The sequence below is a fragment of the Micromonospora matsumotoense genome, from assembly GCF_900091525.1.
GTDB classification, from domain to species: Bacteria; Actinomycetota; Actinomycetes; order Mycobacteriales; family Micromonosporaceae; genus Micromonospora; species Micromonospora matsumotoensis.
In genome coordinates this window covers 1-55,588 of record NZ_FMCU01000004.1, presented here as the reverse complement: position 1 = coordinate 55,588, position 55,588 = coordinate 1, and the positions used below count along the sequence as shown (strand labels likewise).

57 protein-coding genes (1 of these 57 cut by a window edge) are annotated in these 55,588 nt (G+C 73.6%); 20 read left to right on the top strand and 37 right to left on the bottom strand.

Features of this window, described 5'->3' with window-relative positions; translation table 11 throughout:
- The 4 genes from GA0070216_RS10200 to GA0070216_RS10185 all read left to right on the top strand — a co-directional run.
- Positions 1-733 carry the 3' portion of a cytochrome P450 gene (locus tag GA0070216_RS10200; RefSeq protein WP_091242943.1) on the top strand. The gene continues 626 nt to the left of window position 1, outside the view, so only the last 733 of its 1,359 coding nucleotides appear in the window; its start codon lies off the left edge, out of view; the stop codon is at positions 731-733.
- A 378-nt stretch (positions 734-1,111) separates the two neighbouring features.
- A complete protein-coding gene (locus tag GA0070216_RS10195; protein WP_141723034.1) occupies positions 1,112-1,747 on the top strand; it encodes a MerR family transcriptional regulator in 636 nt (211 codons plus the stop codon).
- Between the two features lie 140 nt (positions 1,748-1,887).
- The gene (locus GA0070216_RS10190; RefSeq protein WP_091242936.1) at positions 1,888-2,469 is read left to right on the top strand and encodes a hypothetical protein; all 582 of its coding nucleotides are present in this window, start codon (positions 1,888-1,890) and stop codon (positions 2,467-2,469) included.
- Positions 2,466-3,053, top strand: coding sequence for a copper resistance CopC family protein (locus tag GA0070216_RS10185; RefSeq protein ID WP_091242933.1), 588 nt, complete (start codon positions 2,466-2,468; stop codon positions 3,051-3,053). Before GA0070216_RS10190 ends, GA0070216_RS10185 begins: the two co-directional genes overlap by 4 nt.
- A 364-nt stretch (positions 3,054-3,417) precedes the next feature.
- Here GA0070216_RS10185 and GA0070216_RS10180 read toward each other — a convergent pair whose 3' ends face one another.
- The gene (locus GA0070216_RS10180; RefSeq protein ID WP_091243884.1) at positions 3,418-4,203 is read right to left on the bottom strand and encodes a helix-turn-helix domain-containing protein; all 786 of its coding nucleotides are present in this window, start codon (positions 4,201-4,203) and stop codon (positions 3,418-3,420) included.
- Between the two features lie 838 nt (positions 4,204-5,041).
- Here GA0070216_RS10180 and GA0070216_RS10175 point away from each other — a divergent pair.
- Together GA0070216_RS10175 and GA0070216_RS10170 are read left to right on the top strand one after the other, a co-directional pair.
- Complete coding sequence (locus GA0070216_RS10175; protein WP_245722411.1) at positions 5,042-6,949, top strand: CRTAC1 family protein; 1,908 nt, start codon at positions 5,042-5,044, stop codon at positions 6,947-6,949.
- Complete coding sequence (locus GA0070216_RS10170) at positions 6,946-7,983, top strand: enediyne biosynthesis protein (protein ID WP_425413145.1); 1,038 nt, start codon at positions 6,946-6,948, stop codon at positions 7,981-7,983. The genes GA0070216_RS10175 and GA0070216_RS10170 overlap by 4 nt, the downstream gene beginning before the upstream one ends.
- 219 nt (positions 7,984-8,202) lie before the next feature.
- Here the strand turns inward: GA0070216_RS10170 and GA0070216_RS10165 are convergent, their stop codons facing one another.
- Positions 8,203-8,961: a helix-turn-helix domain-containing protein gene (locus GA0070216_RS10165; protein ID WP_091242925.1), complete on the bottom strand. Its 759-nt coding sequence runs from the start codon at positions 8,959-8,961 to the stop codon at positions 8,203-8,205.
- Positions 8,962-9,404: 443 nt separating this feature from the next.
- On the opposite strand from GA0070216_RS10165, the gene GA0070216_RS10160 reads away from it, so the two are divergent.
- A complete protein-coding gene (locus tag GA0070216_RS10160; RefSeq protein ID WP_141723033.1) occupies positions 9,405-9,587 on the top strand; it encodes a hypothetical protein in 183 nt (60 codons plus the stop codon).
- Positions 9,588-9,641: 54 nt separating this feature from the next.
- A complete protein-coding gene (rfbA, locus tag GA0070216_RS10155; protein WP_091242917.1) occupies positions 9,642-10,517 on the top strand; it encodes a glucose-1-phosphate thymidylyltransferase RfbA in 876 nt (291 codons plus the stop codon).
- On the opposite strand, the gene GA0070216_RS10150 is transcribed toward rfbA, so the two are convergent.
- The 10 genes from GA0070216_RS10150 to GA0070216_RS10105 form a co-directional block, all read right to left on the bottom strand.
- Complete coding sequence (locus GA0070216_RS10150) at positions 10,472-11,581, bottom strand: sensor histidine kinase (protein ID WP_091242916.1); 1,110 nt, start codon at positions 11,579-11,581, stop codon at positions 10,472-10,474. The two genes, rfbA and GA0070216_RS10150, sit on opposite strands and share 46 nt — an antisense overlap.
- Positions 11,574-12,269 (bottom strand): response regulator transcription factor, encoded by a 696-nt coding sequence (locus GA0070216_RS10145; protein ID WP_091243880.1) that lies wholly within the window; start codon positions 12,267-12,269, stop codon positions 11,574-11,576. The genes GA0070216_RS10150 and GA0070216_RS10145 overlap by 8 nt, the downstream gene beginning before the upstream one ends.
- Positions 12,270-12,349: 80 nt before the next feature.
- On the bottom strand, positions 12,350-13,087 hold the full coding sequence (locus tag GA0070216_RS10140; protein WP_091243877.1) for a zf-HC2 domain-containing protein: 738 nt from the start codon (positions 13,085-13,087) through the stop codon (positions 12,350-12,352).
- Positions 13,088-13,203: 116 nt separating this feature from the next.
- Positions 13,204-13,941: a RibD family protein gene (locus GA0070216_RS10135; RefSeq protein ID WP_091242911.1), complete on the bottom strand. Its 738-nt coding sequence runs from the start codon at positions 13,939-13,941 to the stop codon at positions 13,204-13,206.
- Positions 13,941-14,597, bottom strand: coding sequence for a GTP cyclohydrolase II (locus tag GA0070216_RS10130; protein WP_091242908.1), 657 nt, complete (start codon positions 14,595-14,597; stop codon positions 13,941-13,943). Before GA0070216_RS10130 ends, GA0070216_RS10135 begins: the two co-directional genes overlap by 1 nt.
- Before the next feature lie 12 nt (positions 14,598-14,609).
- A complete protein-coding gene (locus tag GA0070216_RS10125) occupies positions 14,610-15,581 on the bottom strand; it encodes a lysylphosphatidylglycerol synthase domain-containing protein (RefSeq protein ID WP_245722443.1) in 972 nt (323 codons plus the stop codon).
- A gap of 136 nt (positions 15,582-15,717) precedes the next feature.
- Positions 15,718-16,698, bottom strand: coding sequence for a class I SAM-dependent methyltransferase (locus GA0070216_RS10120; RefSeq protein ID WP_245722408.1), 981 nt, complete (start codon positions 16,696-16,698; stop codon positions 15,718-15,720).
- Complete coding sequence (locus GA0070216_RS10115) at positions 16,695-17,729, bottom strand: glycosyltransferase family 4 protein (protein ID WP_091242904.1); 1,035 nt, start codon at positions 17,727-17,729, stop codon at positions 16,695-16,697. The genes GA0070216_RS10120 and GA0070216_RS10115 overlap by 4 nt, the downstream gene beginning before the upstream one ends.
- 3 nt (positions 17,730-17,732) lie before the next feature.
- Complete coding sequence (locus GA0070216_RS10110; RefSeq protein WP_091242902.1) at positions 17,733-18,131, bottom strand: 6-pyruvoyl trahydropterin synthase family protein; 399 nt, start codon at positions 18,129-18,131, stop codon at positions 17,733-17,735.
- On the bottom strand, positions 18,119-19,114 hold the full coding sequence (locus GA0070216_RS10105) for a zinc-dependent alcohol dehydrogenase (protein ID WP_091242898.1): 996 nt from the start codon (positions 19,112-19,114) through the stop codon (positions 18,119-18,121). The genes GA0070216_RS10110 and GA0070216_RS10105 overlap by 13 nt, the downstream gene beginning before the upstream one ends.
- Before the next feature lie 93 nt (positions 19,115-19,207).
- Here GA0070216_RS10105 and GA0070216_RS10100 point away from each other — a divergent pair, with 93 nt between their 5' ends.
- Both GA0070216_RS10100 and GA0070216_RS10095 read left to right on the top strand, forming a co-directional pair.
- Complete coding sequence (locus tag GA0070216_RS10100; protein WP_091242887.1) at positions 19,208-20,047, top strand: CDP-alcohol phosphatidyltransferase family protein; 840 nt, start codon at positions 19,208-19,210, stop codon at positions 20,045-20,047.
- A gap of 62 nt (positions 20,048-20,109) precedes the next feature.
- Positions 20,110-21,870 (top strand): sulfatase-like hydrolase/transferase, encoded by a 1,761-nt coding sequence (locus tag GA0070216_RS10095; RefSeq protein ID WP_091242883.1) that lies wholly within the window; start codon positions 20,110-20,112, stop codon positions 21,868-21,870.
- A gap of 62 nt (positions 21,871-21,932) precedes the next feature.
- On the opposite strand, the gene GA0070216_RS10090 is transcribed toward GA0070216_RS10095, so the two are convergent.
- The 4 genes from GA0070216_RS10090 to GA0070216_RS10075 all read right to left on the bottom strand — a co-directional run bounded on the left by GA0070216_RS10090 (position 21,933) and on the right by GA0070216_RS10075 (position 23,593).
- Entirely contained in the window at positions 21,933-22,214 is a 282-nt protein-coding gene (locus GA0070216_RS10090; RefSeq protein WP_091242880.1) for a BON domain-containing protein, read from the bottom strand.
- Positions 22,214-22,822: an STAS domain-containing protein gene (locus tag GA0070216_RS10085; protein WP_091242876.1), complete on the bottom strand. Its 609-nt coding sequence runs from the start codon at positions 22,820-22,822 to the stop codon at positions 22,214-22,216. The genes GA0070216_RS10090 and GA0070216_RS10085 overlap by 1 nt, the downstream gene beginning before the upstream one ends.
- Positions 22,823-22,928: 106 nt before the next feature.
- Positions 22,929-23,198 (bottom strand): GlsB/YeaQ/YmgE family stress response membrane protein, encoded by a 270-nt coding sequence (locus GA0070216_RS10080; RefSeq protein WP_091242872.1) that lies wholly within the window; start codon positions 23,196-23,198, stop codon positions 22,929-22,931.
- The gene (locus GA0070216_RS10075; protein ID WP_245722407.1) at positions 23,195-23,593 is read right to left on the bottom strand and encodes an STAS domain-containing protein; all 399 of its coding nucleotides are present in this window, start codon (positions 23,591-23,593) and stop codon (positions 23,195-23,197) included. The genes GA0070216_RS10080 and GA0070216_RS10075 overlap by 4 nt, the downstream gene beginning before the upstream one ends.
- A 149-nt stretch (positions 23,594-23,742) precedes the next feature.
- On the opposite strand from GA0070216_RS10075, the gene GA0070216_RS10070 reads away from it, so the two are divergent.
- The 3 genes from GA0070216_RS10070 to GA0070216_RS10060 are packed head-to-tail and all read left to right on the top strand — an operon-like array spanning position 23,743 to position 26,380.
- Positions 23,743-24,429: a response regulator transcription factor gene (locus GA0070216_RS10070; protein WP_091242866.1), complete on the top strand. Its 687-nt coding sequence runs from the start codon at positions 23,743-23,745 to the stop codon at positions 24,427-24,429.
- Entirely contained in the window at positions 24,426-25,781 is a 1,356-nt protein-coding gene (locus GA0070216_RS10065) for a sensor histidine kinase (protein ID WP_091242864.1), read from the top strand. The genes GA0070216_RS10070 and GA0070216_RS10065 overlap by 4 nt, the downstream gene beginning before the upstream one ends.
- 23 nt (positions 25,782-25,804) lie before the next feature.
- A complete protein-coding gene (locus tag GA0070216_RS10060) occupies positions 25,805-26,380 on the top strand; it encodes a GerMN domain-containing protein (RefSeq protein WP_245722406.1) in 576 nt (191 codons plus the stop codon).
- On the opposite strand, the gene GA0070216_RS10055 is transcribed toward GA0070216_RS10060, so the two are convergent.
- Genes GA0070216_RS10055 through GA0070216_RS10045 form a run of 3 tightly spaced genes read right to left on the bottom strand, consistent with a single transcriptional unit; the run spans position 26,353 to position 29,325 of the window.
- Complete coding sequence (locus GA0070216_RS10055; RefSeq protein ID WP_218108179.1) at positions 26,353-27,141, bottom strand: ABC transporter ATP-binding protein; 789 nt, start codon at positions 27,139-27,141, stop codon at positions 26,353-26,355. The two genes, GA0070216_RS10060 and GA0070216_RS10055, sit on opposite strands and share 28 nt — an antisense overlap.
- A 43-nt stretch (positions 27,142-27,184) precedes the next feature.
- A complete protein-coding gene (locus GA0070216_RS10050; protein ID WP_091242855.1) occupies positions 27,185-28,255 on the bottom strand; it encodes a FecCD family ABC transporter permease in 1,071 nt (356 codons plus the stop codon).
- Positions 28,252-29,325 (bottom strand): FecCD family ABC transporter permease, encoded by a 1,074-nt coding sequence (locus GA0070216_RS10045; RefSeq protein WP_218108178.1) that lies wholly within the window; start codon positions 29,323-29,325, stop codon positions 28,252-28,254. Before GA0070216_RS10045 ends, GA0070216_RS10050 begins: the two co-directional genes overlap by 4 nt.
- A gap of 71 nt (positions 29,326-29,396) precedes the next feature.
- Here GA0070216_RS10045 and GA0070216_RS10040 point away from each other — a divergent pair, with 71 nt between their 5' ends.
- Positions 29,397-30,431, top strand: coding sequence for an ABC transporter substrate-binding protein (locus tag GA0070216_RS10040; RefSeq protein WP_091242851.1), 1,035 nt, complete (start codon positions 29,397-29,399; stop codon positions 30,429-30,431).
- Between the two features lie 171 nt (positions 30,432-30,602).
- Here the strand turns inward: GA0070216_RS10040 and GA0070216_RS36575 are convergent, their stop codons facing one another.
- Positions 30,603-30,821: a hypothetical protein gene (locus tag GA0070216_RS36575; protein ID WP_245722405.1), complete on the bottom strand. Its 219-nt coding sequence runs from the start codon at positions 30,819-30,821 to the stop codon at positions 30,603-30,605.
- Positions 30,822-31,023: 202 nt separating this feature from the next.
- Between GA0070216_RS36575 and GA0070216_RS10030 the strand changes: the two genes are divergently transcribed.
- The 3 genes from GA0070216_RS10030 (at position 31,024) to GA0070216_RS10020 (ending at position 34,497) form a co-directional block, all read left to right on the top strand.
- The gene (locus GA0070216_RS10030; protein ID WP_091242844.1) at positions 31,024-31,575 is read left to right on the top strand and encodes a PadR family transcriptional regulator; all 552 of its coding nucleotides are present in this window, start codon (positions 31,024-31,026) and stop codon (positions 31,573-31,575) included.
- Positions 31,576-31,628: 53 nt separating this feature from the next.
- Complete coding sequence (locus GA0070216_RS10025; protein WP_091242840.1) at positions 31,629-33,350, top strand: acyl-CoA dehydrogenase family protein; 1,722 nt, start codon at positions 31,629-31,631, stop codon at positions 33,348-33,350.
- 307 nt (positions 33,351-33,657) lie between these two features.
- Positions 33,658-34,497, top strand: a complete 840-nt coding sequence (locus GA0070216_RS10020) for an ATP-grasp domain-containing protein (protein WP_091242836.1) — start codon at positions 33,658-33,660, stop codon at positions 34,495-34,497.
- On the opposite strand, the gene GA0070216_RS10015 is transcribed toward GA0070216_RS10020, so the two are convergent.
- From GA0070216_RS10015 to pgi, 4 genes are all read right to left on the bottom strand, one after another.
- On the bottom strand, positions 34,490-35,110 hold the full coding sequence (locus GA0070216_RS10015; RefSeq protein WP_091242833.1) for a lysoplasmalogenase: 621 nt from the start codon (positions 35,108-35,110) through the stop codon (positions 34,490-34,492). The two genes, GA0070216_RS10020 and GA0070216_RS10015, sit on opposite strands and share 8 nt — an antisense overlap.
- A gap of 227 nt (positions 35,111-35,337) precedes the next feature.
- Positions 35,338-36,165 (bottom strand): sterol desaturase family protein, encoded by an 828-nt coding sequence (locus GA0070216_RS10010; RefSeq protein ID WP_091242829.1) that lies wholly within the window; start codon positions 36,163-36,165, stop codon positions 35,338-35,340.
- A 197-nt stretch (positions 36,166-36,362) separates the two neighbouring features.
- Positions 36,363-37,064 carry a FadR/GntR family transcriptional regulator gene (locus GA0070216_RS10005; protein ID WP_091242826.1) on the bottom strand — a complete coding sequence of 234 codons (702 nt, stop codon included), beginning with the start codon at positions 37,062-37,064 and terminating at the stop codon, positions 36,363-36,365.
- Between the two features lie 151 nt (positions 37,065-37,215).
- Entirely contained in the window at positions 37,216-38,853 is a 1,638-nt protein-coding gene (pgi, locus tag GA0070216_RS10000) for a glucose-6-phosphate isomerase (RefSeq protein ID WP_091243864.1), read from the bottom strand.
- 237 nt (positions 38,854-39,090) lie between these two features.
- On the opposite strand from pgi, the gene GA0070216_RS09995 reads away from it, so the two are divergent.
- On the top strand, positions 39,091-41,037 hold the full coding sequence (locus tag GA0070216_RS09995) for an ABC transporter ATP-binding protein (protein ID WP_091242823.1): 1,947 nt from the start codon (positions 39,091-39,093) through the stop codon (positions 41,035-41,037).
- 238 nt (positions 41,038-41,275) lie between these two features.
- Positions 41,276-42,676, top strand: coding sequence for a glycoside hydrolase family 10 protein (locus GA0070216_RS09990; RefSeq protein ID WP_091242818.1), 1,401 nt, complete (start codon positions 41,276-41,278; stop codon positions 42,674-42,676).
- Between the two features lie 189 nt (positions 42,677-42,865).
- Here the strand turns inward: GA0070216_RS09990 and GA0070216_RS09985 are convergent, their stop codons facing one another.
- The 6 genes from GA0070216_RS09985 to GA0070216_RS09960 all read right to left on the bottom strand — a co-directional run bounded on the left by GA0070216_RS09985 (position 42,866) and on the right by GA0070216_RS09960 (position 48,828).
- Positions 42,866-44,140, bottom strand: a complete 1,275-nt coding sequence (locus GA0070216_RS09985; protein ID WP_218108160.1) for a sulfite oxidase — start codon at positions 44,138-44,140, stop codon at positions 42,866-42,868.
- A 98-nt stretch (positions 44,141-44,238) separates the two neighbouring features.
- Positions 44,239-44,874, bottom strand: a complete 636-nt coding sequence (locus GA0070216_RS09980; RefSeq protein ID WP_091242812.1) for a hypothetical protein — start codon at positions 44,872-44,874, stop codon at positions 44,239-44,241.
- Positions 44,871-46,289 (bottom strand): selenium-binding family protein, encoded by a 1,419-nt coding sequence (locus GA0070216_RS09975; protein ID WP_091242808.1) that lies wholly within the window; start codon positions 46,287-46,289, stop codon positions 44,871-44,873. The genes GA0070216_RS09980 and GA0070216_RS09975 overlap by 4 nt, the downstream gene beginning before the upstream one ends.
- 15 nt (positions 46,290-46,304) lie before the next feature.
- Positions 46,305-47,057 (bottom strand): ABC transporter ATP-binding protein, encoded by a 753-nt coding sequence (locus GA0070216_RS09970; protein WP_091242805.1) that lies wholly within the window; start codon positions 47,055-47,057, stop codon positions 46,305-46,307.
- Complete coding sequence (locus GA0070216_RS09965) at positions 47,030-47,863, bottom strand: ABC transporter permease (protein ID WP_091242801.1); 834 nt, start codon at positions 47,861-47,863, stop codon at positions 47,030-47,032. Before GA0070216_RS09965 ends, GA0070216_RS09970 begins: the two co-directional genes overlap by 28 nt.
- Positions 47,860-48,828 carry an aliphatic sulfonate ABC transporter substrate-binding protein gene (locus GA0070216_RS09960; RefSeq protein WP_091242798.1) on the bottom strand — a complete coding sequence of 323 codons (969 nt, stop codon included), beginning with the start codon at positions 48,826-48,828 and terminating at the stop codon, positions 47,860-47,862. Before GA0070216_RS09960 ends, GA0070216_RS09965 begins: the two co-directional genes overlap by 4 nt.
- Before the next feature lie 129 nt (positions 48,829-48,957).
- Here GA0070216_RS09960 and GA0070216_RS09955 point away from each other — a divergent pair, with 129 nt between their 5' ends.
- Positions 48,958-50,118, top strand: coding sequence for an LLM class flavin-dependent oxidoreductase (locus tag GA0070216_RS09955; RefSeq protein ID WP_091242794.1), 1,161 nt, complete (start codon positions 48,958-48,960; stop codon positions 50,116-50,118).
- Positions 50,119-50,226: 108 nt separating this feature from the next.
- Here GA0070216_RS09955 and GA0070216_RS09950 read toward each other — a convergent pair whose 3' ends face one another.
- The 7 genes from GA0070216_RS09950 to GA0070216_RS09920 all read right to left on the bottom strand — a co-directional run bounded on the left by GA0070216_RS09950 (position 50,227) and on the right by GA0070216_RS09920 (position 55,581).
- Entirely contained in the window at positions 50,227-50,736 is a 510-nt protein-coding gene (locus tag GA0070216_RS09950) for an NUDIX domain-containing protein (RefSeq protein ID WP_091242791.1), read from the bottom strand.
- A gap of 11 nt (positions 50,737-50,747) precedes the next feature.
- A complete protein-coding gene (locus tag GA0070216_RS09945) occupies positions 50,748-51,362 on the bottom strand; it encodes a riboflavin biosynthesis intermediates N-glycosidase (protein ID WP_091242787.1) in 615 nt (204 codons plus the stop codon).
- Positions 51,363-51,442: 80 nt separating this feature from the next.
- Positions 51,443-52,084: an SRPBCC family protein gene (locus tag GA0070216_RS09940; RefSeq protein WP_091242780.1), complete on the bottom strand. Its 642-nt coding sequence runs from the start codon at positions 52,082-52,084 to the stop codon at positions 51,443-51,445.
- Positions 52,081-52,452, bottom strand: coding sequence for an ArsR/SmtB family transcription factor (locus tag GA0070216_RS09935; RefSeq protein WP_091242777.1), 372 nt, complete (start codon positions 52,450-52,452; stop codon positions 52,081-52,083). Before GA0070216_RS09935 ends, GA0070216_RS09940 begins: the two co-directional genes overlap by 4 nt.
- Positions 52,453-52,488: 36 nt before the next feature.
- A complete protein-coding gene (locus GA0070216_RS09930; protein ID WP_091242773.1) occupies positions 52,489-53,214 on the bottom strand; it encodes a peptidoglycan recognition protein family protein in 726 nt (241 codons plus the stop codon).
- A gap of 66 nt (positions 53,215-53,280) precedes the next feature.
- The gene (locus GA0070216_RS09925) at positions 53,281-54,054 is read right to left on the bottom strand and encodes a lysozyme (RefSeq protein ID WP_091242769.1); all 774 of its coding nucleotides are present in this window, start codon (positions 54,052-54,054) and stop codon (positions 53,281-53,283) included.
- A gap of 189 nt (positions 54,055-54,243) precedes the next feature.
- On the bottom strand, positions 54,244-55,581 hold the full coding sequence (locus tag GA0070216_RS09920; protein ID WP_245722442.1) for a flavin monoamine oxidase family protein: 1,338 nt from the start codon (positions 55,579-55,581) through the stop codon (positions 54,244-54,246).
- Positions 55,582-55,588: the final 7 nt, after the last annotated feature.

Below are 55,588 nucleotides of genomic sequence, written 5' to 3'. Positions count from 1 at the left end.
GGAGGAGATCGTCGACGAGCTGGCCGCGCGGCGGCGTTCCCGGCCCGGCCACGAGGACCACGACGACGCGCTGTCCCGGCTGCTCGAGTCGACCCGCCGGGAAGCTGACCCCGCGGTCGGTCGGCGGCGGCTGCACGACGAACTGACCACCCTGCTGCTGGCCGGACACGAGACCACCGCCAGCACCCTCGGCTGGACCTTCCACCTGCTCGACCGGCACCCGCAGGTGTGGGAGCGGGTGCGGGCCGAGGCGGTGGCGGTGCTCGGCGACCGGCCGCCGACCTACGAGGACCTGCCCCGGTTGACCTACATCGGGATGGTGCTCAGCGAGGCGATGCGCCTCTACCCGCCGGTGTGGATGCTGTCCCGGCGGGCGCAGGAGGCCGACGAGGTGGGCGGCTACCGGGTGCCGGCCGGCACCGACGTGCTGATCTGCCCGTACACCCTGCACCGGCACCGGGCCTACTGGGACGACCCGGACCGGTTCGACCCGGAGCGGTTCTCGCCGTCGGCGTCGGCCGACCGGCCCCGCTACGCGTACGTGCCGTTCGGCGCCGGGCCGCGGTTCTGCGTCGGCAACCACCTCGGGCTGATGGAGGCGGTCTTCGTGGTGGCCATGGTGAGCCGCCGACTGCGGCTGCACACCCCCGACGGGCACCGGGTGGTGCCGGAACCCATGCTGTCGCTGCGGATCCGGGGCGGCCTGCCGATGACGGTGCGGGCCCTGACGTGACCGGCGGACCACGGCCAGGAAGTGTGGTTCAGCAACATCGAATAACCGGCACGCAGGCCACACTGGTTACTATTGCGCTGAGCAACTCTCAGGTTGCTCATCGTGCTGGGGGAGGTGCGATGAGTCCCGGATGCGCGGCGACCACCCCGGCCGGTACGGCCCGAGGTGCCCGCCCTGTCCCAGGAGCCGCCGTCGCACCGACGGGCGGCTCCACCGCCGTCATCGCGAGCGCGCCGACGGCCTTCACCCGCCGTGCTGCCCGGCGCCCGCTGTCCGCGGCGGCGTCACCGCCGATACGTTCGGACCGGCCGCTGCCGGGCGGCGGAGCCCCGCCGCGGGCGGCGTCCGGCGGTGGCCACCGGGACCCTGGGGGGACGGATGCGCATCTCAGATCTGGCCAGGATCAGTGGTGTTCCACTTCCGACGATCAAGTTCTACATCCGGGAGCGACTGCTCCCACCGGGCCGACCCACCGCGCGTAACCAGGCGGAGTACGGCGAGGAGCACCTCGCCCGGCTCCAGCTGATCCGGGTGCTGGCCGGCATCGGGCGGCTGAGCCTGTCCTCGGTCCGCCGGGTGCTGGCCGCCCTCGACGACAAGGGGCTCTCCCTGGGCGCCCAGTGCCGGGCCACCATCTGGGCACTCTTCCCGGATCAGCCCGAGGAGGACGCCCCGGACGTCGGGCCGGCCCGCGTCCAGGTCGACGACTTCATCGACCGGCTCGGCTGGGCGGTCGACGCCGCCTCACCGGGCCGGGACACCCTCGCCCACGTGCTGACCGCGTTGCAGCGGCTCGACGCCGACTGCGACATCGACGTGTTCAGCGAGCACGCCGAGAGCGCGGCACGGATCGTGACGCACGAGTTCCGGCACGAGTCGGCGCACTCCGCCACCGCCATGGCGGTCTGGAACGTGCTGTCCGAGGTGGCCTTCGAGGCGATGCGCCGGATGGCGCAGGAGAGCCACCTGGCCGGCTGCTGCGCCGCCTCCGCCGAACGGCCGGCGGGAGCCTGAGCCGATCGGCCACAGTAGATTGTTGGCACGTTCGAAGACGACACCGGGCCCCGCGGGTCGCAGCCTGAAGAGGCGGCGTGCTGCCGTCCCCCGGCCCGCTGCGGTGCCGGTGTCCGTCGACCAGGTGGAGACCACCCGACATGTCGAATCAAGCCGTACCCCGCCACTCCCGATCGGGCCCGCTCGGCCTGCTCAACGGTCCCTACCACCGGACGGCGTTGAACCTGTACATGGTCGTGGTGCTGGCCCACTGGGCCGAGCACCTCGTCCAGGCGTTCCAGATCTGGGTGCTGGGCTGGCCGGTGCCGCAGTCCCGGGGCGTCCTCGGGCTGGCCGTGCCCTGGCTGGTCACCTCGGAGTGGCTGCACTACGGGTACGCCATCGTGATGCTCATCGGGCTGGCCCTGCTGCGGCCCGGTTTCGTCGGCCGTGCGCGTACCTGGTGGACGGTGGCGCTGGCCATCCAGTTCTGGCACCACATCGAGCACCTGTTGCTGCTGCTCCAAGCGCAGACGGGGCACTTCCTGTTCGACCGTCCCGTGCCGACGAGCGTGCTGCAACTGGTCTTCGCCCGGGTGGAACTGCACCTGTTCTACAACACGATCGTCTTCCTGCCGATGGTGGTGGCGATGTACCTGCACCTGCGACCCACCCCCGCCGAGCAGGCGATGATGGCCTGCACCTGCGCCCCCCGTTCGGTCAGGGCGCTCACGCCGGCATGACCGCCGCCGGACAGGACGGCCGCCGCCGTGGCTTCGGGCCGCGGACGGCGGCCGTCGCCGTGGTGCTGGTGACCGTGGTGACCGCGCTGTGGCTGCGTTCGCCGAGCCCGCCCGGGCCGGCCGCGACGGTTGCCGCCGCCGTCGTGCCCGCGGACGGCAGCCGGCTGGACACCGGGCCGACCGAGGTACGACTGCGGCTGGCGGGGACGCCGGACACCGACGAGGCGCACGTGTCGTTGACGCCGGCGGACGGCCCGCAGGTGCCCACCGGCGCCTCCCGACGCGACGGCACCGACCTGGTGGTGTCGGTGCCCGCCCTGCCGCAGGGCAGCTACACGGTCGCCTACCACGTGTGGCTCACCGACGGGCGGCAGAGCACCGGGCGCAGCGTGTTCGCCGTGGGCGCCGCACCGCTGCTGCCGCCGGCAGCTGTCGTGCCCGAGACCGGGCACCAGCATGTCGGCACCGATCCCCTGGACGGTCTGCTGCTGGTGCTGGATCTGGCGTTGCTGATCGCGCTGTCCGTGATCCTGCTGCGCCGGCCCCGGGTGGCCACCGATCCGGAGGATCCGCCGGGCCGCTGATCCGCCGGGCCGCTGATCCGCCGGGCCGCTGATCCGCCGGGCCGCCGGGCCGGCGTCCGGGTCCGGCGCGACCGCCTGGTGGCCCCGGCGGTCGGGCCGCGCCCCGTACAGGCTCCTCGACCCGGCGGCCCCGGGCCCGGGTGGCCGGCCCGTGGTCACCTCGACCGCCCGTGGTCCGGCCCGCCGCGACCGGGGGCCGGCCCGCCGACCGATCTGCCGGGCCGGGTCCGGGTCGACCGTGAGCCGTCCGGCCCGGACGCGGCCCGACGCGGTCCGGTTTGTCCGGCCGACACGGCGATGCGGCGCATCCCACCTTCCGTGGGATGCGCCGCTGGCTCCGGTCGGTTCGCGGTCCGACCCGCCGTCAGGCCGCTTCGACCCGGTAGCCGACCTGGTCCAGTGCCATCCGGCGGATGTCGAGCAGCGCGAGCAGCACCGGCGGGTCGATGGACCGGGCCGGCTTGAGGCTCATCTCGATCGGGGGGACGGCCTGGTCGCGCCGGACGATGATCGGCCCGTGCGAGCCGACGAAGATGTCCTCGGGGTCCAGGTCGTGGGCGTCCGTCGGGGAGCCGTCGGTGCGCACCGACTGGACGAGCAGGTACCAGTGCCCCTCGGGGACCGTCTCCAGCTCGAACGCGCCAGCGCCGTTGAGCACCGCACAGCGGACGGGACGACCCTCGGGCAGCGGGTCGGGGAAGAGCCCGACGAAGACGAAACCGAGGTCTTCCTGGTCCGGCCCGGTGACGGTCCCCTGCACCGTCGAGGTGCGTCCGGCCGAGCTGCCCCTGGTCTCGTCCACCGGAATGCGTGAGCTGAAGCCGCGGTAGCGCCGGTAGGCGGTGGGGGACATGCCGACGCTGCGGGTGAACCGCGAACTGAAGGTGCCGACGCTGTTGTAGCCGACCCGGAGACTGATGTCGGCGACGTTCAGAGTGGTGGAGACGAGCAGGTGCTTCGCCTCCTGGAGACGGATGGCGGAGAGGAAGCGTCCGGGCGAGACGCCGGTGACCCGGCGGAAGATCCTTGAGAAGTGGAACTTGCTGAACATTGCGGCGCGGGCCATGTCGTCGATGGTCAGCGGCTCGGCGATGTTGTCCCGCATCGTGACGATGGCCCGCTCCACCGCCCGTTCAATGACGTCTTCCACGGTCTCCCCCAGGTGTTCGATTCGTCGGTCGGTGGCATCCCCGGGCACAGCTGTGGCGACTGCGTGCGTACGGTGTCTATGCCGGCTGATTGACGGAGCCTTAAGCCTCGATCAATGCATAAACGCGGATGCGGCCGTCGAAATTGCCTTTGGCCGTTGGGGCCGTGTTGATGCTAGCGCGACCAAAGATAGGCGGCAATGAGCGCCGATGCCGGCGGGATGGATAGCTGTGCTATCGATTCCGGTCGTATTTGCCAGCGAAGATCCTCGCTATCCGTCCGACCGTCCCCGATGTCGTCCGCGCAGCGTACGGCCATTGTTGCGGAAGGCGGACCTGGTGGGTCGGGGGGTGGTGCGAGTGGATTCGTCCGATCTGGTGGGTGGGTCGGGGATGCCTCCTGCTGGTGGGCATGAAGCCGGCAATAGCCTTACTCTGGGAGATATCCCTGCGCCCTTCTCGCGCTCGGGCTGATGTTCAGGAGAGCAAAGTCAGAGAACTCTGACGCATCGCGACCGGCGACGGACTCGCTGTGATGGCGCGTTCGGTCCTCGATCGTCCGGCCCGCTCCGGCGGGAGAGCACGCTCTGAGAAGATTCTATTGGCCTTCTGGCTGACGATGTTCGTGGCCCCTGAAAGGGCGAGAGTCATCTGATGGACGGCTAATCGGTTGGTTATTCACCCCGCCGCGGAGGGTGGTAATCACCAGTATCTCCGCCCCGGTCGATGGCACTTCCAAGCGATCCGTCAACGGGCGAACGACGCGCCCACGAAAACGTAGGGGGACTGTTGCCGTCTCAATCTGCCGGCTTCCTTCGCCGCGCAACTCCCGCAGCATTTGTGCTCGTTCTGCTGAGCATTCTCTTCGTCGTGGCACAGCGCCCGGAGGCGTCCGCGGCCGAGCGGTCGGAGCTGGCCGCACGGTTCCAGTTCGCCGAACGGCCCATCGCGTTGCCACCCCTACCCGCCGCCCGTGCGGTCCGCGAGGTCAATCCGGAGTACGAGCACATCAAGTCCTGGGTCTCCTCGGTCGGGGCGGCGATCGCCCTCAACGACCTGGACGGCAACGGGGTGGCCGACGACCTCTGCCTGGTCGACACCCGCAGTGACAGCGCCGTGGTGACCCCGGCACCCGACAGCGGGGCCCGCTACCAGCCCTTCGTCCTCGATCCCCGGCCACTGCCCACCGACACCACCATGGCCCCGATGGGCTGCGTGCCCGGCGACTACAACCTCGACGGCCGCACCGACCTGCTGGTCTACTACTGGGGTCGGACGCCGGTGCTGTTCCTGCACCGGGCCAGCGCCACCGACCTGCGGCTGGGCAGCTACGCCCCGACCGAGCTGATTCCCACCCAGCCCGGTCCGGGCAACCGCTACCAGGGCGCGCTGTGGAACACCAACGCGGTGGCGGTCGCCGACTTCGACGGCGACGGTCGTCCGGACATCGGCGTGTTCAACTACTTCCCCGAGACCCAGGTGCTCGACCCGGACGGGCAGCCGAACGTCCAGATGAACGCGTCCATGTCGCACGCCCGCAACTCCGGCGGGGCGCACGTGCTGCGGTGGGACGCGGCCACCGGCGGCGACCAGCCCTCGATCCGGTACGTCGAGCAGAAGGCGGTGCCCGGTCCGGTCTCCACCGGCTGGACCCTCGGTGCGGCCTCCGCCGACATCGACGGTGACCTGCTGCCCGAGCTGTACCTGGCCAACGACTTCGGCCACGACCACCTGCTGCACAACGTCTCGACCCCGGGCCGGATCAGGTTCGCCCAGACGCAGGGCCGCAGGGGCGCGTTCACCCCGAAGTCCATGGTGCTCGGTCAGGACTCCTTCAAGGGCATGTCGATCGACTTCGGCGACCTCGACAGCCGGGGCAGGTTCGACATGTTCGTCAGCAACATCACCAGCTCCTGGGGTCTGGAGGAGAGCAACTTCGTCTGGATGAACAACGCCGGCAGCCCTCAGGACGCGCGCGCCAAGCTGACCCGTGGGGTGGCGCCGTACGACAACAAGGCGTCCTCGTTGAACATGGCCTGGACCGGCTGGGGCTGGGACGCCAAGATGGCCGACTTCGACAACAACGGCTCGCTGGAGGTGGTCCAGGCCGACGGGTTCATCAAGGGCACCACCAGCCGGTGGGCCTGGCTCCAGGAGCTGGCGATGTCCAACGACCTGATGCTGCGCAACCCGGCGATGTGGCCGAAGGCGGAGCCGGGCGACGACATCGCCGGCAACGACAAGCTGGCGTTCTGGGTGCGGCAGGGCAAGACGTTCGTCAACCTCAACGCCGAGTTGGGCCTCGACGTGCCGATCCCGACCCGGGGCGTCGCGGTGGCCGACACCAACGCCGACGGCGTGCAGGACTTCGCCGTCGCCCGCCAGTGGGGGCCGCCGGCCTTCTACCGCAACACCGCCGCGTCCCCCGGCGGCTTCCTCGGGTTGCGCCTGCACCGGCCGACGGTGGACGGCGCGGCCGACGCCCGGACGCCGGCCTACGGTGCCCAGGTCAAGATCCGTACCGCCGACGGGCTGACTCAGGTCGCCCAGCTCGACGGCGGCGGCGGTCACTCGGGCAAGCGCAGCTTCGACGTCTTCTTCGGGCTCGGCTCCGCCGGGGACCGTCCGGTGTCGGCCGAGGTGTGCTGGCGTGACCTGACCGGCGCGGCCCACCGACAGACCCTCTCGCTCACCGCCGGTTGGCACGACCTGATGCTGACCACCGACGCCCAGGAGGTCACCCGATGACTGACGTCAGACAGGAAGACGCGACCGACGCCGCGGTGCGGACGGCCCCGGGTGGGGCCCGGCCCGTCGACGCGGCGGCCCCGCCCACGGCGCGACCGGCGGTCCCCCGGGTGGACGCGAAGGACCCGCGCTACCTGGCGCTGCGCAACTTCGCGATGTCGATGTCGATCTTCAACATCATCGGCTACACCCTGCTCGGCTTCGAGCAGCCGTGGACCTGGCCGCTGTTCGCCCTGCTGGTCGGCTACACCGCCGAGATCGGGATCGAGATGGTGGCGGCGTGGGCCGGCAAGCGGCGGCCCGCCTTCGCCGGCAACGGGGCCTGGGGGATGTACACCTTCCTGCTGCCCACCCACATCACCGCGCTGGCGGCGAACATGCTGCTCTATGCCAACGACCGGTTCTGGCCGGTGGCATTCGCCGTCGTCGTCGCGATCGGGGCCAAGACCGCCCTGCGGGCGCCGGTCAACGGCCGGATGCGGCACTTCATGAACCCCTCGAACTTCGGGATCACGGTGACGCTGTTGGCCTTCTCCTGGGTCAACATCGCGCCGCCCTACCAGTTCACCGAGAACGTGCCGGACGCGATCAGCATCATGGTCCCGCTGGTCATCATCACCGCCGGCACGGTGCTCAACGCCATGCTCACCCGCAAGGTGCTGCTGATCGTCGGCTGGCTCGGCGGCTTCGTCATCCAGGCGGTGGTCCGGGCGCTGGTGCTGGACGTGGCGATCTGGGCCGCGTTGGTGCCGATGACCGGGGTGGCCTTCGTCCTGTTCACCAACTACATGATCACCGACCCGGGCACGACGCCGTCCCGGGGCCGCAACCAGTTCATGTTCGGGTCCGCCGTGGCGACGGTCTACGGGGTGCTGGTCGCGTTCAACGTGGTCTACACCCTCTTCTTCGCCGTCACCATCGTCTGCGCCGTCCGCGGCCTGATGTGGTGGGGCATCTGGTGGCGCGACCGTGGTCGCGAGCGCGCTCGGGGGTCGGTGCCGGTCAGTCCGGCGGCACCGGCGCTGGCTCGCTGATCCGGTCCGCGACCACGTGGGGCCGTCCCGCCGGGACGGCCCCACGTCCGTGCCCGGGACGGCCCCGACGCGACCGTGCGGCGACCGTGCGGTCGCTGACGGGCGGCACGGACGGGCGGCGGACGGGCGGCGCGACGACCGCGCCCGGTCGGTGACCGGCGGCGCGGGACCCGGCTGTCGCCCGTCCCGGCCGTCGGGGGCGATGACGGTCAACCGCGGTCAGCCGGTGCGCAGCAGTGGCGGCAGGCCGGCCGCGTGCACCACGGGCGGATCGAAGGTGCGCATGGGGCGCAGGGTGAGGTCGGCCCGGATCGACCGGGACGGGCAGCCGACCGTCACCGGCCCGTGGTGGCCGACCAGCAGCGGCCGTGCTCCGGTGGCCGACCGGCGGCGGTGCACCGCGTGGGCCAGGACGAACCAGGTGCCCGGCGGCACCGGGCCCAGCAGGTACGGGCCGGGGCCGGGCAGGACCGTGGAGCTGACCGGCTTGCCCTGCTGGATCCGCTCCGGGAACAGTCCCACGAAGATCCAGTCGGGTGCCTCGCCGGGGAGCGCCCGGATCTGCCCCCGGACGGTCGGGCCGGTGGCCTCGGCCGGGTCGGGCCGGCTCGGACAGGGCGGCCGGTACGGCAGCTCCCGTCCCAGGGTGCGACCGAGCCGGCGGAAGGTCGAGGGGGAGAGGCCGACGCTGCTGCTGAACCGGGCGCTGAACGTGCCGACGCTGGTGTAACCGACCTGGTGACTGATGTCGGTGACGGTCCAGGAGGTGGCCAGCAGCAGGTGCTTGGCCCGCTGGAATCGGATTGCCGATAGAAAGCGCCCCGGTGACACTCCGGTTACCCGATGGAACACCCGGCAGAAGTGGTACTTGCTCAGCAGGGCGGTTCGCGCCATTTCGTCCACGCTGAATTGCTTCCCCAGATTCTGGTGCATTTCGGCGATGACCCGCCGGACCGCTCTGCTGCTGTGGTCTTCCATCGTGCCCCCGGCGAGCGTAATGGTGGGTGCTGGTCTGTACGACGTGGATCGTCTGGTTGGGCTGCGACGATGCAGCGTCGTTCCGGTTCCGCGACGTCCCCCGGGGCGGAATCGGCAAATGGCGGTTGGCACCGACAAAAGGGGTTTGTCGGTTTTGTCGAATCAGCTGACCTCAATGCTAGGGCACCCTCAAAGCATGGTCAACGGCGCGAAATCCGAATGGCGCTAACAGGTGTCTTTTCCGGATGCGTACCCCGTGTCTATCCGGTGATGATTGCCGCCATGGCCCGATGCGTCCGGCTCAACGATTGATGTCGGAAAAGCACCGCCCGGCGCATCGCCCGTCGCCGGGCGGCGATTCGACCGTTGACCTGGGCAACGAGGAAGGTGCGCCCGGCCCGGTGCCGGCGTCACGATGGGAGGCGTCCGGAATGGGGAACGCGATGACCGACAACTCCGACGACGACGAGGCCCGCCCCCGGTCCGGCCGACCCCGTACCGCCCGGCCGGCCGAGGCGGACCGCCCGCCCTCCGCCCTGGACGCCTGGGCACGGGCGAACCGGCGCGGACAGTGCGACTGGTCCGACCCGGAGACCGAACCGCACCTGATCCGCGGTCTCGACTGAACCGGCCCCACCGCGCCCCGCCCGGCGGTGCCGACGTCTGGAGGAGGAAGGACCATGAAGGGAATCGTCCTGGCCGGAGGGTCGGGCACCCGCCTCTACCCGATGACCGTGCCGGTGTCCAAGCAACTCCTGCCCGTCGGTGACAAGCCCATGATCTACTACCCGCTGTCGGTGCTCATGCTGGCCGGCGTCCGGGACATCCTGGTCATCGCCAAGCCGGCCGACCTGCCGCAGTTCCGACTGCTGCTCGGCGACGGCGCGCACCTGGGGCTGGACATCTCCTACGCCGCGCAGCCCGAGCCGCGCGGCATCGCCGAGGCGTTCCTGATCGGCGCCGACCACATCGGCGGGGAGCCCAGCGCGCTGATCCTCGGCGACAACATCTTCCACGGCACCGCGTTCTCCCGGCTGCTGCGGCAGGAGACCGGGGCGGTGACCGGCTGCACCCTGTTCGGCTACCCGGTCCACGACCCCGAGCGGTACGGCGTCGGCGTCACCGGCCCGGACGGCACCCTGCGCGACATCGAGGAGAAGCCCTCCCAACCGCACTCCAACCGGGCGATCACCGGCCTCTACCTCTATGACCACGAGGTCGTCGACATCGTCAAGAACATCCGGCCGTCCCGCCGCGGCGAGCTGGAGATCACCGACGTCAACCGGGTGTACGTCGCCCGGGGGCGGGCCCGCCTGGTCGACCTCGGGCGCGGGTTCGCCTGGCTGGACGCCGGCACCCCGGAGGCGCTGCTCCAGGCCAGCCTCTACGTACGGACCATGGAGGAACGGCAGGGCGTCCGGATCGCCTGCCTGGAGGAGACGGCGCTGCGGATGGGCTACATCGACGCGGCGGCCTGCCACCGGCTGGGTGCCGCCATGGCCGGCTCCGACTACGGCCGGTACGTGATGGACATCGCCGAGGAGTTCGGGGCCTGACCGACCGGCGTGCGCCAGCCGCCGGCGGTGGACCGGACGCCGCTGGCCAGCGGCAGCCGCACGACGAACCGGCAGCCCTCGGCGACGTTGTGCACGTCCACCCGACCGCCGTGCGCCTCGACCAGCCCGCGCACGATGGCCAGCCCCAGCCCGCCGGAGCCCGCGATCGGGTCGGTGCCCGCGTGCGGGGTACGGGCCGGCTCGCCCCGGAACGCCACGTCGAACAGCCGGGGCAGGTCGGCCTCGGGGATGCCGCCGCAGGTGTCGGCGACGGCCAGCCAGGCGACGTCGCCGTCGCGCCCGGCGTCGACCCAGACGGTGCCGTCGGCCGGCGTGTAGCGCACCGCGTTGAGCAGCAGGTTGCCCACCACCCGGCTCAGCTCGGGCTCGCTGGCGGTCACCGTGGGCCAGCCCGACTCGGCCGACAGCAGCCGGATGCGGCGGGCGGCGGCCAGTGGCGCGGTGCCGGCCAGGGCATCGGAGACCACGTCACCCAGCGGCACCGCCGACAGCGACAGCCGCAGCGCCCCGGCGTTGATCCGGGACAGCTCGAACAGATCGTCGACCAGCCGCGTCATCCGGTCGGTCTCCACCCGGATCCGGCGGTGGTACTCGTCCACCGTCACCGGGTCGGCGACCACCCGGTCCTCCAGCGCCTCCGCCATCGCCCGCAACCCGGCCAGCGGGGTCCGCAGGTCGTGCGAGACCCAGGCGACCAGGTCCCGACGACCCTTCTCGACCTGCCGCTCCCGGGCCCGCGCCTGGTCGGCCCAGACCGCCGCGGTGGCGAGCCGGCGGGCGAAGAGCCAACCGACCGCGAGGCTGACCAGGGCCGCCGCCGAGACGGTGATCAGCACCACCTCCAGGTCGTGCGGAGAGAGGAACATCGCCTCGGCGATCACCGCCACCCCGGCCACCACCGCGCTCACCGTCATGGCCAGCAGCACCGTGACGTGCACGGTGATGGACCGCCCGCGCAGCAGCCGCAGCACCCCCGCGCCGAGCAGCCCCACCCCACCCGCCGCGGCCAGTGCCGCTCCGAAGATCAGTGCCAGGTCAGTCATCGGCCGGCTCGTACCGGTAGCCGACGCCCCAGACCGTGACGATGCGGCGCGGGTTGGCCGGATCGTCCTCGATCTTCTCGCGCAGTCGTCGGACGTGCACGGTCACCGTGGACTGGTCGCCGAACCGCCAACCCCAGACCCGTTCCAGCAGCTCGGCCCGCGACAGCGCCCGGGCGGGGTGCCCCATCAGGTGGGCGAGCAGGTCGAACTCGCGCAGGGTGAGGGCCAGGTCGCGGCCGTGCAACCGGGCCACCCGGGGGCCGGTCAGCACGGTCAGCCCCCCGTCGGTGAGCATCTGCGCCGTCGCCGCGACCGGCTCACCGCCGGCCCGGCGCAGCACCGAGCGGACCCGCAGCACCAGCTCCCGGGGGGAGAACGGCTTGCTCAGATAGTCGTCCGCGCCCAGTTGCAGGCCGAGGATCCGGTCCGCCTCGTCGCCCCGGGCGGTCAGCATCACGATGGGTACGCCGTCCGGTCGCTGCCGCAGCCGTCGGCACACCTCCAACCCGTCCAGCACCGGCAGCATCACGTCCAGAACCACCAGTTGGGGTGGCGCGGCGGCCACGGCGGCGAGCGCGGCGGCCCCGTCCCCCACATGGTCCACCTGATAGCCGGCGTGCTCCAGATATCGGCACACCACGTCGCTGACCGTCCGGTCGTCGTCGACCACCAGCACCCGTTGCGCCACCGGCACCTCCCTCTCGTGTCGGCCAGCGTAACGGCGCGACGGGCCGGCGCACCTTGCCAGGTGCTTACGGTGTGCGCTGCTCAGGCCGCCCGGCGGTCCCGGGCCTGCGCGCCGTACGGCGGCGTCGCCATCCGGCGGGGCTCGTCGAGCTCGTCGAGCCGCAACCGCCACCCGGACCGGCCGGTCCGCCGTCCCTGCGGTGGGCCGGTCGGGCGGGGGCCCAGCCGGAACAACAGCACCGTGATCAGGTAGCCGCCGACCAGGAACCCGTGGCTGACCAGCCGGGGCACCGCCACCTGTGCGGTGACCAGGTCGTTGACCGACAGCAGGACCAGGGTCGCGACGAAGGCGCTCAGCATCGGCAACAACCCGGCCGGCGGGGTACGGCGCAGCGCGACGAAGAGGAAACCGGCACCCACCGCCACGTTCCACGCCGCCGACTCGTGCCACAGGTGCTGCCCGGTCGGGTGCAGGTGCTCAGCGTTGACGCCCTGTCCCACCTGGGCCAGGCCGAGAGCGAGCTGGACCGCCCCGAGCAGGCCCAGGGCCAACCGCAGCCCGTTGGTCAGCCCACCCCGCCACCGGTCGACCCGCCGTCGGGGCGGCGGGGGCACGGCGGCGAGGATCGACTCGGTCAGGTCGGGCACCGCCGACACCACCCGGGTCCGGGCCCGTCGGGTCACCATGGCGGCGACCTCGTGCCAGGCGCGGCAGTCCGCGCATCCGTCGAGGTGCGCCTGGACCGCGCCCCGCTCCTCGGCGGTCTCCTCCCCGTCGAGCTGGGCCGACAGGATCTCCCGCCATGACTCGCACCGCATCAGGGGATGGTCGCTCATCCCGCCACTCCTCGTCCGTACCGTCGGCCGCTACCACGCAGCGTAGTGAACCGGACGGTCCCTCGTTCGCATGGTACGGACCGGACCCGTCGGCCGGTTCACCCGTCGGGGCAACGCTCCGAGAGGGCGTAGCGGACCAGCACCACGTCGCCGATCTGGCGTACCTCGGCGACCCTGGCCCGGCGGCCCGGGTGCCACGGGAACGTGCCGTCGCCGACGAACCGGGGGGCCCGGCGGTCGCCGACGAAGAACGGGGCGACCACCAGGTGCAGTTCGTCGGCGAGCCCGGCGGTGAGGAACTGGGCGTGCACCGCCGCGCCGCCCTCCACCATCAGCCGCTGCACCCCCCGGCCGGCCAGGTCCGCCAGGGCGCGGGCCGGGTCCAACGGGTCACCCGCGTCGACCACGGTGGCCGACCCGGCGAGCAGCTCGGCGGTCTTGTCCACCACCGGCCCGGCGCAGTAGACAATCTTCTCGGCGTCCCCGACGGTGAAGAACCGGGCCGCCGGGTCCAGCAGCCCCCGGGCGGTCAACGTCACCTTCACCGGTGACGGCGGCAACCCGGCGGACTGTCGGGCGGCCCGCAGCCGCGCCGAGCGGACCACCAGCCGGGGGTCGTCCGCCCGGATCGTGCCCGCGCCGACCAGGATGGCGTCACAGCTGGCCCGCACGGCGTCGATCCGGTCCATGTCCTCCGCGTTGGACAGCAGCAGCCGCTGCTCGGTGGCGTCGTCGATGTAACCGTCGATCGAGGTGGCGCAGCTGAGCAGCACGTACGGCCGCCCGGTCGACACCGGGACGGCGGCGGCCGCCGCACCGGCCGGTACGACACCCATCAGTTCAACGACGGCAGGTCGACGGACCGGGCCGCGGCCCGGCTCGCCTTCGCCGCCAGGTAGTCGGCGTTGGCAGGGGACAGGAACACCCCGGTCGGCACCACCTCGGCCACCGCCACGCCCAGCCGGGTCAACTGCTCGGCCTTGTCCGGGTTGCTGCTCAGCAGCACCAGCTCCGGCACGCCGAGCACCGCCAGCATCTGCGCGGCGACCCGGTAGTCCCGCTCGTCCTCGTCGTGCCCGAGCGCCACGTTCGCCTCGTAGGTGTCCAACCCGGCGTCCTGCAGGGCGTACGCGTCCAGCTTCGGGTAGAGGCCGATGCCGCGTCCCTCCTGGCGCAGGTAGAGCAGGAAACCGCCGGCCTCGGTGATCCGCTGGACCGCCTCGCGCAGCTGCGGGCCACAGTCGCAGCGCTGGCTGCCGAAGACGTCCCCGGTCAGGCACTCGCTGTGCGGGCGGACCAGCGGCGCCGCCCCACCCGCCGCGTGCCGGCGCAGCGCGCCCGACCAGTCGCCCAACCCGAACGCCAGGTGCTCCCGGCCGTCCACCAGCCCGTCGAACGAGAAGACCCGGGCCGTGGTGGCGTACCCGTCGGAGAACCGCAGCGGGACCGTGACCTGTGTCCGGACCGTCGCCGCCGGCAGTGCGTCGTACATGTGTCTCCTCTGTCAGGCGCTGCCGGCCAGCCCGGCAGCGGGTACCGGTGAGGAACCACCCTGGGCTCCCACCGTACGGTCACCCGATCGTCCGCGCAGCGCGGACGGGCGGCCCCGCAGCACCAGCACGGCGGCCCCCGGCAGGGCGGCCACCAGCACCAGCGCCCCGTACACCAGGGCGGTGGCCACCCCCTCGGCGGCGCCTAGGCCGGCGGCCCCGAACGCCCAGGCGGCGACGCCCTCGCGGGGGCCGAAGCCCGCCATGTTGGCGGGCAGCCCCATCGCCAACAATGCCAGCAGGGTCAGCGGCACCAGCACCGACAGCGGCACGGTGATCCCGGCCACCCGGGCCGCCAGCACGAACGTCGCCAGGTGACAGCCGACCACCACGGTCGAGGCGACCAGCACGCCCGGCCCGGTGCGCCGGCCCAGCAGCCCGACCCGCACGTCGGCGGTGGCGGCGCGCACCGCCCGGGCCCGCCGGGACGGCCCCGACCGGGGCAGCGCCCGGACCAGCACCACCAGCACCAGGCCGACCGCCACCACCACCGCCGTCACCATCGGCAGGTACGGTCGCACCGGCGACGGCAGGGCCAGCAGCAGCACCGCCGCGAGCACCACCTGGACCACCTGCCCGGCGGTCCGCTCCCAGACCACCGCCCGTACGGCCCGACCCAGGTCACCGGCCTCCCGGCCGTGCCGTACCGCCCGGTGCACGTCGCCGAGCACCCCGCCGGGCAGCGTCGCGTTGAGAAAGACCGCCCGGTAGCAGTCGGCCACCGCAGCGCCCAGCGGCAGCCGGATGCCGAGCGCCTCGGCGACCAGCCGCCACCGCCAGGCGCAGCCGACCGTGGCCAGCGCGCCCAGCGCCAGCGCGGTCAGCACCGCCGGGGCGTCGATCCGGCGCAGCCCGGCCAGGGCCGGGCCGGTGCCCAACCACCACAGCAGCACCCCGACCAGACCCACCCCGCCCAGGTTGCTCAGCCAGGCCCAGGCCGACGAGCCCCGGGCCGGGCGGGGGGACGGGGTACGGGCGGGAGCGGTGCCGGTGGTGTCCGGTGACACGCGGTTCCTCCTCGGAAGATCTTGTCCCTTCTCACGTACCGGCCGGTCAACCGGTTCATTCCACCCCGGCGAGCAGGTCGTCGTGACCGACGGTGACGGTGAGTCGACCGGCCCGTGCCTCGGCCCGCCGCCACCGGGCGTAGGCGGCGGTCCGGTCGGCCAGCTCGGGGCGCTGTGCGACGGCCGCGTCGCACCAGCCGTCGAACCACTCGACGAGCAGCGCCGCCCGGTCCGGCCCGAGCCGCCACGGGCTCGGCCGCACGGTCACCGGCATCCCGTGCCGGCCGAACTCCGCGACGGTCGCCGCCGCGGCGTCCGGCCCGAGCAGGTCCCGGCCGTCGACGGTACGCCGCTGGTGGGCGTCGAAGGCCGCGGCGATCTCGGCGTCCAGCGGGTCGGCCGGGTCGAACACCACCCGACCGACCACGGAGAGCACGAACAGGCTCGGGCAGCCGACGCCGGCGCAGGCGGTCACCACCCGGGTGATCTCCTCGGCGCTGAACATGTCCAGCAGCGCCGACGCGGTGACCAGGTCGGCGTCGGCGAGGTCGGCGGCGGTCAACCGGGTGAGGTCGCCCTGCCGGGTGGTCACCTCGACCGGGCTGCCGTCGGCGGCGACCGGCACCGCCGCGCCGGCCCGGACCAGCAACCCCGGGTCCCGGTCGTGCAGCACCCAGCGCTGCGGGCCGGGCAGCAGCGGGGCCAGCCAGCGCAGCATCGACCCGGTGCCGCTGCCCAGGTCGTGCACCACCCACGGGCGGTCCCCGCGCAGCGGCGTGACGGACCCGGCACCGGCCACCAGCATCCCGGGTCCCCCCTCACCGGCCGGCGACAGGCCGGCCGCACCGCCGGTTGCCGTACCCGGGCCACCGGCGGCGGTCGTCGGCATGCCGGAACCACCGGCACCCGCCGCCGTGCCGGTGCCGGTGAGCCGGGCGCGGAGCAGGTCGACCAGCTCCCCGCTGCGGGCGTCGGCGTCGGCGGGTTCCCGCAGCCGCAGCCAGTCGGCGAACGGGTCGGTGGCGTACGCGGTCATGTCCTCACTCCGTCCAGCACCTGGGAGATCACGGTCGTGGTGGCCGGCCAGCCGGGCAGGTCGGCCCGCCGGTCCCGGGCCGCCCGGCGCAGCCGCCCGCGCAGGTCGGCCGAGTGCAGCCAACGGCGCAGCCCACCGGCCAGGGCCACCGGATCGCCGGGGGGCACCAGCGTCCCGGGCGGGGTGCCGTCGGCGGTCCGGCCCAGCGCCTCGGACACCCCACCGACGGTGGTGCCCAGCACCGGCAGCCCCCGGGCCAGGGCCTCGACCACCACCATCCCGTACGTCTCGGCGCGGGAGGGCAGCACCAGCAGATCCGCCCCCGCGTACGCCGCGTCCAGCGCCGGCCCGGTCAGCGGCCCGTGCCACCGCACCCGCCCGGCCAGCCCGTCCCGGTCGGCCCGCCGGCGCAGCGCGGCCACGAAGGCCGGGTCGCGGTCCAGCGCGCCGACACAGTCCAGCGTCCACGGCCGGTCGGCGAGCCCGGTCAACGCGTCGACCAGGACGTCGTGCCCCTTGACCGGGGTGACCGCCGCGACGCAGAGCAGCATCGTGCCGGTGGCCGTGCCGGGCGCGAGGTCGGCCGGGTCGACACCGGGGACGGCCACCGTCACCCGGGCCGGATCGAGTGGATGCCGGGCCAACAGCAGGTCCCGGGTCCAGCCACTGGTGGTGACGAGCGCGTCGGCGTGCGGCAGCGCACGCGCCTCCGCATCGTCACCGAGCGGCATGTGCACCAGCACCACCTGACGCAGCCGGCCGGCCTGCGCCGCCAGCAGCTCCGGCACGGTCGAGGCGACCAGCCCGTCGTACAGCACCGGGGTGCCGTCCGGCAGGGCCGCGAGCAGCCCGGCCAGCCGGGCCCGCGCCGCCTCGTCAGGGTGCGGCCAGTCCCCGGGCACCCCGTGCTCGCGCACCGTCCACCCGGCCGCCGTGAGCCCGGCGCAGACCCGCCGGTCGTACGCGTTGCCGCCGCTGGGCGTGGCCGGATCGTCGATGTCCCCGGGGAGGACGACGTGCACCGCCGGCACGGGCTACAACGACCGCTCGTAGCTGGCCCAGGCGATGTGTGACTCGTGCAGGGTGACGGTGATCCCGGCCAGCTCCCGGGCGCCCGCGCCCAGCCCACCGGCGTGCACCCGGTCGGCGAGCCGGTCGGCGATGGCCCGGCACAGCACCTCGGTGGTGGTGTTCTGCCCGGCGAACGCCGGCTCGTCGTCCAGGTTGCGGTACGTCAGGTCGGCCAGCACCGCCTTCAGCTCGTCGATCGCCCGGCCGATGTCCACCACGATCCCGTCGTCGTCCAGCTCGGGGCGGCGGAAGGTCGCGTCGACGACGAAGGTCGCCCCGTGCAGCTTCTGCGCCGGCCCGAACACCTCGCCCCGGAAGCTGTGGGCGATCATGATGTGGTCCCGAACGGTCACGCTGAACACGGCGTCTCCTCGTCGTAGGTGATCAGATGGCAGAGCGCGGGGAGTTCCCCCGAGGCCAGGCGGTCGAGCACCCCGGGCAGCTCCGCGAAGCGGGACCGGCCGGTCAGCAGCGCGTCGAACACCGGGTCGGCGAGCAGTTCCAGGGCGAGCGCCAGCCGGTCGGCGAAGCCGCGCCGGGACGCCCGAGCCGGGGAGACCGTGCCGACCTGACTGCTGCGGACGGTCAACCGGCCGGCGTGGAACGCCCCACCCAGCGACAGCTCCACCGGCCGGTCGCCGTACCAGCTCAGCTCGACCACGGTGGCCTCCGGGGCGAGCAGGTCCAGGCTGCGTTGCAAGCCGGCGGCGGTGGCGCTGGCGTGCACCACCAGATCCCGCCCACCGGTCGCCGCCTGCGGCAGGGCGAAGTCGACCCCCAACGCCGAGGCGACCGCCGCCCGCGCCGGGTCGGCGTCGACCAGTTCGACCCGGACCCCGGGGAAGCGGGCCAGCAGGGCAGCCACGCTGCACCCCACCATCCCGCCGCCGACCACGCTGACCCGGTCACCGACCAGCGGCGCGGCGTCCCACAGCGCATTGACCGCCGTCTCCACCGTGCCGGCCAGCACCGCGCGGGCCGCCGGCACGTCGTCCGGCACCGGGGTCACCGCCGACGCGGGCACCACGTACGCGCTCTGGTGCGGGTGCAGGCAGAACACCGTCCGACCGCGCAACGCCGCCGGACCGGCCTCGACCACCCCGACGCTGAGGTAGCCGTACTTGACCGGGGCGGGGAAGTCGCCCTCCTGGAACGGGGCGCGCATCGCCGCGTACTGGCTCTCCGGCACGCTACCGGTGAAGACCAGCGTCTCGGTGCCGCGGCTCACCCCGGAGTAGACGCTGCGGACCAGCACGTCGTCGGGGCCGGGAGTGGGCAGGGTCACCGTCCTCAGCTCGCCGACGCCGGGGGAGCGGAGCCAGAAGGCCCGGGCATCGCGGATCACGCGGTTTTCTCCTCATCTGCCGGGGAACCGAACGAAACGACGGCGTTCTGCGTACCCACTACCGAGGTCGTCGATCATAAACACGGAGGCAGGGTGTCCAGGGTTCGAACCGGTCCGGTGCTCGGCCTGACCGTACAGACAGTCCTGCTGGCCGGGCTGGCCGTGACCGTCGGGCTCGACGTCGCCGGTTGGCTGGCCGGCCTCGCGTACGGCGTGGTCACCTGCGTCGCGCTGCGGCGTGGCCTGCGTCGTCGCGACGCCGACCGGCTCGGGCCGGCGGACCAGGTGACGCTGGCCCGGGGGGTGCTGGTCGGCGGGGTGACCGCCCTGGTCGTCTCCGGCCTGGACGGCTCGGCCCCGCTGGGGGTGCTGGTGCCGATGACCGCGGTGGCGCTGGCGCTGGACGCGGTGGACGGCTGGGTGGCCCGGCGCACCCGCACGGTCAGCGCGCTCGGCGCCCGCTTCGACATGGAGGTCGACGCGTTCCTCATCCTGGTGCTCAGCGTCCAGGTGGCACCGGCGGTGGGTCCGTGGGTGCTCGCCATCGGTGGCCTGCGCTACGCCTTCGTCGCCGCCGGTTGGCTGCTGCCCTGGATGCGGGGCTCGTTGCCGCCGCGCTTCTGGCGCAAGGTGGTCGCCGCCGCACAGGGCGTGCTGCTGCTCGTGGTCGCCGCCGACCTGCTGGTCCGGCCGGTGACGGCCGTGCTGGCCGCGGTGGCGCTGGCGCTGCTGGTCGAGTCGTTCGGTCACGACGTGGGCTGGCTCTGGTGGCACCGGTCGACCCGGCCCGCCCGGCCCGCCGCGCCGACGCCCGCCACGTCGATCTCCGTCCCGCTGGTGCCGTCGGTCGTGGTGCTGCCGTCCGTACCATCGGTGCGGCCCCGGGTGGAAGCCGTCACCGACCGGCCGTTCGTCGCCCACCAGCCGGTCTGAGCCGGACCGTCGACCCTCCCCGGCCCTGCCGCCGGGGCCCTCCCCAGGAAGGATCTTCCGGAGTGTCGTTGTTGTCACGTCTGCGTCGCCCGAGCACGGCAGCCGGGGAGGCCGCGACCCCGGCCGACCTGCCCGCCCAGTCCACCGGCGGCACGCCGACCCCGACGGACGACACCGCGCCGACGCCGGGGCGGGCCCGGTGGCGGACCGTCGCGGCCCGGGTGACCACCGTGCTGGCCGCCCTGCTGATCCTGGTGGTGCTGACCGCACCGGACCGGCTCGACCTGGTGACCCCGGTCGCGTTCCTGCGGGTGCCGATCGAGGGCCTGGTCGCCGCCGCCCTGCTGCTGGCGCTGCCCGGCCGGGCGCGTCGGCTGGTCGCGGTGCCGGTCGGGGCGGCGCTGGGGCTGGTCGCCGTCGTCAAGGTGCTCGACCTCGGCATGTCGGCCAGCTTCGCCCGCCCGTTCGACCTGGTCCTCGACTGGGTGCTGCTGGACGACGGCTACGCCTTCGTCGCCGACTCGGTGGGCACCGGCGGCGCGGTCGCCGCCGCCGTCGGGCTGGTCGTCCTGGTGGTCGCCCTGCTGGTGCTCACCACCCGGTCGGTGTTGCGGCTGACCCGGGTGGCGGTCGGGCACCACCGGGCCGCCACCCGGGTGGTCGCCGGCCTCACCGCCCTCTGGGTGGCCGCCGCGACACTCGGCGTCCCGGTCGCCGACTCCGGTACGGCGACCCTGGTCGGGCAGCACGTCGGCCAGGTCGGCGCGGGGTTGCGGGACCGGCGGGAGTTCGCCGCCCAGGTCGCCCAGGACGCTTTCCGCGACACCCCCGGCGACCAGTTGCTCACCGCGCTGCGCGGCAAGGACGTGGTGCTGGCCTTCGTGGAGAGCTACGGCCGGGACGCGGTCGAGGACCCGGAGTTCGCCGGGCAGGTCGGTGCGGTGCTCGACGGCGGCACCAAGCGACTGGCTGCCGCCGGGTTCACCGCCCGCAGCGGTTTCCTGACCTCGCCCACCGCCGGCGGGGGGAGTTGGCTGGCCCACGACACCCTGCTGTCCGGGCTGTGGATCGACAACCAGCAACGGCACGACAGCCTGCTGGCCAGCGACCGGCTGACCCTCAACGGGACGTTCCGCCGGGCCGGCTGGCAGACGGTCGGGGTGATACCGGCGGCCACCTCGCCCTGGCCGGAGGGGGCGTTCTTCGGCTACGACCGCTACTACGACGCGGCCGGGCTGGACTACCGGGGCCCGCAGTTCAGCTACGCGCCGATGCCCGACCAGTACACCCTGTCCACCTTCCAGCGTCGGGAGCGGGCCACCCCCGGCCACGCCCCGGTCATGGCGCAGATCCCGCTCATCTCCAGCCACTCCCCGTGGGCGGCGATCCCCCGGATGCTCGACTGGGAGCACGTCGGGGACGGTGCGATCTATCGTCGGCCGACGTCGGTGGCGTTCAACCCGAAGGACGTGGTGGGACGGAGCACCACCGAGGTGCGCACCGGTTACCGCCGGTCGATCGAGTACTCGCTGAACAGCCTGATCTCCTACGTCCAGACGTACGGCGACGACGACCTGGTGCTGGTCTTCCTCGGTGACCACCAACCGTCCCCGCTGGTCACCGGGCCGAACGCCAGCCGGGACGTGCCGATCACCGTGGTCGCCCGCGATCCGGCGGTGCTGGCCCGGGTGGGCGGCTGGGGCTGGCAGGAGGGGCTGCGCCCCGGCCCGGACGCGCCGGTGTGGCCGATGGACACCTTCCGGGACCGGTTCCTCACCGCGTTCGGTCCGCAGCCGCCGGCCCACGTCGCCGCGCCGCGCTGACCCCCGGCGTCCTGCTGCCGACCTTGCGTCCCGCCGGTCCCCGGTGTCGCTGACGCCGGGGATCAGCGCTTCGCGGACAGCCGCAGCGCGTTGCAGACGTCGGCCACGCCGGGCACCCGCCAGGCGACCTCACCGGCGAGCTTGCGGGCCTCGACGTCGGGGACGACGCCACCGAGGATCACCACCCGGTTCTGTGCGGTGACCGTGATCCGTCGGGCCCGCAGACCCACCCCGCCCACGATCCGGTACGCCACCTCGGCGGCCAGCCGGACGTCGTCGCCGGGCGGGCCGGGCGGCTCGGGCTCGGGGCGGAACCAGCTGTCGTCGGGGAGCGGCCACGGCATCACCGTGCCGCACTCCTCTCCCGGGGCCGGTCGGCCGTGCCGGCCCGGCACCAGTCCACCGCGTCCCGGCGGTTGTCGAAGACCGGGAAGACCCGGTCGAGCCGCATGGTGTGCAGCACAGTGCGGACGTACCGGGACGGCCCGGCGAGGCTGAGTCGCCGGCCGCGTTGCCGGGCGTCCTGCCGGGCCCGGACCAGCACTCCGAGGGCGGTGGAGTCGATCAGGTGCACCCGGACCAGGTCGACCACCACGTGCCGGTCGGCGTCGACCGCCTCCGACAACGCGCCGTGCAGGTCGTCGCCGGTGGCGATGTCCAGGTCACCGGCGGCGGTGACGATCGCCACCTCGTCCAGGTGTTCGACGCCGAGCACACCGAGGGTGTCGGCGCGGCGTGGCGCGCGGGCCGGCACCGGGGCCGGTCCGGGGACCAGTTCGCAGCGGGGGCAGCGGTGCGGGCCGGTGGCGAACGGCGAACCGGTCCAGCCCTGCTCGGCGACGAACGTCCAGACCACCTCGGCGTCGGGCAGGACGCAGGCCGGGCCGCTCGCCACCGTCCCGCAGCTGTCACAGATCAGCGTCATCATCGTCTCGTCCGGTACGACGGTCATCGGTCTCCTCCTTCGGGAGCGAAGCCGGCGGGCCCGGCGGTCGTGGCCCGGCGCGCGGTGGTCGACCGGACACCCCGTGCGCCGGACCACGGCCGGATCCGGTGGGTCAGGTCTCGGTGCGGCCGCCGGCGGTGCCGACGACCAGCGCCACGGCGACCCCGGCCAGGCCGACCTGCACGATCAGCTGCCGCAGGGTGTAGCCGTCGCTGTCGATGCCGACCAGCCGGCTCAGGATGGTGCCGAGCAGTGCGGCGACCAGACCGACGGCGAGGGTGAGCCAGACCGGGATCTGCGTGCGGCCGGGGACGATGAGCCGACCCAGCGCGCCGATCACGAGCCCGACGACGACGGCGGCGATGATGCCCGGCACGCTCATCGGCTGTGCTCCCGGACCCGGGGCAGGGTGGGCTGCCGGTGGACGGCGGCAGGGACCAGCCCGCCGTCCACCGGCAGAGCCCTGGGGGTGGTGACCATGGGCAGCACCCGGGACACCCGGGCGGCGCTCAGCACGCGCAACGCGCGGGGGCTGGGGTCCCGCAGGGTCAGCACGCCGCCGTGGCGGGCCAGTTGCCGGTGCACGTCGAGCAGCAGCCCGACGGCGGCGGCGTCGAGGTGCCGGCATTCGGAGAGGTCCACCACCACGTGCGCCGGGCACAGCGCGACGAGCCGGTCGAAGACCTGCCGGGACCGGGCCAGCGCGGCCAGGTCCAGGTCGTCGGTGACGCACACTTCCACCAGCGGTACGGTGCACTCCGGGCGGGATGCTCCCACGATCGGCCTCCTTCCGGCTCGCTGTCCGGACCCCAGCCTGCGAGCCGGGGTTGGCGAGCGCCGCGCGAACGTATGTCAGTTGCGTGACAAATTTCGCGGACACCGCAGCCGGTTCGTCATCGTCGGCGCGCACCGGGCACGATTTCCCGATGGCGGGCGTACTGGTGATCGAGGACGACGACCGGATTCGCCTGGCGCTGCTGCTGGCCCTGGAGGACGAGGGCTACCTGGCGCGCGGGGCGGCCACGGCGGAGGAGGGGCTGCGGACCCAGCGGCAGGAGGCCGCGGACTACGTGCTGGTGGACCTGATGCTGCCCGGCCTCGACGGCTTCGAGTGCATCCGGCAACTGCGCCGCGACGACGACGTGCCGATCGTGGTGGTCAGCGCCCGCGACGACACCCACGACATCGTCGCCGCGCTGGAGGCGGGCGCGGACGACTACCTGGTGAAGCCGGTCGCCATCAAGGAACTCTCGGCCCGGCTGCGGGCGCTGCGCCGGCGCGGTCGTACGGCCGCGTCGGTGTCCTCGGCGGCGGTGCCGGTGCTGGCGTTCGGCCCGTTGGAGATCAGCCCGGAGGCCGGCGAGGTACGCCGGGCCGGCCAGCCGGTGCCGGTGACCCGCACCGAGTTCCGGTTGCTCTGCGAGCTGGCCGAGCACGCCGGCCGGGTGCTGTCCCGGCAGCAACTGCTCAGCCGGGTGTGGGGCTACGAGACCGGCGACGAGCGGCTGGTCGACGTGCACGTGGGAAGGCTGCGGCAGAAGATCGAGGCCGATCCGGCCAACCCCCGGCACCTGGTGACCCTGCGGGGCCTCGGCTACAAGCTGCAACGATGAGGCGTCTCGGCCTGCGGGCCCGGGTCACCGCCGCCTTCGCGATCGGGGCGCTGCTGCTGTCGGCGCTGATGGCGCTGATCTCGTACGAGCTGGTGCGCCGCTCGCTGCTCGACGAGCGGGAGCGGACCGCGCTGCGGGCGGCGTACTTCGACGCGGCGGTGGTCCGGGCCGGCCTGGACACCGACACCCCGGACGTCTACGAGGTGCTGCGCACCCTGGACACCGGTGGCACCCGCCGGGCGCTGGTGCACCGCGACGGCCGCTGGTACGCCCGGACCGCCGACGAGGGCCCGTCCGGCGCGGTGCCGGCGGCGCTGCTGGCGATGGTCGCCGACGGTGAGCCGGCGGTGCAGCGGGTCCGGGTCGACGGGCAGCCCGCGCTGCTGGTCGGGGTGCCACTGGCCGACTCCACCGGCTACTACGAGATCACCTCGCTGCGGGAGTTGGAGCAGACGTTCCAGGTGCTGGCGTTGGCGCTGACCGTGGTGGCGGTCACCGTGGCCGGCTCCGGCGCGGCGTTGGGCTGGTACGCCACCCGGCACGGGTTGCGCCCGTTGACGGCGGTGGCCGACGCGGCGGAGAAGATCGCGGCGGGGGACGTCACCGCCCGGCTCGCTCCGGGCACCGACCCGGACCTGGCCCGGCTCTCCACCTCGTTCAACCGGATGGCCGACGAGGTGGCGGTACGCATCGAACGGGACCGCCGGTTCGCCGCCGACGTCGCCCACGAGCTGCGCTCGCCCCTGCAGACGCTGTCGGCGGCGGCCAGCGTGTTGTCCCGGCGTCGCGACGGGCTGGACGACCGGACGGCCACCGCCGCCGGCCTGGTCAGCGAGGAGATCTCCCGGTTCCAGCGGTTGGTCAACGACCTGATCGAGCTGGCCCGCAGCGACCGGCCGGTGCAGCGGGAGGACGTCGACGTGGTGGCGCTGGCCCGGGGGGCGTGCCGGGGGCGGGGGCTGCCCGAGTCGCTGGTCGGTGGCGGCCCTCCCGCGCCGGGGCGCTGGTCGGTGGACCCCCGGCGGGTGGAGCAGGTGCTGGTCAATCTGTTGGACAACGCGGTCCGCTACGGCGGTGGCCCGGTCGCGGTGCGGTTGTGGGTCTCCGACGGGGTCGGGGTGGTGGAGGTCGACGACGAGGGTCCGGGGGTGCCGGTGGCCGACCGGGAGGTGGTCTTCGACCGGTTCGTACGGGGGCGGGCCGCGCACGACCGGGCCGGCGGGGACGGCACCGGGCTCGGGTTGGCGCTGGTCGCCCAGCACGCCGCCGCCCACGGCGGCCGGGCCTCGGTCAGCGACCGGCCCGGCGGCGGCGCCCGGTTCCGGGTGGAGTTGCCGGGGGCCCGGCCGTGACCCGGCGGCGGCGTTCCCCGGCCGTGACCCGGCGGGTGTCGTCGTCGGGGCGGTGGCTGCTACCGCCGGTGGTGGCCCTGCTGCTGCTCGCCGGCTGCGGGGTGCCGGCCGACGAACAGCCCAGGGCCGTCGAGCCGCCGTTCGGGCCGCCGGCCGCTCCGGCGGCGAGCAGCGTCCCGGGCCGGGTGGAACAGGCGTTCTGCCTGGTCCGGGCCGGCCGACTGGTCCGGGTGCTCCGGCAGGTCGACGCGGCCGGTGGGGCGGACGGGCACCTGCGTCGGCTGCTGGCCGGCCCCGACAACGCCGAGCGGGTGGCCGGCTTCGGCACCGCCCTGCCCGGTGCGGTGCACGTGCTGGGGGCCAGGCTGGTCGACGGGCGGGCCCAGGTGGAGGTGGAGCCGCTGGGGGAGGAGTCCGGTCGCAGCGACGAGGTGCTGGCCTACGGTCAGATCGTCTGCACCCTGGACAGCCGTGCGGACGTCGCCGGGGTGTCGTTCCTGCTGCGGGGCCGACCGCTGGAGGTGCCCCGGGCCGACGGTTCGCTGTCGTCGGGCCCGTTGACCGCCGCCGACTATCCGGCGGTCACCGGCCCGGACTGACGGCCACGCCGGGCCCGGGGCACGACCAGCGGGGTGCCGGTCTCCGGGTCCTCGACGATCCGGCAGGGCAGCCCGAACACCTCCTCGACGAGCGCGGCGGTGACCACCTCGCGCGGGTCTCCCTGGGCCACCACCCGGCCGTCGCGCATGGCGATCAGGTGGGTGGCGTACCGGGCCGCGTGGTGCAGGTCGTGCAGCACCGCGACCAGGGTGCGGCCCTGCTCCTCGTGCAGCCGGGCGCACAGGTCGAGCACCTCGATCTGGTGCGCGACGTCGAGGTAGGTGGTCGGTTCGTCGAGCAGCAGCAGAGAGGTCTGCTGGGCCAGCGCCATCGCGATCCAGACCCGCTGCCGCTGCCCGCCGGAGAGTTCGTCGACGGGCCGGTCGGCCAGCTCACCGACGCCGGTGGCGGCCATCGACCCGGTGACCACCCGCTCGTCCTCGGTGGACCATTGGCGCAGCAGGCCCTGGTGCGGGTAGCGGCCCCGGGCCACCAGGTCGGCCACGGTGATGCCCTCCGGCGCGACCGACGACTGGGGCAGCAGACCGAGGGTGCGGGCCACCTCCCGCGAGCGCAGCGAGTGGATGTCCCGGCCGTCGAGCAGCACCGTGCCGGCGGCCGGCCGCAGCGTCCGGGCCAGGGCACGCAGCAGGGTGGACTTGCCGCACGCGTTGGGGCCGATCACCACCGTGAACGACCGGTCGGGCACGGCCACCGACAGGTCCCGGGCCACCACCCGCCGATCGTAGGCCAGGGTCAGCCCGACCCCGCCCAGCCGACTCTCCTGGGTCACCGCGTCCTCCTCAGATCCGGGCCGCGCGTCGTCGCGCGGCGAGCAACCACACCAGGTAGGCCCCGCCGATCAGCCCGGTGACCACCCCGACGGGGAGCTGGTGACCGTCGATCGCCCGCTGCGCGGCCAGGTCGGCGGCGAGCAGCAGCACCGCCCCGGTCCCGGCGGCGGCGGCCAGGTTCGGGCCGGGTGCCCGGGTGAGCCGGCGGGCCAGGTGCGGCGCGACCAGGGCGACGAACGAGACCGGACCGGCGGCGGCGGCCGCCCCGGCGGCGAGCAGCACCGCCGCCCCGAGCAGCAGTTGCCGGACCAGGGACACCGGCACGCCGAGCGCGGTGGCGGTGTCGTCACCCAGCTCGATCAGGGACAACGCCCGGGCGGTCCCGACCACCACCGGCGTCAGCAGCGCCAGCAGGCCGAGCAGCGGGACGGCCTGCGCCCCGCCCCGCCCGTCGAGGCTGCCGGTGAGCCAGAGCACGGCCCGGGCCGCGTCCATCAGTGGGGCCCGGGTGAGCAGCCAACCGTTGACGCCGGTCAGGATCGCCGTGGTGCCGATGCCGACCAGCACCAGCCGGTAACCGTGCAGGCCGTGCCGGCCGACCACCGCCCACAGCAGCAGGCCGGTGGCGAGTCCGCCGAGCAGCGCCGCGCCGGAGAGCAGCAGGGTGCCGCCCCCGGCCACCACCACGATCAGCGCGCCGGTCGCCGCGCCCTGGGTGACGCCGAGCACGTCGGGGCTGCCCAGCGGATTGCGTACCAGCGACTGGAGGATCGCGCCGGACAGTGCCAGGGCGGCGCCGACAGCGAGCGCGGTCACCAGCCGGGGCAGTCGCAGCTCGCCGACGATGAAGTCCTCGGCGGGGCTGCCGCCGCCGGTGAGGGTACGCAGCACGTCGGCGGGGCTCATCGGGTAGTCGCCGCCGCCGATCGCGAGCACCCCGAGGACGACGGCCAGGGCGGTGGCCCCGAGTCCGACCACCAGGGACCGGCCCCGCCAGCGCACCGAGCGTCCCCCGCACCGGAGCACCCGCGCCGCCGGGCGGGTGCGGGGGGACGGGTCGACCGGCCGGGTGAGCTTCATCGGCGGGCCACCAGACGCAGGAACAGCGGCCCGCCGAGCACGGCGGTGACCAGGCCGACCTGGAGTTCCCCGGGTCGGCCGAGGACCCGGCCGAGCACGTCGGCGCCGAGCAGCAGCACCGGGGCGAGCACCGCCGAGTAGGGCAGCAACCAGCGCAGGTCAGGGCCGGTCAGCGCGCGTACCAGGTGGGGGACGAGCAGGCCGACGAAGACGATCGGGCCGCAGGCGGCGGTGGCCGCGCCGCAGAGCAGGGTGACCGCGGTGACGGTGCCGGCCCGGACCAGGGCGGGGCGGGCGCCGAGTGCGCGGGCCGCGTCGTCGCCGAGGGCCAGGGCGTTGAGCGGACGGGCCCCGGCCAGCCCGACCAGCAGGCCGCCCAGGATGAACGGGGCCACCGTGGCGACGGTGGTGAAGTCGGCGGTGGCCAGCGAGCCGACGGTCCAGAACCGCAGCCGGTCCAGCGAAGCCGCGTCGAGCAGCATCACCGCGCTGACGTACGAGTAGAGCACCGCGTTGAGGGCGGCCCCGGCCAGCGCCAGCCGTTCCGGGGTGGCCTGCCGACCGCCGCCGACCGCGTGTACCGCCACCGTGACGACCACCGCCCCGAGCAGGGCGAACCAGATCCACCCCCGCACCGTGGCGACGCCGAGCAGCGCGGTGGCGGTGGCCACGGCGGCGGACGCGCCGGCGTTGATGCCGAGCAGGCCGGGGTCGGCGAGCGGGTTGCGGGTGAGCGCCTGCATGAGGGCGCCGGCCACTCCGAGGGCGGCACCGGCGAGCAGGCCGAGCAGGGTACGGGGCAGCCGCATCTGCCGCACCACCGCGTGCTCGGGGGAGGTGGTGGAGATCAGGCCGTGCCACACCTCGACGAGGGTGAGCTGTTTCGCGCCGACGGCGATGCTGAGCACCGCCACCGCGACGAGCAGCAGCAGGCCCGTGCCGAGCCCGACGGCCCGGACGCCGGTGCGCCGGCGGTTCGGCGCCGCCCCCGGCGGGGTGGCGGGTGGGGCGAGGGTGGCGGACAGGGTCGGCTCCAGGAGGGGAGAGCGGCGCGCGGCGGCTGTTGGCAGCGGTTCAGGTTGGTTACCGTAATTGTGCCGTCGCGGACCGTCGCGGTCCGGGCCTGATCGAAAGACGTCACATGTTGCCTTTCTCGTCCGCACCCCGACTCTCCCGCCGGGGTCTGCTCGCCGCCGGCGGCGGCGCGGCCCTGACCGCCCTCCTCGCCGCCTGCGGCGGGGGCGACGACCCGGCGAAGCCCGCCGCCGGCGGAGCCGCCGGCCCGTGGAGCTTCACCGACGACCGGCAGCGCAAGGTCGACGCGCCCACCGCGCCGACCCGGGTGGTCGCCTTCACCGGGGTGGCCGCCGCGCTCGTCGACTTCGGACTCGACTCCCCGCTGGTCGGCGTGTTCGGCGAGACCACCCGGACCGACGGCTCCCGTGAGCCGCAGGCCGGTGACCTCGACGTCGACCAGGTCACCGTGCTGGGCAACGTCTGGGGCGAGTTCAACGTGGAGAAGTACGCCGCGCTGCGCCCCGAGCTGCTGGTCACCCACATGTACGACCCGGACGCCCTCTGGTACGTCCCGGACGAGAGCCGCGACAAGATCCTCAAGCTCGCGCCGAGCGTGGCGATCGCTACCGCGCGGACCCCGATGACCCGCCCGATCGAGCGCTACGCCGAGCTGGCCCGCTCGCTCGGCGCGGACCTGTCGGCCACGAAGGTCACCGACGCCAAGGCCCGCTTCGAGGCCGCCGCCGAGCAGGTGCGGGCGGCGGTCAAGGCCAACCCGGGCATCCGGGTGATGGCCTCCTCGGGCAGCCCCGACCTGTTCTACGTCTCCAACCCCAAGGTCAGCACCGACCTGATGTACTTCGCCGAGCTGGGTGTGGAGATCGTGCTGCCGACCAAGCTGGAGGCCGGCGACTACTTCGAGGCGCTGAGCTGGGAGAACGCCGGCAGGTTCCCGGCCGACCTGATCCTGCTCGACAACCGTTCCACCGCCCTGCAGCCCAAGGACCTCGCGGCCAAGCCCACCTGGGCGCAGCTGCCGGCCGTCAGGGCCAACCAGGTGACCCCGTGGGACGCGGTGCCCCGCTTCTCGTACGCGGGCGCGGCCCCGCTGCTGGAGAACCTGGCCACCGCGATCCGCTCCGCCAAGCGCCTCGGCTGACGCCGACGCCGACCGGCGTGACCCGGTGGCAGGCGGGGGTGTCCGGGTGTGGACCCCACCGCCGGCCACCGGGTGTCACCGCACCGCTGTTCGTCGGTCGGGTGTCGCCGATCTCCGCCTCGCCGCTCCGGTGCGCCAGCCGCCGGGGGTGAGGGGGACGACGAGGCCGGTTCAGGCCGCTTCGACGGTACGCGCGCGCCGCGTGGGTCGACCGGGCTGCTCCCGTACGGTGCGTCGGTCGTCGACGACGGTCGTCACGTCGCCGGCCATGGTCAGCGCCCGGTGGGCGTTGCGGGCGGCGTCGCAGGGCCACTCCTGGTGTTCGCAGAGCAGGTTGTCGCAACGCCCGCCCTGGTCGGGATGGTGCGCGTCGATCACATCGAGAGCCATTCGCCACAGGAGTGGATCGGTCACCCCGGCAGGCACGGTGGCTCGGGTATGTCGCTGTGGGCGGTCGGTGTCGGGCATGGTCTCCCCCTTTGTCGGTACCGAAGAAGAGTCTCCACCGGGCCGGGGGGCAAAACCAAGCGACCTTGGTGGGGATCACCACTCCTCCCTTGCTGTGCAACTCGTTGCATAGCAGGATGCCGGCATGGCGCTCGAACACGCGATCCTCGTCTCGCTGCTGGAGCAGCCGGGCTCCGGCTACGAGCTGGCGCACCGCTTCGACCGCTCCATCGGTCGCTTCTGGACCGCCACCCACCAGCAGATCTACCGGGTGCTCGGGCGGATGGGGGCGGACGGCTGGATCACCGCCGAACAGGTCGACCAGCGCGGCCGGCCCGACAAACGACGCTGGTCGGTCACCGACCCCGGCCGGGCCGTGCTCACCGACTGGCTCCGTGAGGAGGTCCAGCCGGAGGCGGTGCGCCACGAACTCGCCGTCAAGGTCCGGGGGGCCGCCTTCACCGACCGGGCCGGCCAGGTCGCCCTGCTCGTCGAGGTCGCGCGGTACCGCGCCGACCACGAGGCGGTGCTCGCCCGTTACCTGGCCGGCGAGCGCCGCGACTTCCCCGGGACCGTCCCCGCCGACGACCGCGCCGCCCTCCAGCACGTCGTGCTGCGCGGCGGCATCGCGTACGAGCGGATGGTGCTGGCCTGGCTGGACGACGTCCTGGCCACCCTGCGCGGTCTGGACCACTGACCCACCCGCGCGCGCGGACCGCTGACCACCTCCGGAGAAGGGACCACCTCGCGATGGCCGACAACCTGCTGCTCGACCCGCACCGCTACGACCCCGACCATCTGGACGAGGAGTCCCGCCGGCTGTTGCGGGCCACTGTCGACTTCTTCGAGCAGCGCGGCAAGAAGGCGCTGGTCGACAGCTACAACGACCACACCTGGTACGCCGACTTCCTGGACTTCGTCGCCAAGCAGGGGCTGTTCGCGGCGTTCTGCACCCCGGCCGCCGACGGTGGCGGCGACCCGGCCAAACGCTGGGACACCGCGCGCAACGCCGCGCTCAGCGAGGTGCTCGGCTTCTACGGTCTCGGCTACTGGTACACCTGGCAGGTCACCGTCCTCGGCCTCGGCCCGGTCTGGCAGAGCGACAACGCCACCGCCCGGACCCGTGCGGCGGCCTTGCTCGACGACGGGCACGTGATGGCGTTCGGCCTCTCCGAACGGGCGCACGGCGCCGACATCTACTCCACCGACATGCTGCTCACCTCCGACGGCGCGGACGGCTTCCGGGCCACCGGCGGCAAGTACTACATCGGCAACGGCAACGTCGCCGGCCTGGTCTCGGTCTTCGGCCGCCGCGCCGACGTCGAGGGGCCCGACGGCTACGTCTTCTTCGCCGCCGACAGCCGGCATCCGGCGTACCGGCTGGTCCGCAACGTGGTCAACGCGCAGATGTACGTCAGTGAGTTCCGGCTGGAGGACTACCCGGTGCGCGCGCAGGACGTGCTGCACACCGGCCGGGCCGCCTTCGACGCCGCGTTGAACACGGTCAACGTCGGCAAGTTCAACCTCTGCACCGCCAGCATCGGCATCTGCGAACACGCCATGTACGAGGCGGTCACCCACGCCCACCGCCGGGTGCTCTACGGCCGGCGGGTCACCGACTTCCCGCACGTCCGCCGGGAGTTGACCGACGCGTACGCCCGGCTGGTCGCGATGAAGCTGTTCAGCGACCGGGCGGTGGACTACTTCCGCTCGGCCGGCCCCGACGACCGGCGTTACCTGCTGTTCAACCCGATGACCAAGATGAAGGTGACCACCGAGGGCGAGCGGGTGATCGACCTGCTCTGGGACGTCATCGCCGCCAAGGGGTTCGAGGCGGACACCTACTTCGACAAGGCCGCCCGGGACATTCGGGGGCTGCCCAAACTCGAAGGCACCGTGCACGTCAACCTGGCGCTGATCCTCAAGTTCATGGCGAACTACTTCTTCGCCCCGGCCGAGTTCCCCGGGGTGCCCACCCGGCACGATCCGGCCGACGACGGGTTCCTGTTCCGGCAGGGCCCGGCGCGCGGGTTGGGGGCGATCCGGTTCCACGACTGGCGGGCCGCGTACGCCGCCCGGGCCGAGGTGCCGAACGTGGCCCGGTTCACCGCCCAGGCCGACGGGTTGCGCGAGTTGCTCGCCACCCACCCGCCGGGCGAGGAGCAGCAGGGTGACCTCGACTTCCTGCTCGCCCTCGGGCAGCTCTTCGCGCTGGTCGTCTATGGCCAGCTCATCCTGGAGCAGGCCGGGGCGACCGGGCTGGACGCCGACCTGCTCGACCAGATCTTCGACATCCTGGTCCGCGACTTCGCCGGCCACGCCACCGAACTGCACGGCAAACCGACCGCCACGGACGCCCAGGCAGCCTGGGCGTTGACCCAGATCCGTCGCCCGGTCGCCGACGCGGCCCGCGCCGGCAGGGTCTGGTCCCGGGTGGAGGCCCTCGCCGGCCGCTACGAGATGACCCCCTGATCCCGCCCCGCTCCGTCCCGTGATCGGGTGCGAGCGGGCGACGACCCGTCGGCAGGGCCAGTCCCGGCGCGCCGGCACTGGCCCGGGCACCGAGGACGGCTTCGCCGTGCGGTGTCGGCTGACCGCCATCCGTCCCACCGGCGGTGACCGACCGGCACCGGCCGCGACCCGGACCTGTGCGCGGCACCGGCCACGACCGACGCGCCGCCGGCTCCGCCACCACCGGCATCGACTCCACCCCGACCCTCGGACTGCACCGCCCGGGGCGTGCGGTCCGGGGGTGGCGCGGCTGGGGGAGGATGCGGGCATGCTGTTGATCGTCCCCGCCGACCCGATGCGCCCCCGTCGACCGGACCCGCACTTCGCGCCGGAGGCGCAGGCCGCCCGCGAGGCCGGCCATCAGGTGGCGGTGGTCGACCACGACGCGCTCGCGGCGGGCCGCGACCCGGGGCGGGCGGTCGCCGCCGTGCCGGCCGCCGACGACGCGGTCTACCGGGGCTGGATGCTGTCCGCCGCCGGCTACGCCGCGTTCGCCGCGGCGCTGGGCGCCCGGCAGGTGACCCTGCGGACCGACCCCGACCAGTACCGTCGCGCCCACGAGCTGCCCGGTTGGTACGCCACGTCGGCGGCGCTCACCCCCGAGTCCCGCTGGACGGTCGGCGTCGACCGGACCGACTTCGACCGGGTGCGCACCGGGCTGGGCGCCGGCCCGGCCGTGCTGCGCGACTGGACCAAGTCCGCCAAGCACCACTGGCACGAGGCGTGCTTCGTCTCCGAGTTGGCCGACGCGGAGGCCGCCTGGCGGATCGCGACCCGGCTGCGCGAACTGCGCGACGACGACTTCACCGGTGGTTTCGTGCTGCGCCGCTTCGAGCCGCTGTCCGGTGTCGAGGTGCGCACCTGGTGGGTCGCGGGCCGGTGCGTGCTCACCGGCCCGCACCCGGACACCCCCGGGGAGTTTCCCGACGCCCCGGTGGACACCGCGCCGCTGACCCCCGTGCTGGCCGCGCTCGGTCTGCCGTTCGTCACCGCCGACCTGGCACGGCATGCCGACGGTCGGTGGCGGCTGGTGGAGATCGGCGACGGCCAGGTCAGCGACCGCCCGTCCACCATGGCACCGGAAGCCCTGATCGCCGCCCTCACCTGACGGCGGTCGGCGGTGGGCGGTCGGCCCAGCCGGTGGTGATCAGCAGCAGCGCGGCCAGGTAGGTGGTCATCACCCACAGCCCGTGACCGGGCAGTTCGGCACCGGTCGCGCCCACCCCGATCAGCAGGTCGGACAGGAGGAACAGCGCGCCTCCGGCGGCCACCCGCCGGGACACCCCCCAGCCGGCGGCGGCCATCAGGCTCAGCGCCAGGCTGTAGCCGAGCACCGGCAGCCGCAGGTCGCCCAGCCGGCCCCAGAGCAGCGCGTTCCCCACCGCCCACAGGGCCAGATACCCGGCGACGGCCACCGCCGGCGGCCGCCGGCGGCGCAGGAACGCCACCAGGAACGCCGCCTGGGTGCCGAGGAAACACCCCATCCCGATCAGGAACGCGGTGGTGCCGGGCACCAGCAGCGCCACGTCACCCGCCGTCGCACAGACCAGCGCGGTCGCCACCGGGTCCCACCGTCGGCGTACGGCGAGCAGCCAGCCGAGCAGCAGCGGGGCGAGCAGCGGCTTGGCCGCCCACTGCATGGCTGTCGAGTCGAGTGCGACCCCGGTCAGCTCCACGGCGGCGACCAGCCCGAACAACCCGAGCCACCACCGTCCCGCCACCCCGGCGGACCGTGGCGACCGGGCGGGCTGTGGCGTCCGGGCCGGCTGGGTCGTCCCGGCAGGCTGTGGCGTCCGGGCCGGCTGGGTCGTCCCGGCTGGCTCTGGCAGACCTGCCGGCTGTGGCACCCCGGTCGGCGGTGGCGGCACCGGCACTCCCGCCGGAGACGACCCGTCCCCGGGCTGGTACGGCCCGGGACGGCCGGGTGGGCGGTCGGGTCGGGAGCGGCTCATCGGGCGGGCTGCCAGCCGGGCCGGCCGAAGACGTGACCGAGCCGGTGCCGCCACGAGCCGGCCCGCCGGACGTCGGCCCAGATCGCGGCGTACTCGTGGGTGGCCACCCGCAGCGGGTTGTAGGTGCCGATGTTCGTCGTCAGCCCGTACCGGACGGGGGTGTGTTCCGGGGCGAAGCTGCCGAAGAGCCGGTCCCAGACGATCAGGATGCCGCCGTAGTTGCGGTCCAGGTACTCGTGGTTCGCGCCGTGGTGCACCCGGTGGTGCGACGGGGTGTTGAAGACCCACTCGACCGGTCGGGGCAGCCGGTCGATCCGCTCGGTGTGCAGGAAGAACTGGTAGAGCAGGCTGACCGACTGCTGGAGGAAGATCATCCAGGGCGGGATGCCGAGCAGCGCCAGCGGCAGCCAGAACGGCAGCGAGGTCATCGGCGTCCAGCTCTGCCGCAGCGCGGTGGAGAGGTTGAAGTGCGTGCTGGAGTGGTGCACCACGTGGCTGGCCCAGAACAGGCGTACCTCGTGGTGGGTGCGGTGGAACCAGTAGTAGGCCAGGTCGTCGGCGAAGAACAGCAGCACCCAGGTCCCGACGCTGGTGGGGGAGAGCTGCACCGGCGCGACGCTCCACAGCGCGACGTAGAGACCGATGGTGAGCAGCTTCCACGGGAAGCCGACCAGTTGGCTGCCGGCACCCATGGTGAGGCTGGTGGTGGTGTCCCGCCGCTCGTAGCCGCGTTCGTCGTCGTCCGGAGCGAACCGGTACGACCACGCCTCGACGGCGATGAGCAGCAGAAAAGCCGGTACGGCGTAGAGCACGGCGGGGATCATGCGCGAGGCGTGCCTTCCGGGAGGCGGGCGGTGGGGACGGACGCCCGGGACGGGGCCGGTGGGGTGGGGTGGGGTGGGGTGAGCGGGGTCGGCGGGCCGGATGGCGGTCAGTTGGCGGGGTGGACGACGATCGGCTGGTCGGGCCGGCGGTCAGCCCGGTGGAGTGGCTGGCGGCTGGCGGGTGAACCGGGTGGCGGTCAGCCGGTGGGGGCGGTGAGGGAGGCGGTGAGCAGGGTGTGTGCCTCGGTGGCGGCGTCGTCGCCCCGGCCGTCGGCGATCGCGGCGGCCAGCCGGCGGTGCCCGGCCACGTCCAGCAACTCGGCCGCGCGTCGCTGCGGCGGCACCTCGCCGACGGCCAGCGCCCCGGCCACCAGGCTGTTGAAGGAGAGCAGGTAGGCGGTGTTGCCGCTGCCGGTGACGATGTGCCGCCACAGCGCGATGTTGGCCTCGGCCATGGCGGCCAGGTCGGGCGCGAGCGCGGCGAACCGCTCCACGGTGTCGACGACGACCCGCCCTACCGCCCCGCCGGCCCGGAAGGCGCAGCGCCGGGCCGCGTCGACCCCGACGCAGGCGCGCATCTCCAGCATGTCCCGGACCAGGTGCTCCACCGGCAGCACGTCGCCGGACTGGACGAGGGACAGGGCCAGGTCGAGACCGGCGTGCACCCGCCAGTCCAGCACCCGGGTGACGCCGCCCCGGCTGACCCGCAGCAGTCCGAGTTGTTGGAGCCGGCGCAGCGCCTCGCGTACGGCGTGCCGGTTGACGGCGAAGGCGGCGGCCAGCTCGCGTTCACCGGGCAGCGGGTCGCCCGGCCGGTGCCGCCCGCTGACGATGGCGTCGCGGAGCTGGGCGAAGACGTGGTCGGAGACGGAGCTGCGGGGCACGGGGACGAAGGCCACGGCAGCAGTGTGCCGGCGTACCCATCAACCCGTCAACTGGTTGGACCAGTCGTACCGAAAGAAACGGCGGCCGGGTCGGGTGACCCGGCCGCCGTCCCGACGGACCTCACGGTGGCCGTTGCCGGGGTGCCCGGGAGCGGCCGCGTGGACCTCAGGCCCGGCCGCGCTCCCGGCGGTAGCGGCGGATCAGCGCCGCCGTGGAGGAGTCGACGTCGGCCAGGTCCGGCGCGTCGCCGGTCAGCGTCGGCGCGAGCTGGTTGGCCATCACCTTGCCCAGCTCCACCCCCCACTGGTCGAACGGGTTGATGTCCCAGACCGCGCCGCAGGTGAACACGATGTGCTCGTAGAGCGCGATGAGCTGGCCCAGCGTCGACGGGGTGAGCTTCGGGGCGATGATCGAGGTGGTCGGGTGGTTGCCCGGCATCACCCGGTGCGGCACCACGTCGGCGGGCGTGCCCTCCGCCTCGACCTGCTCCTTGGTCCGGCCGAAGGCCAGCGCGGCGGTCTGCGCGAAGAAGTTCGACATGAACAGGTCGTGCATCTCGCCCAGGTCGTGATTGGGCTGGCTGAACGCGATGAAGTCCGCCGGGATCAGCAGGGTGCCCTGGTGGATCAGCTGATAGAAGGCGTGCTGGCCGTTGGTGCCCGGCTCGCCCCAGAAGATCTCCCCGGTCGGGTGGTCCACCGGCGTGCCGTCCAGGGTCACCGACTTGCCGTTGCTCTCCATGGTGAGCTGTTGCAGGTACGCCGGGAACCGGTGCAGGTACTGCGAGTAGGGCAGCACGGCGTGGGTCTGCGCGCCGAGGAAGTCGACGTACCAGACGTTGAGCAGCCCCAGCAGCGCCGGCAGGTTCCGCTCCACCGGCGCGGTGCGGAAGTGCTCGTCGACGGCGTGGTAGCCGGCCAGCAGCTCGCGGAACCGGTCCGGCCCGACCGACAGCATCACCGACAGCCCGACCGCCGACGGCAGCGAGTACCGGCCACCCACCCAGTCCCAGAAGCCGAACATGTTCGCCGGGTCGATGCCGAAGTCGGCAACCCGGCCCGCGTTGGTGCTCACCGCCACGAAGTGCTTCGCGATCGCCGCGTCGTCGTCGGCGTCCAGGCCCGACAACAGCCAGGTCTTGGCCTGCTCGGCGTTGGCCAGCGTCTCCTGGGTGGAGAAGGTCTTCGACACCACCACGAACAGGGTGGTCGCCGGGTCGAGGTCGTGGGTCTTGTCGTGGATGTCGGTCGGATCGATGTTAGAGACGAACCGGCAGCTGATCCCCGCGTCCCGGTACGCCTTGAGCGCCTCGTAGGCCATCACCGGGCCGAGGTCGGAGCCGCCGATGCCGATGTTGACCACCGTGCTGATCCGCTCGCCGGTGTGCCCGCGCCACTGCCCGGAGCGGACCCGCTCGCTGAACGCGGCCATCCGGTCCAGCACCCGGTGCACGTCGGCCACCACGTCCTGACCGTCCACGGTCAGCGCGGCGTCGCGCGGCAGCCGCAGCGCGGTGTGCAGCACCGCCCGGTCCTCGGTGGAGTTGATGTGCTCCCCGGCGAACATGGCGGCGATCCGGTCGGTCAGCCGGACCCGCCCGGCCAGCGCGGTGAGCAGCCCGATCGTCTCGTCGGTGACGAGGTTCTTGCTGTAGTCGACGTGCAGGTCGGCGACCTCGCCGGTGAGCCGCTCACCCCGTTGCCGGTCGGCCGCGAACAGCTCCCGCAGGTGGGTGCCGCGCATCGTCTCGGCGTGCTTGCGCAGCGCCTGCCATTCGTCGGTGGTGGTCACACTCGCAGCCATCGGGTCGATCTTCTCCTTCACGACGGTCGTCGGCGTCCCGCATGGTGCGCCGACGGTTCGCGTCCCAGCCTGCCACCCGGGACGCGGCCACGCGACGCGACCCGGCGCAGCCGCCGGCCCGGCGTGCCCGACGACACGCCAATGCGACAGGTGTACGACACGCCGACCACGGGACGACATCGCCTCGTCGCCGACAGTAGGCTCGCCGTGCCCCGCCCCTTCGGCCCGGGAGGACCCATGGCGACGGTGATCGGCCCCCGCCGTTCGACCCCCACGGACGGACCCGACGAGGCCGCCGGACCGGCGGACGACGGGCTGGACCTGCCGGAGCTGGCGGACGGCGGCTGGATGCACCACGCCACCGAGTTCGCGCACACCAGCTTCCGTGCGGTGGCCCGTCGGCTGCCCCGGCTGGTGCGCGAGGCCATCGCGTTGGCCTGGGCGACCAACCGGCGCGACACCCTGGTCGCGATCGGCCTCAACCTCGCTGCCGGGGTGATGACCACGCTCGGCCTGCTCGCCACCACCGGCGTGCTGCGCGAGCTGTTCGCCGCCGGCCCGACGCCGGACCGGGTCCGTGCCGCGCTGCCCGCGCTGGTGCTGGCCGCGGCGGCGGTGACCGCGAAGGGCACGCTGACCGTCACCGCCGGCTGGGCGCAGGCCCGGCTGATTCCGCAGATCAACTACGCGGTGGAGCTGCGGCTGTTCGAGACCACCACGGCGGTCGAGCTGGCCGCCTTCGACGACGCCGGCTTCGCCGAGGAGATGGACCGGGTCCGCGACCGGGGGATGGCCGAGGCGGCATCCATCGTGGACCACACCGTCAACCTGATCACGGGGGTGGTGGGGGTGCTGGCCACCGCCGCCGCGGTGACCGTGATCCAACCGGTGCTGCTGCCGTGCCTGCTGCTCGCCGCAGTGCCCGAGGCGGTCACCGCGGTCAGGATGGCCCGCCGGCAGTACCTCGACATGCTGGCCCGGATCAACCGTCGTCGCCGGATGTGGATGCTGGCCCACCTGATGGCCAATCGGCACACCGCCGCCGAGGTCCGGGCCTACCAGATGCGGGACTTCCTGCTCACCGAGTTCCGGCGGATGATGACCGTCGAGACCGCCGCGCTGCTGCGGCTGGCCCGGGCGCAGAGCCGGACCCGGGCCGTCGGGATGTCCGTCGGCGGGATCGCCGCCTTCGCGATCTACGCCGTGCTCGGCGGCCTGCTGCTCACCGGCGTGGTCGCGTTGGCCGCGGCGGCGACCGCCCTGCTCGCGCTCCAGTCGGCGCGCAGCAGCCTCGCGCTCGCCGTCTATGCCACCAACAACCTCTACGAGGACGCCCTCTACTACCAGGACTACCGGGACTTCCTCGACCGGGCCGACAGCCGCACCGCCGCCGGGCAGGGGCGGCCCGCCGCCGGCTTCGAGTGCATCGAGCTGGACCGGGTCAGCCTCCGCTATCCGGACACCGACGCCCCGGCGGTGGACGAGGTCAGCCTGACCGTCCGGCGGGGTGAGGTGATCGCCCTGGTCGGCGAGAACGGCTCCGGCAAGACCACCCTGGCCAAGCTGATCGCCGGTCTCTACCGGCCCACCGGCGGGGTGATCCGGTGGGACGGGGTGGACGTCGCGGAGCTGGACCCGGCGGCGACCGCCGCCCAGGTGGCGGTGATGACCCAGGAGTGGTGGAAGTTCCCCTTCACCGCCGCGCAGAACATCCGCATCGGCCGGTACGACCGGTCCCCGGACGCGGCCGGTCCGACCGTCGAGGACGCCGCCCGGTCGGCCGCCGCGCACGACATGATCGCCGGTCTGCCGTTCGGCTACGACACCCTGCTGGCCCGGGAGTTCAAGAACGGCCACGACCTCTCCGGTGGGCAGTGGCAGCGGCTGGTGGCCGCCCGGGGCCTCTACCGCGACGCCCGGTTGCTGATCTGCGACGAGCCGTCGGCGGCCCTCGACGCCCGCGCCGAGCACGCGCTCTTCCAGCACCTGCGTCGACGGCCCGACCGGACGGTCGTGCTGATCACCCACCGGTTGGCCAACGTCCGACACGCCGACCAGATCTTCGTGATGGACCACGGTCGGCTGGTGCAGCAGGGCAACCACGACGCGTTGATGGCCGCCGACGGACCCTACCGGGAGCTGTTCGAACTCCAGGCGAGCGGCTACCTCGCCGCCTCCGAGTAGCGGCGGCTCCGGCGGCACCGGGCCGAGTGGTGGCGGCTCCGGCATCGACGTTCGTTGAACTTTCGGAGGTGTTTCGATAGCGTCAACCGGGTAACCCCTCGACCTCGGCGATGGCGGCTGAGCGACGGCACAGGCGGGCGTGGCCTCCGGGCGACCACCCCGCCCCCCCAGGCCGGCCACCGCACTCGGGCGAAAGGTCGGGACGGTGCACCCCTCACCGTCTTGAAAGGCCTCTGCCATGAACCATGTGTCCGCCCGCAGCAGCGGGCGTCGGACGACACCACCGCGGCTGCGTGCCGCACTGGCCTCGATCGCCATCGGCGTGGTCGCCGTCGGCACCACCCTCGCCCTCGCCTCCAGTGCCAGCGCCGGCACCGCCCTCGGTGCCACCGCCGCCGAGACGGGCCGCTACTTCGGCGCCGCGGTGGCGGTGAACAAGCTCTCCGACTCCGTCTACGTCGGCATCCTGAACCGTGAGTTCACCATGGTGACCGCCGAGAACGAGATGAAGTGGGACGCCACCGAGCCCAACCCGAACCAGTTCACCTACACCGGCGGCGACCGGCTGGTCAGCCACGCCCAGGCCAACGGGATGCGGGTCCGCGGTCACGCGCTGGCCTGGCACCAGCAGCAACCGCGCTGGACGTCGGTCCTGTCCGGCAGCGCCCTGCGCAGCGCGATGATCAACCACGTCACCCAGGTCGCCACCCACTACCGGGGCAAGATCTACGCGTGGGACGTGGTGAACGAGGCGTTCGCCGACGGTGGCAGCGGTGGGCGGCGTGACTCCAACCTGCAGCGCACCGGTGACGACTGGATCGAGGCGGCGTTCCGGGCCGCCCGGGCCGCCGATCCGGGCGCGAAGCTCTGCTACAACGACTACTACACCGACGGGCAGAACGCGAAAAGCAACGGCGTGTACGCCATGGTCCAGGACTTCAAGGCCCGGGGCGTGCCGATCGACTGCGTCGGCTTCCAGTCGCACTTCACCGGTCAGTCGCCGGTGCCGTCGGACCACCAGGCCAACCTCCAGCGTTTCGTCGACCTCGGCGTCGAGGTGCAGATCACCGAGCTGGACATCGAGGGCTCTGGCAGTTCCCAAACCGACAGCTACTCCCGCGTGGTCAGGGCTTGCCTGGCGATCTCCCGCTGCACCGGCATCACCGTCTCCGGCATCCGGGACACCGACTCGTGGCGGGCCAGCGCCACCCCGCTGCTCTTCGACGGCAACGGCAACAAGAAGGCCGCGTACACCTCCACGCTGAACGCGCTCAACGCGGGCGGTACCACCGTTCCGTCGACCCCGCCGCCGACGACCCCGCCCACCACGACCCCGCCGCCCGCTGACGGTGACTGCACCGCGTCGGTGTCGCTCAACTCCTGGCCCGGCGGCTTCGTGGCCACCGTGAAGGTCATCGCCGGCTCGGCGGGGCTCAACGGTTGGGTGGTCAGCCTGAGCCTGCCGTCGGGGGCCACCGTCACCGACGCCTGGAGCACGCAGAACACCAGCACCTCCGGTGCCGTCAGCTTCCGCAACGTCAGCTACAACGGTGCCGTCGGTGCGGGGGCCAGCACCGAGTTCGGTTTCCAGGGCACCGGCAAGGGTCCCACCGGCACGGCCACCTGCGCCCGCGCCTGACCCCGGTCCGATCCCGGACCCCACCCCGGCGCGGCGGCGGCGATCGTCGCGCCGGGGCGGCCGGCCGCCCGTCGCACCCGGGCGGCCGACCGATCCACGCGGCGAGGGTGACCCGCCGCCCGGCACCCGCCGGGCAGCCCTGCGGCCGGTGGCCCCGCCGCGGGGAGGGCCGGACCGGCGACGGGCGGGTCAGACCGCCGTGACCGGGTGCCGGACCACCCCGTCGAAGAGGTATCCGAGGTCGTTGCAGGGGGCCCGGTCGGGCTGACCCCGACCGGTCACGTCCACCGCGCGCGCCCGCAGCGTCCACCGGCCGGCGGTCGGCGGACACCACCGCGTCGACCACCGCTGCCAGGGCCCATCCCGATCCGCCCCGACCAGGGTGGCGGGCTGCCACCCGTCGCCCGTGTCCACCTCGACCCGGTCGATCGGGCCCGCCCCGGACCAGGACCGGCCGGTCAGCGTGGTTTCGACGCCGGCCGTCAGTCGGGCGTCCCAGGGCAGCTCGAACGCGCTCTTGACCGACTGCGTGTCCGCCGGCCCACCATCGGTCGGCCGGCCGGGACCGAACATCCGGTAGAGGCTGGTGTTCCACGGGGAGAAGAGTGGCGCGGTGGAGACCTCGATCGCACCGACCCACTTGACCGAGGAGATGCCGATCCAGCCGGGCACCACCACCCGTACCGGGAAGCCGTGGTCGGCAGGCAGCGGCGCACCGTTCATCTCGTACGCCAGCAGCACGTCGTCGAGGGCCTTGCCGATCGGCAGCGGACGGCGTACCCGGCCGAGGTCGACACCCCCGGTGACGTACGGCGGGTCCAGGCCCTCCGGCATCACGTCCACCGCGTCGGCGGTCAGCCCGGCGTGCCGCAGCACGGTGGCCAACGGCACGCCCCGCCAGCGGGCCACCCCGACGCCACCGAGCCGCCACGGCACCCCGGCGGCCGGGGTGTCCTGCTGGCTGGCGAAGAAGTGCCGCCCGTTGCCGGCGCACTCGACCAGGGCGGGGAGCTCGACGGCGGGCAGCGCCCGCAGGTCGGCGTAGCCGAACTCGACCGGGGCGTCCCGGGTCGGGGCGTCGCGCAGGCCGTCGCCGTACAGCCGCAGTCGCCAGGTGTCGGCGTCCAGCCGGGGGGTGTGGGTGTGGTTGCGGACGAAGAAGCGGTCGTTCGGCACCACGTACCCCTGGCCGGCCATCGCCTCCCACCGCATCTCGGCGTTGCCGTCGCGGGGCGTGAGCAGCGCGGGGTCGAGCGGCTTGACGATGCCCGGGTCCACCCCGACCGGCTCGGCGGCGAGCGCGACCGGCTCCCGTCCGTCGTCGGCGGCGAGGGCGCTCATCGCCGTGCCCAGTGCGATCAGTTCGGCGCGGGACACCCCGGGGTCCCGGGCCTGGCCGGACAGCCACTGCCGGGCCCGGTGGGCGTCATGGTCTGCCTCGTCGTACGACACAACGGTGGACACCGGGGGCTCCTTCGGCTCGGCGACGGTAACTCCTATTGAATCAGTAGGAGTTACCCGCCGGGCAGGACCACTGGGCGACCACGGTCGGGGCCATCCGGTCAGATCGCGGCGGCCAACGTCACCACCCCGGCCGCGACCAGCACCCCGGCCCAGAGCCGGTCCACGTTGAACCAGACCCGACGCAGCACCCCGACCCCCAGCACCTCGTACACCACCAGCGCGACGGTCAGCGCGACGCCCAGCATGGCCAGGGTGTGCACGCCGGCCGCGACCAGGCCGGGCAGCGCGCCGGCCGACGCCGCCGCCAGGTGTCCGGCGTGCCCGCCGGCCGGCGGCGGATCGGCCAGCAGCACCGGCAGCAGCATCAACCCGGCGCCGTGCGCCGACGACATCAGGAACGACCAGCCGGCCACCTGCGCCGCCGACATCCGCATCCCGGCCCAGCGGAAGTGCCGCTGCGACAGCAGCCGCCACAGCCCGAAGCCGACCAGCACCGCCCCGCCGGTCACCGTCAGCGCGGTGCTGGCGGTGACCGAGCGGGTGGCGGTGACCAGCGCGGCGACCACCGCCACCGAGGCCAGGTGACCCGCCGCGATCGGGGGCAGCGCGGCCAGCAGCGCCGTCCGGCGGCGCTGTTGCAACCCCCGGGCGACCGCGAAGAGCCACCCCATCGCCGGGTTCAACCCGTGGAACGCGCCGAGCGCCGCCAACGCCAGCAGGGTCCGCCCGGTCACGGGAAGCAGTACGAGTCGGAGCTGGCGTCGCCACCCTGCAACCGGGTCTGGTGCACCCGCAGCCCCCGGAACTCCTCGCCGTGCGGGAAGAACCGCTCGTCCGGGGTGAGGCCGCCGCGCTCCGGGTCGACGTCCAGCTTGGCCAGCCAGGCGCCCACCCCGTCGGGATAGAACTGGTCGTCCCAGGAGCCGTAGAGCGAGTTGCTGACATAGACCCGCCGACCGTCCCGACTGATCTCCACCATCTGCGGGCCGCCGGCGAGCGGCTCGTCCGGCGCGGCCGGATGGGCGGTGCGGGCCACGATGCCCCCGAGCCGCACCGAGCCGACCAGCACCGGGTGGAACGGGTCGCTGACGTCGTACTGGCGCAGCTCCCCGGTGCCCCAGCAGGAGACGTAGAGGAACCGGTCGTCCACCGACAGGTCGATGTCGGTGACCAGCGGTGGCACCGCGCCGAACGGCTTGAGCAGGTCCGGCAGGTCGGCCGGATCGGCGGGTTCCGCCGGGATGTCGATCACCCGGGTCACCGCCCACGGGGCGTCCGCGCCCGCGCCGTCGCGGTGCCACAACCAGACCGACGCCGACAGGTCCTCGACGCTGATCACCACCCCCACGAAGCCGTACGACCGGGTCGGGTCGTGCGCGGGGCGCAGTTCGAGCGGCATCTGGTACTGGTCGCCGAGGTCGACCCGCTGCACGTGCCGGCGCTTCGCGAGGTCCCAGAAGTGGATCGCGTGCCCGTATTTCCGCCCCAGCAGCAGCTCACCGACGATGCCGTCCTCGATCATCGACGGGGTGCCCCACTCGCTGGTGACCAGCACGTCCTGGGTGAGGTGCCACCACACGTCGTACGCCAGGAACTGCGGGCCCCGGTCGGCCTCCCAGGCCCCCCGGACGGCGAACGTGGTGTGGTCGAGCACGGCGATGCCGCCGGGACCCTCGGCACCGTCGACGCCGCCGAGCGCCGACAGGTAGATGCCGTCCGGGCCGCAGTGCACGGTGTGCGGGCGGGAGTAGCCCGACTTCTCGGCCAGCTCCTGTGCGCCGATCACCTTCACCAGTTGCGGGGCGCGCGGGTCCGGTCGGGTGTCGAACACGTGGATGCGGGACGACCGCAGCCCCGGCACGATCAGGTAGCGCCGCTCGACGTGCGGGTGCGGGGCGGTCGGGCAGAGCGCGCTGCTGCACGCGTTCCACCCGAAGTGGTGCAGCTCGTCGCCGGTGTGCGGCAGGTCGGTCCAGCCGACCACCCGGCCGTAGTCGGCGGATTCCGGATCGGTGTCGAGCACGACGATCGCGTCCGGCCGCTGCGCCGTACGGTCGAACGCGGCGACGTAGGCCAGCTTCTCGGCGGGCGCGGTGGCCGCCTCGCGGGGGGAGGGATAGAAGCTCGGGTCGGGTGTCCAGCGGGTCATCGGAACCTCCGGTGGTCAGGCGGCGGGTACGCCGAGGCGGTCGAGCAGGCGGCGACGCAACGCGCCGAAGGCGGGCTGGTCGGGGGAGCGGGCGGGGTCCAGGTCGACGGGGATCTCCTCGGCTATGACGCCCCCGTCGAGCAGCAGGATCCGGTCGGCGAGCAGCAGCGCCTCCTCCACGTCGTGGGTGACCAGCAGGGCGGCGAAGCCGTGCTCGGCGCGCAGCCGACGCAGCAGGGACTGCATCCGCAGCCGGGTCAGCGCGTCGAGCGCCCCGAACGGCTCGTCGAGCAGCAGCAGGTCCGGCCCCCGGACCAGGGCACGGGCCACCGCGACGCGTTGCGCCTGACCACCGGAGAGCTCGGCCGGCCAGGCCCGGCGTCGATCGGCCAGCCCCACCTCGGCCAGGGCCCGGTCCACCCGGGCGCGTACGTCGGGCCCGGTCAACCCGAGCGCGACGTTGTCGCCCACCCGCTTCCAGGGCAGCAGCCGGTGCTCCTGGAAGACCACGGCGGCGGTGCCGCGCAGCCCGGTCCGACCGGTGGCCTCGGCGTCCAGGCCGGCGAGGACCCGCAGCAGCGTGCTCTTGCCGGAGCCGCTCCCGCCGAGCAGCGCCACCACCTCACCGGCGGCGATGGACAGGTCGACCCCGGCGAGCACCGGTCGGCCGTCGAAGGCCCGCCGCACCCCGTGGGCGGTGAGCACCGCCGCCGCGTCGCCGGTCCCGCCCGTCGGGCCGGTCAGGTTGCCCGTAGTCCGCGTCGCCATGTCAGCGTCCTCCTCTCCCACACCCGCAGGGCGACGTCGGACAGCAGCCCGAGCAGCGCGTAGATGACCAGGCCGAGCACCACCACGTCGGTCTGGCTGAACTCCCGGGCCTCCATCATCAGGAAGCCGATGCCGGTCTGGGCGTTGACCTGCTCGCCGACGACGAGGCTGAGCCAGGCCGCCCCGATCGCCAGCCGCAGCCCGAGGAACAGCGACGGCAGGGCCCCGGGCAGCACCACGTGCCGCAGCCGGGCGGCGGGACCGAGTCCGCAGGTACGGGCCGCCTCGACGAGCCGCTCGTCGATGTCCCGGATGCCGGCGTAGGTGTTGAAGTAGATCGGGAAGAACACCCCGAGCGCGACCAGGGTGACCTTCAGCGACTCACCGATCCCCACCCAGATGATCAGCAGCGGAACGAGCCCCAGGTGGGGCAGCATCCGGGCCATCTGCACCGGCGGGTCCACCAGGTCGTCGCCGAGCCGGAGCAGGCCGGCGGCGACGCCGAGCAGCAGGGCCAGTACCCCGCCGACGAGCAACCCGACGCCCGCCCGGGTGAGCGAGTCGAGCAGGTGGACGCCGAGGGTTCCATCGCCGGCCAGCCGTACGCCGGTGCTGAGCACCTGGCTCGGCGCGGGCAGCTTCTCCGGCGGGAGCAGTCCGGCGCGGGCGGCGGCCTCCCAGCCGGCGACGAGCACGACCGGGCTGACCAGCCGCCGCCAGCGCCGGCCGGCACGTCGTCGCCGGCCGGCGTCCGGTGTGGCCGCGACGGCGGTCGGCGGCGCGGTGGCCAGCACGGTGCTGCTCACTGGAACACCGCGCTGAACCGGTCGTCCACCCGACCGGAGATGTCGACCGGGCCGGGGACCAGGTCGAGGGTGGTGAAGCCGTCCGCGATGGCCTGGAGTTCGGCGCCGACGGCGGGGGTGACCGGGGCCAGCGGACGGGCGCTGCGGGCCAGGGCCCGGGTGGTGACGTCCAGCGGGATCTTCAGCTCGGGGGCGAGCACCGTGGCGCGCTCCTGCGGGTTGGCGATCCCCCAGTCGGTGACCGTGCGGTAGGTGGTGAGGAACGCGCGGACGTCGTCGGTGCGGTCCCGCACCACCTCGGGGGAGGCCAGCACGTACTCCCGGTTGCTGGCCAGGCCGGTGGCGTCGGCGAGGACCTTCACCCCGGGCTGCTCGGCGAGGGCGAAGTACGGGTCCCAGATGATCCAGGCGTCGACCTGACCGTTGTCGAACGCGGGCCGTCCCTCGGCCGGCTTGAGGTACTTGACGTTGATGTCCTTCAGCGTCATGTTGTTCGCGGCCAGCAGCCGGACCAGCAGCCAGTGCACGTTGCTGCCCTTGTTCAGCGCCACCGTCCGGCCGCGCAGGTCGGCGAAGGTCTTCAGGCCGCTGCTCTCCTTGACCAGCACCGCCTCACCCTGGGGGATCGGGGCCGAGGTGCCGACCACCGAGAAGGGGATCTTCGCGGCGGCGGCGAAGATCGGGGGCGCCTCGCCGACCTGCCCGATGTCGATCGCGCCGGCCTTGAGCGCCTCGGTCAGCGCGGGACCGCTCTCGAACAGCGACCACTGCGCGTCCGGCGCGGCGTTGCGGGCCTTGACCAGGCTCAGCCCGCCGAAGCGCTGGTAACCGATGCGCAGCGGGCCGGTGCCGCCGCCCGCGTCGGCGTCGTCGGCGCAGCCGGCGACCCCGCCGACGGCGACCAGCGACAGGGCGGTGAACAGGGCGGTGGCCAGGCGGCGTACGCCCCTCGGCGGGGTGGGCATGTCGGCTCCTCGGGAGTGGATGATGTGCTCGCGACGCCGGAGGTCGGCGGCGGGCAGTAACCTACCAAGCCGATAGGTTTTATGGGTAGCCTGTCGTGGTTCCCGTCCCATCCCTCAGGAGGACCTTCGATGCCGCTGACCTTCCACTGGTTCCTGCCCACCTACGGCGACAGCCGCGACATCGTCGGTGGTGGTCACGGCGTCGCGGTCGGCACCGCAGGCGGGGCCCGCCCCGCCACCGTCGCCTATCTCGGGCAGATCGCCCGCACCGCCGAGCAGCTCGGCTTCGTCGGCGCGCTCACCCCGACCGGGGCGTGGTGCGAGGACGCCTGGCTGGCCACCGCCATGCTGTCCGAGGTCACCGAACGGCTGAAGTTCCTGGTGGCGTTCCGTCCCGGCCTGCTCTCACCCACCCTCGCCGCCCAGATGGCCGCCACCTTCCAGCGGCTCTCCGGTGGCCGGCTGCTGCTCAACGTGGTCACCGGCGGGGAGGCCGCCGAACAACGCTCCTACGGCGACTTCCTCGACAAGGACGCCCGGTACGCCCGTACCGACGAGTTCCTCCACATCGTCCGGGCGCTCTGGCGGGGGGAGACCGTCGACCACACCGGGGCGCACCTGCGGGTCGAGGGCGCCCGGCTGGCCCAGGTGCCCGACCCGGTGCCCCCGGTCTACTTCGGTGGCTCGTCCGCCGCCGCCGGCCCGGTCGCCGCCCGGCACAGCGACGTCTACCTGACCTGGGGCGAACCGCCCGCCCAGGTGGCCGAGAAACTCGACCGGATCCGCGCCGTCGCGGCCGGGGCCGGTCGGGAACTGCGCTTCGGCATCCGGCTGCACGTCATCGCCCGGGACACCGCCGAACAGGCCTGGGCGCAGGCCGACCGGCTGCTCGACGGCATCGGTGCCGCCGACGTCCGGGCCGCCCAGGAGGGGCTGCGGCGCAGCGAGTCCGAGGGGCAACGCCGGATGCTGGCCCTGCACGGCGGCCGCCGTGACGCGCTGGAGGTCGCCCCCAACCTCTGGGCCGGCTTCGGGCTGGTCCGGGGCGGGGCGGGCACCGCCCTGGTGGGCAGCCACACCGAGGTCGCCGACCGGATCGCCGAGTACCACGCGCTCGGCATCGACGAGTTCATCCTCTCCGGCCACCCGCACCTGGAGGAGGCGTACTGGTTCGGTGAGGGGGTGCTGCCGATCCTGCGTGCCCGGGGGTTGTGGCGGCATCCGGCGGGCGACCCGGTGACCGAAGCGTCGGCGAGCATCCCGTTCGCCCCCCGACCGGCCCGGGTCTGACCACCGACTGCACCCCACCCGCCCCGCCGGCCGGGTGTTAGGCCAGCGCCGGCCGGCGGGGCGGTGGGCCCGCGTCGGCTGGTTCGGCGGGTGGGGTGGTTCAGTGGGTCAGCGGTGGCCCGCGAAGAAGTCGGCCAGCACCCGGGTGTGGGTGGAGAAGGCCAGCTCGACCGGCTCGGTGAGGACCAGCCACTCGGTGGCCTCCTCGGTGGACGTCGACGGGGGCAGCCCCGAGGTCGCCCGCTCCGGCAGCACTCCGAAGATCATCATGGTGCCGCCGTGCGGGGAACCGTGCACCGCGAACAACCGCGCCCGCTCCGCCTCGCCGACCAGGCCGGTCTCCTCGCGCAGCTCCCGGACCAGCGCCTCGGACCAGTCCTCGCCGTACTCGACGAAACCGCCGGGCAGGGCGAGCAGGCCGCGGGCCGGCTCGATGTCCCGGCGGACCACCACCACGCCGAGGCCGGCGTCGGTGCGGACCGGCAGCAGCGCGACCGCGACCGGCGTGGGGTTGCGCCAGACCGTCTCCCCGCAGGTCGCGCAGAGCCGGGGCCAGCCGGCGTCCGCCGGATAGGCCGCGCCGCAGTAGTGGCAGTGGGCGTACGGGAGGACGGTCATGCCGCCGCACGTTACCGCCCCGGCCGCTGCCCGCCGGCGGCAGGTCGACCATCCGGATCCGCCGCCGTCGACCGGTCGTCACGCAGCAGGTCGCGGGCCTCCATCAGGGCGAAGCCGAGCAGGTTGAGCCCTCGCCAGCGGGCCGGGTCCCCGGCGCGCGGGTCGTCGGCGGCCAACCCCACCCCCCACACCCGGTCGACCGGGCTGGCCTCCACCAGCACCCGGTCCCCGGTGCCGAGCAGGTATGCCCGCAGGTCGGCGTGCTGGCCGAACTTGGCCAGGCTGCCGGCCAGCACGATGGGGTACCGCTCGGCCTCCCACACCGCCGGGTCGAAGCGGCGGACCTCCCGGCCGATCGCCTTGGCCTGGTGCGGATGGGCGGCGGCGAGCACCCGCTCCCCGGCCCCGGTGTCGTCGAAGAGCAGCGCCTTGCGCCACATCATCCAGTGCTCGGCGGTGGCGAAGCGCCGCCCCTCGACGGTGAACGCCGCCGGCCACCACTGGCTCAGGCAGCTCTGGCCGACGGTGCCGTCCCGCCGGGGCCGGTGCCCCCAGAAGCAGAGGTATCTCACCCGCTGCCCGGCGTGGTGCAGGGCGAGGACGTCTTCGGCGCGGCGCATCGACATCCGCCCAGTCTGACCGCCGGCTCCGACAGCACGCACGTGGGTTTGCGCCGGGCCGGGCGACCCGGCGCAAACCCGTACCGTCAGGCCGGCGGCGCGCCGGTGTACGCGGCGATGGTCCGGGCGGCGGCGGCCCGCGCGGCCTGCGGCTCGGCACCCCCGGCGATGTCGGCCTCGGCCCAGGCTTCGCCGCTGAGCGTCATGAACAACCGCCCGTCCTCGGAGCCGATCCAGGTGGCGGCCTGGTCGGGGGTGATCCCCCCACCGTCGGCGTCCAGGTGGCTGGCGAGGCCGAGCAGGCCGGAGTCCCAGCCGACGCCGACCGCGCCGGGGCCGTACTCGGTCCACCGCTGGTCATCGACGTGGGCGACGTGTTCCAGGGTGAACCGGGTCCGCTCGTCGCTCTCCGGGGTGAGGTGCACCTCGATCCAGCTGACCTCGTCGCCCATCTCCCAGGTGGCGGCGAAGCTCTTCGGCGGGTCGCAGCGTTCCACCACGCCGCCGGCGTTGCCCTCGAACTGGTAGCGGCCGTGCAGCCGCAGGTCACCGGAGATCGGCAGGAACCAGCGGGGGATGCGGTCGATGGTGGTGCAGGCGTCCCAGAGGTCCTCCAGCGTCGCCCGGTAGGTCTGGCTGATGGTCAGCACGCGCGCCTCACCCGCCTCCAGGGTGCGGCTGCCCACGGCGCGTCGTACGGCGCTGATCTGGTGGCTGGTCTCGATCATGATGTGCTCCGGTGTTCGGTCGGGTCGTCCGTCGTGGTGTGCGACCGCCGTTCGCGTCGGCCCCGGGCCAGCTCGGTGGCCAGGGCGTCCAGTGCCGGTGTCCAGAACCGACGGAACCCGTCCAGCCACTGGTCGACCTCCCGCAGCGGGGCGGGATCGACTGCGTAGAGCCGCCGGGCACCCTGCGGGCGCACGGTGGCGAAGCCGTTGTCCCGCAGCACCTTGAGGTGCTGCGAGACGGCGGGCTGGGTGATCCCGAACTCCTCCTGGATGACCGCGCAGACCCCGCCGGCGCTCCGCTCACCCTGCGCGAGCAGTTCGAGGATGCGTCGGCGCACCGGGTCGCCGAGGACGTCGAAGGCGTGCACGGTCCCCTTTGTATCAGGCATGACTTATATAAGCAATCAGTCTAGGTAACCGGCGACGGCCGTCCGTAGTTCGGGCAACCGGTCGTGCAGCAGGCCGGGGCACTGGGTGCTGGCGAAGTCCTTGTGGCCGTAGATCTGACTGGCCGGGATGCCGTACTGCTGGCAGGTGAACGCGCAGAAGACCACCAGGCTGTCCCACAGCGCCCGGGGTGGCTGCACGTCGACGTAGATCCCGTCGTTCTCGATGCCGATGGCCTGGCTGTTCTGCCCCACGCAGTGCGCGCCCTGCACCATGGTCTGCCCGTGCAGCAGCGCGTACAGGCTGCCGTGCCGGCCCTCGGTGAGGTGGCCGCCCCGGCTGTTGGTGAAGTGCTGACCCGAGTCGAGCCAGCCGTTGCCGTCCATGTGCAGGTTCTGGATCTCGCGCGAGTTGGCGTACGCGTGGGCCAGGCTGTAGTCGGTCGAGTTCGGAAACGCCGTGTGATGCACGATGATCTTGTTGGGTCGGCTGCCGACCACGCTCACCGGCGATGACGGCGGCCGGGCCCCCCAGGTGGCGCAGTTGGCGATCACCGGCTGGTCGACCCGGCCGGCGGCGAAGGCTTGGCTGGTGACGGCGGCTTGGCTGGTGGTGGTGGCGGCTCGGCCGGTGGTGGCGGCGCTGGCGGCCGGCCCGTCGGGCAGGGCCGGCGCGATCGCCCCGGCGGTGCCGAGCAGGACCGCGCCGCGCAGCACGCTGCGCCGGGACACGGGAACGTTCATGGCGGGCTCCTCGGGGTGGCGGGAGGTGCCGGCGGCGGGCCGGGTGGGTCCGCCGCCGGCGGACGGTCAGCAGGGGCCGTTGCAGGCCAGCACCCGGAGCCGGTCGAGGGTGCCGTTCCAGACGTTCTGGTCGCCCGGGAAGGTGCCCGACGACGCCCACTGCCAGAAGGAGTACGTGGACCAGCCGGCCGGCAGGGCGCCCACCGTGCCGGCGTAGCGGGCGAGCCAGAGCGGGTTGGTGGCGGCGAAGCCGCTGTAGTTGCCGGTGCAGGTGGTCCACCAGTCGGTGGTGGTGTAGATCGTCGCCCAGCGCCCGGTGCGGGCCTGGTACTGGTTGACGAAGGACGCGATCCAGGTGCGCATGGCGCTCTGGCTCAGCCCGTAACAGGTCGCGCCGTAGGGGTTGTACTCGATGTCGAGCGCGCCGGGCAGCGTCCGGCCGTCCTTCGACCAGCCGCCGCCGTGGTCGACGAAGTAGTTGGCCTGGGCGGCGCCCGTCGTGGTGTCCGGCCGGGCGAAGTGGTACGAACCCCGGATCATCCCGACGGTGTACGAGCCGTTGTACTGCTGGGCGAAGGACGGGTTGGTGTAGTAGGTGCCCTCGGTGGCCTTCACGTAGGCGAACCGGGCGCCGTTGTTCCAGGCGGCGGACCAGTTGACGTTGCCCTGGTAGCTGGAGACGTCCATGCCGGGCAGGCCGGCCGGGGCGGCGGCCGGGGTGGCGATGTCGCGGGTGGCAGCGGTGGGGGCGGCGGCGGCGGGGGTGGCGACGCCGAGGGTGGCGGCGACCAGGGTGGCGGTCGCCAGCAGCGGGCCCGCGATTGCGCGGAGACGGTTCATCTTTCCTCCCTGAGAGATGCCGCATGGGTACGGCGGGAGCGACGAAAGGAACTGTCAGGTATTAGGTCACGCCTGGAGATAGTTTTCAAGAGATGTACTCAAGATTGTCGATGCCTGTCGGTAGTGGATCGGAGTACGACGCAACGGTCGAGGCGCGGCCGGACCGGATCGGATCGGATCGGCCAAGGTTCAGGTGGCGGGACGGGCGAGGATCTCGGCTGCCGCCCGCTCGCCGGCCAGCACCGCCCCCTCCAGGTAACCGGCCCAGCGGATCGCCGTCTCGGTGCCGGCCCAGTGCACCCGTCCGACCGGTTGCCGCAGCGCGGGCCCGTAATCCCGCCAGGAGCCCGGCGTCAGCGACCCGCAGAAGCAACCCCGGGTCCACTCGTCGGCCGACCAGTCGTACTCGATGAGATCGTCGGGCTCGGCGGCGGCCGGGCCGACCAGCTGCACCAGCGCTGCCAGCACCGCCGCCTGTCGCCGGCCCGGCGACAGGCGGCGCAGCTCACGGGCCTGCCGACCGTAGCTGAACGCGGTCAGCACCCCGCGCGTCGACCCCGGGATGGAGTTGTCCACCGTCTCGGTCACCGGCCCCTCCGCGGAGGTGGTCACCCCGGAGCGCCCGGCGGCCCGCCAGAACGGCGTCGGGTAGACCGCGTGCAGCTTCAACGCCGAGCCCATCGGCATCCGCTGGGTCAGCCCGTCGCGCAGGACGGGCAACGCCGGGGAGTACGCGATCCGGCCCGCGAGCGCGGGGGCCATCGCCACCACCACCGCCTCCGCCGGGTACGCCCCGTCATCGGTGTACGCCACCACCTTGAGATCGTCCTGGTGGATGGCCCGCACCGGTGCCCCGGGCCGTACGGTGCCCGCGGGCAGGGCCGCCGCCATCCGTTCTGCCAGAGCCGGTGGACCGCCCACGATCCGATCCTGCTGGGCACCCCCGGCCATTCCCAGCAGCAGTGCACTTCCGCCGCCGCTGCGCAGGTAGAACAGCACCTGCAACAGCGACACCTCGTCCGGGTCCGCCGCCAGCAACCCACCGGCGAGCAGTCGACCGACATACCGGGCGGTCACCGGATCGGGCGCGACGGTGGCCAACCAGCCGCCGAGGGTGAACCGATCCCACTCGTCCGCCCGCGCCGCCCGCCACGGCGCGGCCGGGTCCACCTCGGCGGCGAGGCGGTCCAGCAGGTCCACCAGCCGCCGTGCCGACTCCGGCGGGGCTTCCCGTAGTTGCCCGTCCCAGCGCACCGCCGTCCTGCCGTGGGCGGCCGACGGGAAGGTGTCCAGCCCGTACCCGGCGACCAGGGCGGCCATCCGCTCCTGGGTCGGCCCGATCCACTGCGCGCCCAGATCCAGCGCGGTGCCGTCGTCCAGCCGCCGGGTGAGCACCCGCCCCCCGATCCGCTCCCGGGCCTCCAGCACCCGCACCCGTGCCCCACCCCGCCACAACACCGCCGCAGCGGCGAGCCCTGAAAACCCCCCACCGACCACCACCACCCGCATCGCCCGCGCATACCCCACCCACCCG

Coding starts and splice junctions, on each gene's coding strand:
- GA0070216_RS10195 (WP_141723034.1), top strand. CDS start 1,112: ATGCGCATCTCAGATCTGGCCAGGATCAGTGGTGTTCCACTTCCGACG.
- GA0070216_RS10190 (WP_091242936.1), top strand. CDS start 1,888: ATGTCGAATCAAGCCGTACCCCGCCACTCCCGATCGGGCCCGCTCGGC.
- GA0070216_RS10185 (WP_091242933.1), top strand. CDS start 2,466: ATGACCGCCGCCGGACAGGACGGCCGCCGCCGTGGCTTCGGGCCGCGG.
- GA0070216_RS10170 (WP_425413145.1), top strand. CDS start 6,946: ATGACTGACGTCAGACAGGAAGACGCGACCGACGCCGCGGTGCGGACG.
- GA0070216_RS10165 (WP_091242925.1), bottom strand. CDS start 8,961: ATGGAAGACCACAGCAGCAGAGCGGTCCGGCGGGTCATCGCCGAAATG.
- GA0070216_RS10160 (WP_141723033.1), top strand. CDS start 9,405: ATGACCGACAACTCCGACGACGACGAGGCCCGCCCCCGGTCCGGCCGA.
- rfbA (WP_091242917.1), top strand. CDS start 9,642: ATGAAGGGAATCGTCCTGGCCGGAGGGTCGGGCACCCGCCTCTACCCG.
- GA0070216_RS10150 (WP_091242916.1), bottom strand. CDS start 11,581: ATGACTGACCTGGCACTGATCTTCGGAGCGGCACTGGCCGCGGCGGGT.
- GA0070216_RS10140 (WP_091243877.1), bottom strand. CDS start 13,087: ATGCGGTGCGAGTCATGGCGGGAGATCCTGTCGGCCCAGCTCGACGGG.
- GA0070216_RS10135 (WP_091242911.1), bottom strand. CDS start 13,941: ATGGGTGTCGTACCGGCCGGTGCGGCGGCCGCCGCCGTCCCGGTGTCG.
- GA0070216_RS10130 (WP_091242908.1), bottom strand. CDS start 14,597: ATGTACGACGCACTGCCGGCGGCGACGGTCCGGACACAGGTCACGGTC.
- GA0070216_RS10120 (WP_245722408.1), bottom strand. CDS start 16,698: ATGACCGCGTACGCCACCGACCCGTTCGCCGACTGGCTGCGGCTGCGG.
- GA0070216_RS10090 (WP_091242880.1), bottom strand. CDS start 22,214: ATGCCGTGGCCGCTCCCCGACGACAGCTGGTTCCGCCCCGAGCCCGAG.
- GA0070216_RS10085 (WP_091242876.1), bottom strand. CDS start 22,822: ATGACCGTCGTACCGGACGAGACGATGATGACGCTGATCTGTGACAGC.
- GA0070216_RS10080 (WP_091242872.1), bottom strand. CDS start 23,198: ATGAGCGTGCCGGGCATCATCGCCGCCGTCGTCGTCGGGCTCGTGATC.
- GA0070216_RS10070 (WP_091242866.1), top strand. CDS start 23,743: ATGGCGGGCGTACTGGTGATCGAGGACGACGACCGGATTCGCCTGGCG.
- GA0070216_RS10065 (WP_091242864.1), top strand. CDS start 24,426: ATGAGGCGTCTCGGCCTGCGGGCCCGGGTCACCGCCGCCTTCGCGATC.
- GA0070216_RS10050 (WP_091242855.1), bottom strand. CDS start 28,255: ATGAAGCTCACCCGGCCGGTCGACCCGTCCCCCCGCACCCGCCCGGCG.
- GA0070216_RS10040 (WP_091242851.1), top strand. CDS start 29,397: ATGTTGCCTTTCTCGTCCGCACCCCGACTCTCCCGCCGGGGTCTGCTC.
- GA0070216_RS36575 (WP_245722405.1), bottom strand. CDS start 30,821: ATGGCTCTCGATGTGATCGACGCGCACCATCCCGACCAGGGCGGGCGT.
- GA0070216_RS10030 (WP_091242844.1), top strand. CDS start 31,024: ATGGCGCTCGAACACGCGATCCTCGTCTCGCTGCTGGAGCAGCCGGGC.
- GA0070216_RS10025 (WP_091242840.1), top strand. CDS start 31,629: ATGGCCGACAACCTGCTGCTCGACCCGCACCGCTACGACCCCGACCAT.
- GA0070216_RS10020 (WP_091242836.1), top strand. CDS start 33,658: ATGCTGTTGATCGTCCCCGCCGACCCGATGCGCCCCCGTCGACCGGAC.
- GA0070216_RS10010 (WP_091242829.1), bottom strand. CDS start 36,165: ATGATCCCCGCCGTGCTCTACGCCGTACCGGCTTTTCTGCTGCTCATC.
- pgi (WP_091243864.1), bottom strand. CDS start 38,853: ATGGCTGCGAGTGTGACCACCACCGACGAATGGCAGGCGCTGCGCAAG.
- GA0070216_RS09995 (WP_091242823.1), top strand. CDS start 39,091: ATGGCGACGGTGATCGGCCCCCGCCGTTCGACCCCCACGGACGGACCC.
- GA0070216_RS09990 (WP_091242818.1), top strand. CDS start 41,276: ATGAACCATGTGTCCGCCCGCAGCAGCGGGCGTCGGACGACACCACCG.
- GA0070216_RS09975 (WP_091242808.1), bottom strand. CDS start 46,289: ATGACCCGCTGGACACCCGACCCGAGCTTCTATCCCTCCCCCCGCGAG.
- GA0070216_RS09970 (WP_091242805.1), bottom strand. CDS start 47,057: ATGGCGACGCGGACTACGGGCAACCTGACCGGCCCGACGGGCGGGACC.
- GA0070216_RS09960 (WP_091242798.1), bottom strand. CDS start 48,828: ATGCCCACCCCGCCGAGGGGCGTACGCCGCCTGGCCACCGCCCTGTTC.
- GA0070216_RS09955 (WP_091242794.1), top strand. CDS start 48,958: ATGCCGCTGACCTTCCACTGGTTCCTGCCCACCTACGGCGACAGCCGC.
- GA0070216_RS09950 (WP_091242791.1), bottom strand. CDS start 50,736: ATGACCGTCCTCCCGTACGCCCACTGCCACTACTGCGGCGCGGCCTAT.
- GA0070216_RS09945 (WP_091242787.1), bottom strand. CDS start 51,362: ATGTCGATGCGCCGCGCCGAAGACGTCCTCGCCCTGCACCACGCCGGG.
- GA0070216_RS09940 (WP_091242780.1), bottom strand. CDS start 52,084: ATGATCGAGACCAGCCACCAGATCAGCGCCGTACGACGCGCCGTGGGC.
- GA0070216_RS09930 (WP_091242773.1), bottom strand. CDS start 53,214: ATGAACGTTCCCGTGTCCCGGCGCAGCGTGCTGCGCGGCGCGGTCCTG.
- GA0070216_RS09925 (WP_091242769.1), bottom strand. CDS start 54,054: ATGAACCGTCTCCGCGCAATCGCGGGCCCGCTGCTGGCGACCGCCACC.